Source organism: Cohnella silvisoli (assembly GCF_021190915.1).
Classification (GTDB): domain Bacteria; phylum Bacillota; class Bacilli; order Paenibacillales; family Paenibacillaceae; genus Cohnella; species Cohnella silvisoli.
The window spans coordinates 55,562-109,615 of sequence record NZ_JAIOAP010000012.1; the positions used below are offsets into that span (position 1 = coordinate 55,562).

A 54,054-nucleotide genomic window follows, 5' to 3' on the forward strand; every position below is an offset into this window, starting at 1 on the left:
AATTAATTGTGATGTTATTACCGCACACTATTTCTATCAATCCTCCAGAATATTGACCATTACTCCCGACTGACGTAGAACCAGAAGATACGCAACCACCACTACCGCCCCCACCACCACCAAAACAGGACCCACCTGCTGAAGAAACTGAAACGTTTGTACCAGAACCCATTCCACCACCACCGCCACTTCCATTAGACCCTGGGAGTCCATAAAACCTACAATCGACGGCAACTTGTTTAGATAACGTCACACCAACACCACCACCAAGTTCACTATACAGAATACTTCCACCTTGACCGCCCGTCATATTTTGAGTTGATGGGTCAGACGCAGCTCCGCCAGAGCCTCCTCCGCCAAATCCACCGGCATTCAATCTGCCAGAGCCGCCGATTCCAACTTGTGTTTGTCTCCCTGTACTGAAACTTGAGCCGCCGCCATATCCTCCATTCCCGCCGTAACCACCACGCAATGCTTGTAGCACTGTCGTAAGTTGATAGTATTTCTCCAGTGTCTTCGGCGTGTCGGTGTACGTGGCTGTGTAGGTGTATTCTGCGACAGGCGGTGTAAAATTGGCTGTATACATTGCTTTGCCTTTGACTACGCGGAATTCGTCGATCCAGCCGTTAAAATTATTCGACGTGTATTCTCCAGCACGTCCTATCGCAAATTTATTAAGGCAACGCTGGATTTGCATTCCCTGTGCTAAAACGGATATCTCAGCGTTCCCGTTCAAGTATAACTTCAGGTATTCACCGTATTTAACTATTGCAACATGATACCAAGTTGCTGTATTTAGTGATGTGGTACCGTCTGCTGTTATTTGTGATGGATCACCTTGCTTGTGGTAGATTAGTCGAATTCTCGGAGTCGTAGTAGTAGCGACACCTATCGAACCATATGCGGTATTTACATCCGCGCTACCAAATACGTAACCCAGCGCCGCAAAGCTATTCGGTCTCATCCAAAAATCAATTGTAAAATCACCACTACCAAAACTAAAATCATCACTTGCAGGAGTATCGATCCATTGATTCGTACCATTTAACGAAATGGCGTGGCTTCCAAATTTTTTATTTGTTGAATCAAATGTTGCTGCACCATTGTTTGTCCATACTTTGCCATTATCATCTGTAATGCTGTTATTAAAATGAAGCAGTGACGATGTTTTCGCATTGTACTGCCCTTTCTTAGTAACGAGCATCGGGATGACTTCGCCGTTCGGCGCTAACCCGGCTTTTTGCGACATGTCGATTGTACCCGTTATATCCGCGTTACCTTGACAGTAAATAATAAGACCGCGGCATGGGCTGTCCGTGGTCATTGCGTATCCAGCTGGAAGAGTCAACGACGAGTATTGTTTGATTACGATTCCACTATGGATTGTGACAGGATACATGAGTCGCCATACAAAATTTGTTTGAGTATCAAAAGGGGCAATCGCTCCATTATAATTTATTGCGACCCCTTGACAACTAAATGTGCAATTTGATCCACCCGCTTTTAACACTAACCGCCAGTATCTACGATATTGATTCCCCCCCGAAAGACCAGAATTCGCATCAGCTGTAGTAATCGGGGTGGTTCCTACTTCAGTCCAAGTAGACGCATTATCTGACCATTGCAATGATAATGTTCTTGTTCCCACTGAAATAGTTCCGACGAATATTCGCATACCAGTCGGCGAAGACCCGGCGCTGCCGCTAAGATACTGTTGACTGCTAAAGTCAATTTGGAATAACACTTGATCGGATGCATTTGAAAGGGTACTGGTTGTGAATATCGTCCCCGCGTTCATATCCCACAGATTAGCCACTGTCCCGCCATTAGGCGCTGTCGTCCCCGTACTGAGTATCGTTGCTGGGTTAAATGCTCCGTCTGAACCATCGCCGAAAAAGTTGGTTAGTCCACCAACGTTATTGCTTATCCCGGCATTACCTATTGTTTTAAGTCCTCTTTGCATGTGTTTATCCCTCCACGCCAGAGATGATGCAATCTACAGAACTTCCAGCGCTTGCAAGCCCTGTAATTAGATCACCGCTGTTAATTACCGTTGAGAGCGCGAGGATAACCGTCGCATCTTTCGTTCCCGCGACATCAAGTGTATAACCAGTAAGGACGGATACGCCCGCAATAACTATGGTTACATTGACGGCAACAGCGGTTTTATTCGTCGCCACAACCTCTTTGACCATTGCGCCCGCAGCCGGGGCAGTATAGAGCGTTGCGCTTCCCGTGGCTAGTGTTCCGGCATACATTTTCTTTTTAGTTAGTGCCATCGTTATACCCCCATCCAATGTAAAATATCTAAATCGTTATGTGCGTCGTTTACGGTCTTTACCGCACTTGGAGTTGCGGCTTCTATTGTGCTCGTGCTATTAGTCGCGCTGTTTAATTTCGTAGGGATTTGTTGAAACGAGAGTCCCGTTGTCCCTAGCGTAATCGGAGCGTTTGTAACGAGTCCCCATTTTGTGTCAGCCTGCGTTGACCCCTCGCTTACCCACACTTCAAACCCGGTTATAACTTTCGCACTTGTATCTGCGTCTAAAGCACGTGACCAAGCTCCCGTCGCCACTACGTAAATTCCATTTTGTGATGCCGTAGACTGCGCCTTGACTAGAACTCGATCGCCTGCAATCAGCGCGATACCGTCGATGGTCTGCGTTCCAGATAATGTAATGTTTCCGATGGTTGCAGCGCGTACCGAATTTTTATATCCCAATGATTGCAGTTCTGTGAGAGAAGCCGCTCCCGAATCGATAGCATCAATCAGCGCCTGCTGAGACGCGAGCGTAAACGTATCCGTCCCGACCGGTCGCGGTAATGATAATCGCGGTGTTGTAGTCGCCATATTACGTATATACCTCCAGTTGATTCCACGTTAAATTAAGTGCCGTCCACGCGGACCACGTTAGATTTTTCGCGTTAACTTCGTTCCACGTCAAAAAACGGAACACGTAATTAACCACGAGGTGAGCCGGTAAGATATCGCGAATCGCCGCCTGTATATCCGCTAGGTTGGGCGGAATTCCAAGCGTTGAGATAAACGTGATCGTCACCGTATATGTCGCATTATTCTCCGTAACAGTTACGTCGCCATTATCGTAAGCTTCCGCAACTTGCTCGACTAGCGCCGGTGTAACCGTACCGACTCCGCGCAGCTTCGATTTAATAACGGAGCGCCGCTGATCGATCGGCTTTAATTCGTCAACAGCTACGCCGAAAATCCGTTCCCACCGGTCAATTCCCCACGTAGCGGTATCGATAAAAAACTGGTCGAGGACGCTATATACCGCGGAATTAATCGCGGCCAACTCGTCCGCTTCTCGGTCAATCACGTTATTTGCCGGCGCCACGTCCGCGTAATAAAGCGGCAGATAATCGTGCATTGCGCGGTTAATTTCGCCAAGTGTCCGCATTACGTAACCGTCACCGTCCCAAGAACCGCCACGCTGCCGTCAGCGATCGGTATATTCGACGTGCCACCGTTTACTGTTAAACTCACGTAGTCGATAATTGGCGGAATATCGAGGATTACGTTAGCGATCCGCGTATAACGAACGAGTGGGTCGACGAACGCGAGCGTTGCGAGGTACGCCTTAACTCCGGATTCGATTAGCGCCTTAACTTGCGGAAGCGTCGCGCCCGGCGCCAGTGTCACGTCTACGCTAACGTTTATCGCGACTTCCGTTGCACCCGCCACTGTTACCGTTGCGCCTATTGGACGTTGCGACTCGATATAAGCCGTTGCTTCTGTAACAACTGACGGAGCCGGCGCGGTTTTTTCATCGTCGAGAAGCACGACTTTAACGGTACCGGGGCCGCTCCAAACCGGATACACTTTCGCATCGGATACGCCCGGCACTTCGAGCGCCCATTGATGATATTGATTCGCGTTGCCTGACGTTGCCGGCCGCCGAGCCCGTTCGAGATATCGCGCGAGTAGCGCCGCGTTCGACTCCTGATCCGCGCCGGCATCAAAGTTAACCGAGTTTGCGACCGTTACAATACCGACGAGATCGCCGAGGAGTACGTTAATCGCGTTGATCGAAACGTTACCGCTTGCCCCCGCGCTCTGAGCCTCCGCATTAACCGTAATCACCCCGCCGCTTATCGTGCCGGCTGCCGTCGTTACGAAATAAATCGGAGTCGTTCCGCCCGTCGACGCGATCGTACCCGTTGGAATAACCGTACCGTTCGGGCCGCTAAACGTGAGTGTACCGACTGATTTTACGGCTGTCTTCCGCGTTAATCCGTATTCATTCGCGCGTAGATCGAGATAGGGTCCGCTCGCTGTGTCAGCGAAACCGGCGGATAGAACGTTATCAAGCTCCGTATAGGCGAGCGCTAACTCGATCGAAGCTGGCGAAAGAAGGTCGTTCGTTACAGAGCCTTGACGTTTATCGATATCCGCCGGGCTCGCGTCAAGCATCCGCTGTAAGATCGCTGCTTTTGTCTGCGTTTCGTACACGTTAAATTGTCACCTCCACCGGAATTACTTCGTTGTCTACCGACACAAAAAAAGACACGAACAATTTGTCCGAGTCTCTTCTTATTTCGAAGCCATATACGTTATCAATCCGATCATCGTAGATAAGTGCTTCGCGTATGGCGCGCGGTATTTCTGATTCCAATAGCGCGGCGGAAACGTCCTGTCCGATGATGTCTTCGATCTCACACCCGTAGTCGAAATCGTATATTGCGAATCGGTAACGTGCGGTGCGAATCGCTTTATCAACGAATTGCATAATCGCGGCATGGCCGTCAATGGTTCCGTTGAGATCGAGCGCGTATGTTTTAAGCGGGAGGACGACGGTTATCGCGTTTTCCTCTTCCGTTGCTAACGGACTAAACGCCATATTAAACGCCTCCTATTCGATCAATCACGATATACCTCTGTCCATCGTTTACCGATGCAACGCTAATACGGTCGTTAACGTTCAATGCCGCTTCGTATTCGATGTCAACCGGAGCGCCGCCGCTAATAGACGCCGTCCGGGTATGTTGCGTAAGATGCTCGCTGATAACGAGGTCGTCCGCGTCGAACTCAATCGGGCAATTGTCGACTTTTATACGGATGGCAGGCAACGGAGCCAGAACGGTCGCAAATTCGATGCCTACGCCGGAATTACCGCCGAGCGCCTGAATGACGCTGCGCAACTTAGCCCGCCCGCTTCCTTCGACCATTTCGATAGGCATCCGTTAACCTCCGTTCACCCTTTGGATTTGCTCAATCAACGTATCCGTGGCGCTTTTTTCTTTCGCCTTTTTCTTTTTCTTTTTCGCCTTGACCTCTTCAAACGCGTCCTCATATCCGAGTTTCGGCAAGTCGTCCGTACGCGATAATGTTACACTCATTCGGTGTATTCCGTTCTCAAACGTATGCGTATCGGCTGTTACGTAATAGCCGCCAACAATTTCCGTCATGGACTCGAAAGCATATACGGAAACGCCCGAAATGACTTCCGTTAAACCGAGCGCCTCAACGGATACCTCCTCCGTAACTTTCCCGAGGTCTTTTAACCGTTGCTTGGCGAGTTGTTCGATCTGAGATTGATTGAGCTTCATATCCGCTCGCTCAACGTGCTGCATCGTTCCATACTTCGCAATTAACGAGGCGTCCTTCATAACCGCACTTAACGGTTTTTTATCCTCGTCGCCACCGATGACCTTTACGGACGTCCGCATATCCTCGATTGATTGCGAACGGTTAGCGCTCAGTATATTTACGCCATCTTCGAGCATCCAACGGACGACGGTGCCCTTCTTCTCCGTAAGATTAAGGCGGCCGCTCTCCGTCCACACTCGGAATTTGCGTCCGTTTTGCTTACGCGTTTCCGTAAGTGCCGCGGTAATCATCGCCCATATATCGGCTTCACGGAATATAGCGCGAGGAATAACGTAACTCGTATCCGCTAATGTACCGACAGGGATTCCGTAGGAGATACAAAGATCCTTTACGAAAGCGGACGCAGTCATGCCGGTAAATTTCCGCGTGTCGGAATTCTTCGTTAGATAAACATTCTCGTCATACGCCGTTATCGTCGCGTTCCCGCGATCATCGATATCGTACGAAAAGATGACTCCGCGAAATAATCCGATGAAGGCTCCATTTTCCTCCACGTAAAAGCGGAGTTCCTTACCGAGCGTAAATTTAACCGCTTGATCCTCCGCATTGACTGTATTAGAAAGCGCAATCATTAACGTCCGGTGCGGGAGCCCGTCATCTCCGGACCATGTTATGGATTTCACGAGCGATTCGATATAATACTCGTTGTCATATAGAAGCTTAATTTTTACCGACACTCGGAATCACCAACTTTTGGCCCGGCTGTAATAGGTTCGGATTAGCACCGATTACCGTCCGATTCTTATCGTAAATTTTCCGCCAATCATCGCCGTTACCGTAAACACGGGCCGCGATTTTCCATAAGGAGTCTCCGCTTTTAACCGCGTAAGACGACGGTGTTTCCTTCGTTGACGGACGCATGGCGGCAATCCGTACCTCCGGTGACTTCTTCGCGACATCTCCGAACTTACGGGAAGCGCCGATAAACACGTATTCCTTCATTTCTAACGCATAATACACGTCACCCGGTTCGCCGCCGCGCTCTCCGAATGTAAAATTACGGATTGTAGCCGGGATGTCAATGCCGGCGCTACCCGTCACGACGAATCGGACAGGTTTGCCGGATTTTTGCCAACGTTCAATTTGACGCGCCGCGGACCACGGTTCGGGAAGATTGGAGTAAGCGCAGAAGGATTCGTTATGGTCACGCGGGAAGAACGACGATATCGTATACGAACGAAGCTGATTATTACCGATCACCGTGTACTCTCCGAAATTAGATACGGAGACATCTTCGAATCCGAACGGCGAGTTTACGGTTATCTCAGCGGGATTTACAGGAAGCTGGAGCGTCTCCTCTTCGTTATTAAACTTCAGCCAAAACTCCACATAACGCCTCCTTTACTGCGCAATAAGGTGCGCCAATTTAGCGGCTATCGAATCGATATCGCTGTCGTTACGAACATGGAACGTATTCCCCGTGACGACAACGGAAGGCTTGCCGCCTCCGCTGCGTTGATCTTCGCGATATGCGGACGCTTCCGTACGCGTTAATACCGTCTCGCCAGAGTGTAAGCGTGCCGGAAAATTATCGTACGGTACCCGGTCGAGTCCGGAGGCGAAACCCGGAGCACGTGAAAACGGACTATGAATATACTTGTCGAAGCTTAGATCATCCAATCCAAAAAACGTCGACATTTTTTCGCCGAAGTTCTTATTTGAGTCGGTAAGGTTCTCACCAATAGCCGATGCTCCTGGAATAACAACTGTAGCCGCAGCCGCAGCTCCCTTCATAGGCAATGATCCCGGCGTAGCTACGAAAGCCATAACCGCTGCCATCTCAGGGTTTTCCTTTGCAAAATCCTTTAATCCAGTCAACATTCCATTTCCAACCGCTAGACCGATCTTTTTTGCCGCGTCAACTAGTGGTCCTGATGCATTCAAAGCGGTCGCTATCGTGTTTATCATTTTCTGAGTCATTGCTTGGAGTTTTGCTGAGCCTTCGGCAGCCATCCAAGCGTTAAACGACTTCATCAAGTCTTCATAGACGAACTTAATTTTGCCCTCTAAGGTCGTAATCCTCTGAAACTCGGGATTATTCGTGAAATGATCGTTTAGGTATCTGGACACCTTCTGTGTCATCCGGTCAACTGCCGCGGTGATTTGCGGTGTATATTGATCGACCATATCCGCTGCACTCGTCGCGAACCGTTTGATTAGCGGCATTGTCGGTAACAACGCAGATATCTGTAAAGTCTCGATTGCGCCATTGAATTGTTCAACCGCTCCGGCCGCGTTATCCATCTTCTTCTTCGCAACGTCAAGCGCGGATACCTTCGACATCTCCTTGCGAAAGTCCGCGACGCCATCCGCACCTTCGTTATACAAGATATTCGCCGCACGCACCGCGTCCGTACCGAACATCATCTCGAGCGCGAGTGACCGTTGTTGATTCGTTAACTTTCCGAGTGACTTACGTAAAGTCCCGGAAATAGTCTGTAACGGCTTAATATTACCTTTTGCGTCATAGAACGCATTCGAACCGTCTTTCGTAACGAGGCCTAGCGCTTTGAATAAGGCAATTTGCGATTTGGTCGTCGGTTGTAAGTTCTGCAGCATCGTTTTTAGCGATGTTCCGGCGTCCGATCCTTTTAATCCGCTATTAGCAAATAGACCAAGCGCTATATTCGTATCTGAAAACGTGAACCCTACGCCTGCCGCAACCGCGGATACGGCTGCAAGTGAAAGACGTAATTCTTCAACGCCAGTAGCGGAGGCGTTCGCAGTTCCGGCGAGAATGTTCGAAGCCTCTGCCGCTTTCATGCCGTCTTTTTTGTACGCGTTCAACGCCGTCGACATGATTTCCGCGGCGTCCGCGAGCCCAAGTCCTCCGGCCGTAGCGAGATTAAGCGCCGCCTCAAGTCCGCCCGCCTGCACCGTTGCTGGAGTGAGTCCGGCCTTCAATAACTCTTCGATACCTTGCGCAGCCTCTAGTGCGTTATACTTCGTTGCAGCGCCCATCTTCAATGCGAGCGACTGCATCTTTGTCATTTCCATACTAGTTGCACCGGTTAACGCCTGAATCGTAGACAATTCCGCTTCGAAATTCATCGCTTTACTTACGGAATCGCGGGCGAGATCATATGTTTTGTATGCAGCGGCCGCGACTCCGATAGCTCCTGCTAGTTTAGCGAAATTTGGAACGAGATTACCGAGCGAGAGCCCAAGTTGCTTATTTCCCGCGATAAACCTACCGTTAGAATCGCGTAATCGACCCTGCGCATCTCGATAGTTTCCGGTTGCTCTATTCGCCATCTCCGTAGCCCTTGTTACGTCGCGAAGCGCGCGGGAGGCACCGTCGTCGCGTATTCTTATCCGTCCAATTAAATCGAATGCCACTCCGGTTACCTCCTCTCCGCTGCTTTACGTGCTTTTTCTTCGTCCTCAAACACGACGCTCATTGAAGCGTACATAAACATCTGATGACGCCTGTCTTTCGCGTAAATCTCGTCGGGCGGGATGTGGTGCCGCTGAAAAATCTCATGCAAAAGAAACGGAACACCGCCCGCCCTAATTAGTTTTTTGCGTCTTCGATTAACTCGTCATCATCGCCGAATCCGGACAAGTCGAGTACCGTCTGAAACAGCTTTACGATTTCCCCCGGCAACAACGCCTTAGTTACGCAATCCGCCGCGTCGGTAGCTTCGTAATGTTGGATGAGCGTTTTATTGCTAAAATCCGGATCGACGCAGCCTTTTACGACTAGCACCGCATTAAACAGGTTGTTGTCGAGCTTCCGTTCGCCGCGCCCCGTAGGTACCGTTGCTTGGTCGTTCGCCTTACGTAGTTCCTCGCTAGTCAGCGCCTTTACCGAAAAATGCGTCTTCAACCGTGGAATATAAACTTGCGATTGTTGATCGAGTGTTGCGCCTAGTAGTGCGTCGAGTCCTTTAGTAGCCATTTATCGTTTACCTCCGCGTATCGCGTTTTATTTTCGAAATTAAAAAGGCGAGCCGGATTATCTCCGCACTCGCCGAAAGAATCCCGCTATTAAACGGGACGAATTTTGTCTATTACGTCGGAACCGGAGAACACGAACGTTAATTCCTGTTCAACAATCGCGCCAACTTCGTAATTGATAATCGGAATCTTGTCAAACGTGACCGCCTTGAGACGGACGCGGTAAGCGCCGAAGGATTCCGGATCATCTAGTTTAACAATGAGTTGCGTTGTGTACGGCGAGCTTTTATCGTCAGCTACTTGGAGCATCTTCTCAATAAACTCCGAAGTAACCATATAGCTCTTAATTGTGCCGGAGCCCTTGAGCGTGGTCGTCTTATTGCCGATCCAACGCGTTCCGGCGACTTTGATTTCTTCGAGTCCGATCTCAATTGACGCGTCGACTCCGGTTACATTCGAGAGCCAATTACCGTCCTCGTCGTAAAGTTGTCCGAAGCTACCGTTAATTACTTTCGTTGCGTTTAATGGCGCAGCCATATCGTCACCCTTTCGTTAAATTAAATGTTGACCGACAAAAAGATCCGCTCGATCGAGTCGACCTCCGTATAACTAATCGATAGGAAAACGGAGTCCCCAACGCTCGGCCTTTGCGGATCAAGTGTAACGGTAGGCGCGCTTAAGACCCCGTCAGCACCGAGGCTTTCGAGGTACGCCAAAATAGCGACGATGAGCGCCGCCTGACCGTCCGCGTTGTTATTGAGTTTACCGATATAATTATCCTCGGCCGTACGCGAAACGTCGGTCGCAATCGCTTGGCGAGCGCGGATTGAGCGGATTTTTTTCTTCGACGTAACGATGCCTTGTACGACTTTCACCTTTACACCGTCGTGGATAAGCAGAAGCGATCCGGCCGCGAGCGAAGTATCAATCTGCGCGTTTGTCAGACGTTTTGTAACGTCATCAACAGGCGCGACCGTGTACGTAATCGAACGGTTAATAGCGGTTCCCGCAATCAGACCGGCCACCCACGGCGCAAACGCAGACGAGGTATACGATGTACCGCCGATGACCACGCCGTTTATCAAGTTAACGATATAGTCGTCGGAGTTGAGCGTCGAACGCGTATCCCCTTGCGTAGAGGTCGCGTCGGTTGTCGCGTCCCCACCGATTACGACTACGAAGTGTTTGCCGGCCGTACGATTCGCGCCGACCCACGTTTTAATCGCGGCGTGCTGCGTCGTATTATATTCGCCGTCGAGGACAAACACGTTATACGGACGCGTATCGAACGCATTACGCATCGCGGTATACGCGGCCGCATCGGGGCTAGCCGGCATCGTATAAACGAGTACCTCCTTCGCGCCGCCTTGGAGAGCGAACAGTATCGATTTAACGTTAGCGGAGCCGAACAGCGCGACCGCTTCCGTTTCGGTCGTAACCGTATAAAACGTAGTCGCAACCGCTGTACCGCCGCTATACGCTAGTAACGGAATAGCCACCGTACCACGGGCGCCTCCACTAATCTGTGCCGCTGCAGCTTGGATATAGTTGATAAACAAACCGGGACGATTTGGAAGAGATGTTGGGTCCCATGATCCACCTGCCATGCAAAAACCTCCTTTAAAATAGAAAAAGCGCCCCGCTTGGAGCGCCTTAATTTTGCGTAATACCTACATGATTAATTAACGGATAGGCGGTTTGTGTGCGAGCCTCGCGGCTTACCAATTCGAGCATGCCGATTGATACGTAACCACCGCTCTCCGACTCGACCGGTTGCGAATAGGAAAACGATTCGACGCGGATTCCCTGCGAAATACGTTCCGTTTGGTACAACGCGTCCGAAAGTCCGTCCATTTTCGGAATGACATCCTCCGGCCACTCACCGACGTACACGATTTGATACTCGCGATTAGCGCGAAAGTGATAACGCGTTTCCGTCTCGCGATCATCACCGAGAAAACGGATGTAAAACGTATCCTCGACGGGCTTTTCGGGAATGGTTTGTTTACCGGTAAGGGAACCCGGAAACTTCGTGCGTATAAACGCCTCAATCGCGAGGATCTCGTTGATTACCGCCACGTTACCACCCCGCCCCGTCTAAGCCCGTTTGGATCTCGCGTTCGATGTCCGCCTGCCATTTAGCCTCGTTTTTCTTTAACGGGACTTCGAGGAATCGCTTAACGGTACCTGGCGTCCGCAGTCGTTTATCGCCCGCGTTAGCTTCGTGAATGTAATACGCATAGTTGAAACGTCGGCCGGATCGCGATTTGACGACCGCATTTGCGCTGACACTTCCGGATAGATTCAGTCCGGCCCCGTTAATATCGCCGACCGATATCGTTTGTCTTAACGTACCCTCTTCGATAGGCGCAACGTCTACCGCGTCCGCTTTCCACTCGTCTAGCGCGTCGTGCATGCCGGTTCGTGCTGCCTTCTCGATAACTTCCGCTGCACTATCGAACATGCTGGCGAATTTCGAAAGGTCTAGCTCGAACTCAAACGAAGATGACGCCATTACACGTACACCTCCGTTAATAGCGGTTTTCCGCCGATGCCCCTGCGCGGTTCGATCGATAATGGCTTACGTGAAATAGTAACGCCGATTTCGTTCGTAAACGTTAAAGTATCTTCATACGAAATCTGCGGTAATTTATCGAATATGACGCTCATGCTCGATACTACTTCCTTGCCGAATTGGTTTTTAACAATACGCGTCTCTTCGGTTACCCGAGCTTTCAGCGTTGTCTCAGCGCCGGGTGTCGCGTGTCCCCATCCGGTATCAATTCCCGGCCGCGTTATCAAAACGGATTGCTTTAACGGAATTATCGCCATTACAACACCGTCCATCCTACGCGTCGAGATCCGAGCTTAACGCCGTTCTCTGCGCCAATAAGATCCCGTGATGTTTGCGGAATAAACCGCGCTAAATCTCCGTTGGGGCTTCCGACTCTATTATCTTTGAAATTGAATGAACCAACCTTATCGACGCTGAAGCTAGTCAACCCATGCGTAGCTAGGCGGTTCGTATCATTGAATATGATCGCGAGCACGTTCGCAAACTCATATACAGCCGCGTCGGGTATCGTATATTTTGGATAAGTGACGGTCAATGTACGCTCGGCGACGTTTAACGTTCGTTGTTTTTTCGCAGCGTCAGAATCCGTCCAGTCCTCGATATCGATACAATTTGCGCTAATGTAGATGTCAGCGAGCGTTACATTCTGCGCCAACTACGCCACCCCCGATATTTTGCGGAGGCGTTCGCGTTAGCTTTACGCGCAGGCTTAACCTCCGTTAGTGCTTTCGGTTCCATTTCCGTTTCAACGCGCTCGGCGTCCGTTATCGAATCAAGTACGGCGATCGCTTCCGTATCGTCCGTTACGTAGCGGCCAGCGCGGAAATAATGAATCTGCTCGCCAACGTAAAATCCGAGCTCCGGGTATCGCGATTTATATTCCACGTAGTCACCTCGTAAAAGGAACCCGCGACTATTACGCCGCGAGCTCCGATAATTAAGCTTAGTTAAGGCCTTTCAGACGACCGTGCGCTTTCTCTTGTTCGAATTGCAGCGTGTACTCACCGACAACCATACCGGTATCATAGTCACCCTTTACGCCGAGGTACGTATGTCCGAACTCACGGGTATTAAGCGGCTTGATCGCCATGCGGTTAGCATCGACAAGGAACAACTCATCCGGTGCTAGATTTTGGTTCAATACGATTTCGAACTCGCCGAAATCCGTAACGATACCGTCCACTTTATTACCGCGCTTGTTGTCCATCCGAGTCAGTTGAATCTTATTCGCATCGGTACCGGAAAGAGCAATTTTTTGCTTCGCTGCAACCATAATCTTGTAGTCGCCGCCAGTCGCGAAACCGCCTGCGTCGTAGATTTTCTGAGCGAGCGTGTTGATTGCGCCGACCGCCAGCGGACCCCCTACATTGGTCACGTTAGTCGTGATCCATTGGCGGATACCTTTCATTTGGCGGATTTGACCGGACTCGTAAAAAACACCGTTGATAGCCGCTTTCTCCAGTTGGAGCGCCAGTTCGAGAAGTTTCTTTTGCTTTTCGTATTCGTACAAATTATCGATGCCGTATTGCGTAACAGCCTTCGCAGTACCGCTAACATCTACCGTGTCGTCAAAGATTTGCGTCAGGTTAGATTTACGTACACGCGCTTTGAAGCGAGATGCACGGGCATCTGCGCCCTCCGCGCCTTCAACGAACAACACCTCGATTTTAGCTGCATCGGCAATCGCAGCGGCTGTAGTGCTTGCGTAACCACGAGTAACCGTCAGCGTTTTCGTGCCGGTATTAATCGCGGAAACGTACAGAAGCTCGTCGCCGATTTTAACTACGTGACCGACGCGGAACGGCTCAACGTCAACAACTACGATTACTGTACCGCCGACAAGCACCGCGCCATTGACCGTGGACTCATCGCCGATCATTTCATCTTCGAACCACACGTGTTCAACTTGCGTTACCGGCGTGGAGAAGCCGAGCGCGTTGATCAACGGGGTTTGATGTGGATTAAGCAATAGGATTTCGTCAACTACGGATTCGCGTTTACCGATAAGAGAAGCGTTATAAATTTTTGGCACTTGGGAATTCCTCCTTGTTTTTTGAAACTAAAAAAGACCCCGATTTTCGGAGCCTTCGCGATTGATTGAATGTTAATATTCAAAAATGGCTTACTTACTGAGTTCTTCTTTTAAATCCGCGTAGGCGATGCGGTCTTCGATCCGACCGGATTTCCGCGCCTTCTCCGCCGCTTCTTTAAGCAGTTGTTCTTTCGTCTTGTCCGGTTTCTCATCGCCGTCACCGTTTGGTCCGCCAATGTTCTTAGGCTTCGGTTTTTCTACGAGATACGGTTTATTCGTAATCAGCGCCTGAACTGCGTCCTTAACGCCGACAACGTTGCCCTCTTCGTCGACCTTAATCGATGTGAGATCGGCGAGTTTGAGCGCATCATCTAACGCGTCCGGACGTACGTTTAATTCGCGGGCAACCGCCCGAAACTCCGCATTTATTAGGCGTTGGTTAGCGGCCGTTAATGCGCGATCGCGGTCGGCTTCCGCATCCTCCGCGCGTTTGATTGCTGCGGCGGTATCCGCATCCGCACGTTCCTTGTCGGACATTTCCGCTTTCTTACGATCTTCCTCCGCTTGTTCTAGCGCAGCGAGTTTCGTTTTCATCTCGTCATGACCGGCGTACTTCTTTCGTTCACGTGCGAGTCGCTCCTCGATCTTCGCATCGAATTCTTCCTGCGTTAATTCGAGCTTTTTCGGCGGATCAACGGGCGGGTCGATAGGCGGATCAATTGGCGGTTCATCCGCGAATAATTGAAGATTCATATTCAACGGAAACTTACGTTTATTTTCGTTAGGCATTCGTTACCTCCCGCGTTAAGCGCCGCGTGCGCATGGTATCCGTATCAGTTTAATGTCATGTACGTTCGGACGAAGAAAAACCAACGCGGTTAAACGTCGGCTGGAGGATTACGCATTGGACTTACCAAATGTTTACAATTGGGATGAAAAATTTCCCTACGCGGTAAGTCGCCAATATACGGAAACGGCCCCGTCGCATCCGGTACGAGTTTCACGTACTTGCCTTCCCAATTAGCGCAGGCGTCCTTGGCTCCGTGACGTGAGATACGCCCGTAGAGTACGTCGCGATCGATCGCCTCGTTTACCGTAGCCTCGCGATGCGTTATCGCCATCTTTGTCCGCGTTACCATTTCGACGTAAACCTCCGGACGCCAACGTCGGCCAGCCGCGTCAATAATTCCGGTATTAACGGAGTCGCCGAGCTTCTTCCGCAATCCATCGAGAATATCGCGGCTTATCGTTCGCCGGCCGATTATTCCCGCTGCCGTGTTCGCGCGCATTGATTCGCCCGTTACCTGACGAACAGCCGATCGAACACGTCGCTCAACGTTTTGCGTAACCGCGAGTAAATCCGATTGAGTATCGGCGACTGCCGCCTTTACCATCTCGCTGTTCATACGGTTAAATTGCGGCGCCGCGCCGGGGTTCTCGATTTTCAACGAAGTCAATGCGTTGACGACGCCGTCTCGGGCAGCAAGCGGAATATTCTCCGCGACCCAAGCTGCAGACTCCGCGTTAAGTCCGGACAATATCGTAGCGACTTCCGCAAGGGCTGCGGATGAATTGGCGCGCGACATTTCCGTTACGTCCATACGGTTGAGCTCCGCAAGTATCGAAGTTATCGCGGCTTTATAAGCGGCTGTAAGCTTACCGATTTGATAGTCGTAAGTTGGCTCCGTTATCTTACTCATCCACTACCGCCTGAATCGTTAAATACGGCGCTATCAACGAAACCGTTAACGCGAGCCTCATCTTCGCATATTCGCGTTAGAATCTCGTCAATATGCGTGTCATCCACGTTATCCAAACGCTTAATCGCGGAGTGAACGTCGAGCGTCGGTTTATCACCGGTTCGGATAGCGGCGACTTCCGCATCATACTTCTCATCGCGAGGAATTCCGTCTTGCCACGTAATTTTCGGATAAATCGGCGTGTATGGAACGAAGCCCTCGACGCCTTTATTCGCAAAATTTTCGAGCTCCATCGCGGTCCATAACGCATCTCGGATCGCCTTATCAACGTGAACGCGAATCCGTTTAACCTTCGATAATATTGGCATAAACCGCGCCTTAATTGCGCCGGCATCCGTATGTGACGTACCTGTTCCGCCTTTATCGGAGGCGAGCGTAGTTCCGAAAATCCATTGTGGGGTTTCGCTCATTTGGAAGACGAGTCCGATTAAAATATCGAGTTCCTTAAACGCGCCGTCAAGTTGCGAGTTCCACGTCATGTAACCCGGCGTTTGATCGTCCTTAGTAACCGGAATGTATTTGCCGCCGAATCGGACTTGTGCTCCGTCGGCTCCGTCTTCGGTTATATCCGGGCCGTATGCCGCAGGGTCCGAGTGTTTCCAAAGGATATAATCGATTTGAACGAGACGGTCATTAATCGCGGCCAGTATCGACTCTAACTTCTCAACTCCACCCACGCCTTGCCAATCGTTATCAACGGACTTATACGGAATATGATGTACGAGCAAACGTGATGTTCCCGTTTCTACTACGTCCTCTGAACGACCCGTCTCGACTTGATCGCCGATTAAATACGTATCGATCGGAACACCTTCGGACGCGGAAACTCCATTTTCCGTTAACTTGTACCGTTCATATATGATGTAGCCGGGAATATGTCGCTCTACGTTCAGGTACGGTGCCGCCGTTGTTCCGAAGAAGAACGTTACGAGTCGGCCGTTATATTCCGGAAGCCACTCGACCCACGCGATATTAATCGCCTTGAAACGTTTACGAGATCCGCGGGATAACTCCGGAAATACGTGGCGTGCGTCAACGGATTCGATAATCGGTTCCGGTGCGTTAAGCGGTGCTTCATAACCGAGCGCTTCCGTTTCACTAACGTCCGCCCGCGGAGCATAGTACGTTTTGATAAACGAATCACCGCGGATGCCGGCGCCGATTACCGTTTCGTGAATGAGTTGCGTAACGTCGTTCTCTTCGACAATGCGATTGAGCGCGGATTGTTCCGCCGATACGTCCGGCTTTCCGCTATCAAACGAAGGGGGATCGCCGACCATCAAGTCCGCCGGCTTCGTCAGTAACACGTCCATTAAGTTTACCGCGATAAATAGCGTCTTAAGCTGTGCGGCGTGCGGCGTATCCTTTAACAGTGCCGATGCGCGATCGTATATTTCCGGATGCCGGCCGTCGAATACCGTCTTTCCGCGTTTATAGCGGGCTAGGCGTGGAATATCTCGAACGGGCGGGTACGCGGCTCCTGTCGCGAATAACTTCGTCAATTTGCGTCCTCCTTTCGTTAACTATAGCCAAGTCGGTTTATTCTGGAGCGCTCTCCGCCCCTTTTTCGATATACTGACGGCTTGCTCTAAAGCGTCGGGTAAGTCATCATGTGAACCCGATCCATACATTTCGAATTGTTCCAAGAGTAGCGCGTGTCTCCTCGAAAATTGAATCGCGCCACTTTCGATATCCGGTATCATCGCCTCGATCCGGAGTTCTTTCCGCGACCGTTGATATATCGCCTTAACACGTCTTTGCGCGGGATACCTTACGGCTGCCAACGCTTGTTTAAGCTTATCAACGAAGAATTCCTGCGCCGCCTGCGCCTCTGCAGCGATACCGGCCGGCTGAAACTTGAGGACGCGCGATACAATTTCACGTAGGAATACATCAGGATGAACGCGCTCCCCATACGCATCTATAACGTAGATTGCGCCGGAAGCACGGTGTCGCGCTACGGTCACGATCGCGCTGTAATCCCCGCGCGTCTTCCCCATCGCGAAGTCAACACCCATGAAAACGTCATACTCGGGATTTATTCGCGGGTAACAATCCAAAACTCCGGACAACTTACCATCCCAATACGTAAACGTCTCTGGATTGAAAATCATCGATTCTTCGTCGAGCGGATTGTTCATATACTCCGTATTGAATGCTTTCGAACCGTTATCCCATTTCCACGCCATCAACTTCCACAACGGCTGTGCATCCGGCCAAAGTACGATCGCGCCCCGTTCCATTTCCGCCCGGTTAAGCTCGTACAAGGCCTGCGCCTCTTCCGCACGCTTCGGATTATCGCGATCAACATAAACGAGTCGACAAGCTTCCCACAAATCCATGCGCTCCGGCCACGAAATAATCGCGCGATAGACTCGGCTCTTAAAGTCCGACCGTTTATGAAGAACGTTGATGAGGAGCGCTTCGTGATGGACCGTTGTTCCCATATAAACGAATGCCGTCCGCTTCCCTTTTGGGTCCCCCAACGGTACGACCGTTTGCGCGAACCAGTCGCGCATCTTCTGACGGAGCTCCGACGTGGCCGCGTTCGACTTTATGTCCTCGAGATCGTCGCATACGATGAGGTCCGGCCGCACGCCGTTCCAGTTACGTCCGCGGAGTGCTTGTCCGGTTGACGCCGCCTCTACCTTCGCGATAAGACGGGGGACTCCGTTCTCGCGCGGCTCCCACGCAATGAACTCCGTCGTGTTATCCTTCGGGTTCTCTTGCTGCTTCGGCGATAATAACGGACCGAAATCGCGGCGCAGCTTCTCGTTGTGTTTCAATTGCATCGATATCCAATCGAGGTTACCGGAAGATACCGCCGGCGTTTCCGATATGATGATCTCGTATTTACGCTTCCGATAAACGATCTCGCGTAACGGAAACGCCTTCGACAAGTACGTTGATTTCGCATGTGACCGCGGCGCCGCGACTGCAACCTTCGCGTTTACCTCTACGTTTGACACTTCGTCCATAATGTCGGAGATTTCGCGGTGAAAAGCGGGCGCCTCCGCTATATCCTCGATATCAAAGCCGTCCCAATTGCCGGCGTTTCCGGGGTTCTTCGCTTCCGAAAAGTATTCGAGCGCAAACGCGATGAGATCCGTTTCGCCGGCGTGTATCCGTTCGAGACGTTCGAGCTCGTTGATACTGCGCTCAATTTCCGCAGCATCTTCGGCCCCCACCGCGTCCCAATCGAATGAATCGGCGCGAATCGTATCGTAAAGGTCACGTAAAGGAACGATAATATCCGCGCGAGATTCGCGATCTTTCCAAGCTCCGTTAATCCACGCGATATGTACCGTCTCCTCTCCGTGAAATTACCGTGAAATACGAGCGCTAGGCGTCCGTTAGGGTGAAACTACCGGGCAACGCAAAGAACCGTAATATCACGGGGAAACTACGGTAAGGTTACGGTGTAGATGATTCCGACAATTAACGCGATTGGAACGGAAAAGACCGTAATTATTCCGGCCCATAAGATAAATGCGACTAAACGCCATTCGGACGGTGTTCCCATCGAATACGCCTCCGTAAAAGTCAAAGATAAAAAATGATACGCGGATTTGTCCACAACCTAAAAAAGCCCTCCGAAGGGGGTGCCTTGGGGGTCGCGCACTTTAGCGCGTTAAAGCGTTGTACATCCGCGTAAAATACGGATTTTATACGGTAGTCTGCGCATACACCGATATCCCCGAGATCGTATACGGGAGTAAGCGAGTCAGGCGTTTCAATCACGTACTATATACCGATCGGCTTCCGTATATTACCGTTAATCCACCGATATACAGTGTTTATGCACGATTTATGCGCCCGAATTGCGTTAAATTCGAAAGTTTCCGTAGGGTCACGCGCCGGGAGATCCGTGCAGGATATTCGGGCGTTAGTGCAGCGGAGTGCACCGTAATCCGCCATATCGCTTCATCTAATAGGCGGAAATACCGCGCTATTCACGTTAAGCTCTTTGCGCAAGTATCCGCGCCTTCAACGCCTCTACGTCCACCGTCTCCGATACCTTCGCGTCTATCTCTACTTTATCCGTGAGCATGCCGTTAACCTGCAGTAGTAACTTCGCAGCCGCCGCGTTATGGTCGTTAATAACCGCATCCGTTAAACTCGCCATTACCTCCGGAATACGTGCGGTAGTCTGCCGTACGATCTCCTTCTTTAGCTCGCGGTCGAATAACGGTTCCTTTAGCCAATCGTAGATCGAACGCTTTGTAACTCCGCATTCCGCCGCGATCTCTTCCATCGTTTTTCCTCCGCGTTTAGGAAGCGCTAGCCACCGTATCGCAATCGCATGATGTGTCTCTATACGTTGCATAATCGTTACCACCTCCGCTTAACTACGTTCATTCTTCGTAACCATATACGTACTGCTCGTGTGGAATGTGGACATTCCCGGTGAGCCTAAGTGCCTACCGCGTCATAACCGAGGCTTGCGCCTCGTTCCTTGCTGTGACCGGCCAAGAGCGGGCCGTCCACGACAATGTTATAACCGCGTCCTCTTTATATACGTTTAGTGCTATCGCGATAAGATAGTTGATACACAAGGGACGCGCTTTCTGTCCCGAAGTGTCGGGGCGCCTTTCCCCGAATTTACGATTAACTACGTTTCCTGACGTAATCCCTCACGTAAAGAATCGCGTTCATTTATTCCCGTATGCTACGCAAGATAAGAGAAGCGCCGACCCTAAAACGCCGCTATCCCACGTAGCTCTAAGCACGAACGCACTTTTGAACTGTGCAGTATTTGCACCACTTACCCGCCTAACTATGCAGTATTTGCACCACTTTTTCCGGCGACTCCGCAAATGTTCGTTCGTGTAAGCGGAAATCAGCGCTCAATGTCTGCGCATATTCGTCGCGATATTTCTTCCGGTACATGACGTCCGGGTTAACTTTAATCGTAAATGTATCGTACGCGCCCGATACCATGACGAAGCCGTAGCGTGATAACTCCCGTAAGTAGGTCATAACATGCGCGTGGTCTTCACCGATTAGCCGCGCTAGACCGCGTATAGTTAGCGCCTTAACGAGGTCGATTGAACGCTCGTCCGGATTCTCGCATAAGTAGTAATATTCGTAGCTGAAATACGGAAGCATCTTGTATAAAAGTCCGGCCGCCGATATCGATACGTTACCCAACCGTTCGCGCGCCGCTGTCTGATATAGCTTCGTATAGCGCTGCGCCTGGTTAACGTAGCCTATCGTATGGTACTCGCTGCTAATCGAATATACATCGCGCCGCGACTCCTTCTCCGTTATGAGAACGCCGCTCTCTCGTAGCTGGCGGACGATCTCTTTCGATGCGCGCGGTTTCTTTCCGATGGCCGACGCAACCTCATCAATTCCCATGCGCTTACTGCCGCGTATAAGAACGCCGCGATGTTCATATGACATATATGGCAGGAGCTTAAGTAGCGCGCCTAAAACGTGCAGAGGAGCACGGGCAGAAACGCTCTTTATCGGTTCGTGGTAGCTGTTAACGTAACGCGTATTGCCGCCGGTCTTTATCGCGGCTTCCCGTTTATAATACGCTTGTGCTGCCTCACGTTGCGCGCGGTCAATTACGTCATACTCCGTTTCGTCGACGAGGGTTAACGTGCGGCCGGCGTCTTCGTCGAAATATGTTTGGATGCCGAGTTTATCACTCATGCCACAAACCAAGCCGCCTAAAGCGCCTCTCTATCTCCGAATAAAGACGTCTAAACCTGTTATATTTAGATGTCGTATCTCCGGTACCGTCCCCACTCGCTATACCACCTCTTCTGCGGTATACAGCCGACCGAAGACGTAATTTTCTTAATCTTCGTTCTTGTATTCTAATCTCACGGATTAGGTACAATTCTTCTCCTAAGTCCGGTTCACCGTCATCGCCATACCTAACAAGATTTTCATAAAGACTCTCGCAAAGTTCTTGAAGAATGTCAGTTACTTCGTCTATCATAATTTCTGTATACATTAACTCATCTTCCGCATGTCTAACAAACTCGGAGTATACAGCTTTGCCGATGTTCAACTCCGGCATTAATTCATTTATTAGGTGCGTCTCAAGAATATCGGCTGTCGATGAGTCGCTTGTAAGATACACACGGCATAACGCTGCTTCTCGGAGATCCTTACCGCCTCTACCTCCGGCATGTTGCGAAAGCCTCATCGATAAGTCCTTAGACATTCCCACGTATATCGCTTCTTCATTAGCCCTGTAAAAAACATAAACCCCCGGCCGTCTCTTTAACTCTTGTCTTACTTTGCTAAAGTCGACCCAATTAAAAACCTTCTCACGAGCCTTAAGAGAAATATCAAGTATCAAATTTATACCCCCGAGTATAGTTTTCCGATAGATAATCTCCCGAGGCAGGTGGTTCGGAGTACCATTTTTCGCGCGGCCACGCTATCCCCGGAATCAAAAAAGACCCACCCTAAATCGATGGGGCCTCAATACGTATAGCCGTGAGATTGCGCTAAATATACGGTAGCAGCAAAAAATAAATCAGGATATTTTGGAAGGATTTAGTATTGGAGTGTCGAATAAAAGGACTTTATGCCTAATCAAATTTTATCGGAGGTTGTATTTTGGAGGATCATTTAGAGCGCCCACATGAGTATCCGAACCACCGACAGCCTTTCCGTCCTCATTCATCTATAGCCATCTCTCTAGCAATAGTGTCCCTCTGTTTTGTAATTTTTCTGTATCTTGATAGAATCAAGTTGGAAAAAGAGGTCGCACAATTGAGCGAGTTTGTTGAATCAACGAAAAAAGACGTCATTTTTACTAAAAAGTACAGAGAAGCCCTCTTGTACTTTTCAAAATTGTCATGGTTGCAATTTATACAGCACTCAGCGGAGGGCGGTCTTGTACAAACTGATGACTTTATCGTAGAAAAACTACACCTACTACTTAATCCTGAAGATGAAAAATTTGAGGTCATAATAGACTTAAAACCAACGCCGCAGATGAGCGCCCACTACAAAGGCCGCGGCGTCTTTGACCTACCGGATAATGAGATGCGCATTAAAAGTAAAGAAATTATCGCAATGACTAAAGAGTTTTATAAGAGGGCTAGTGTTGGGTTTCAATCTCCGAAGTGGGACGACAAGAGCATCTCGCTAATTATAGAGGGATATCTTAATATCGGGGAGATGAAGAACGGGAAATTTAAGCTAGAAGGAGAAAAATGAACGAAGAGCCCGTCATAATCGGCGGGCTTCTCTAACTGGGGGCTGCCGAAATGATTCCACTCGTTACCACGCGCCAATTTTACCGGGCCGCGGCTATGCGTAAGCCGATTTACGTCACCTATGACGATGAATTAATCGGACCCAGCACGATCGAGGAGTTACGGACTATCACGTAAAATTCCATAACGGTGAATACTTCGTCCGGTCGCAATGTGACTTTTACGTTAAACAAGCGCCGAAGCTCTGATAATATCCGCCATCTTAAACCGGTCTGACTCGACGGTAAATGTGCGCGTATACGGATCGACGCGCTCAACGACGCCGACGACTACGCACTCCTCGTACGGATCGTATAGGCGGAATTCTGCGGCCGTTTGCAGGCCGAGCGATTCCATGAGTACGCGCATGATTTCTTCTCGTTCCCGCGCATTGAGCTCCGGCCGTTCACCGTTCAACTTATTCATCATACCGCCTGCACCGCCAATATCCGGTCAACGACAAGCGTACGGAAGCCGCGCTTACTGACGTCGTACACGCGTGCTTTTCCGTTGTGAATCGCGAACAGGTTTACGCGGCGCTGCGAAAATTTCCCGTTGGTGTCCACGTAAATTAGATCAACCGTGCGGCCGACGCATTTATTGATTGTTGCGTTACTCATACGATACCCCTCCGTTATAGGAACGTTTGTTCTTATTATAACGGGAATGTGCGTTCTATTTCAAGGGTCAAATTACGAAATCTACAAATTCCGGAGTCCGCAGCATACCCGCGCGAGTCCAATTACGGAAACGTACTCGAACATTTATACGCGGCTCAACGTAAACAAAGTCGTGATCCTCTCCCGTAACCAGTCCTTTCGCGACGCCGTAAAATGCCGCTCTATGTGCGGAGGGAACCGCGAACTCTAGGATTCCAACGTTCCTATCGCGATGCCGCAGCAACCATCCGAATTGATCTTTTCGGTATCCTGCGATTCTAACCTCGGCGTACGTATAGTTGATAATTTTCAGCCAATTCTCGCTTTTTCCACCGACGTAGCGGCTCAATTTTTTCTTCGCGACAATTCCTTCGAGTTTCTTTTCCTCAATCGCCCGGAACATCGCTTTGCCCGCGCCTTCAACGTTTATAATAAGACTGAAATTCTTATTTTCAGCGAGCACTTGAAAAAGCACCGCTTTCCGCTCCATAAGCGTCAGACCACGCAGATCCTTGCCTTTATATCGTAGGATATCGAACGCGAAGAAGATAACGGGCTGTCGGTTGGTAGCCGCCTGAATCGTCATTGGCTTCCGCATCTTAAAACGCTTCTGAATCAACTCGAAATCGATCGATCCAGTTTCCGGATTTATACACGCGACCTCACCGTCCAAGACTACGTCAGAATTATCCTCGATCGGTACGTTATGCAACTCCGGGTATTGTCGAGTGACTTCGTTATTGTGGCGCGTATAGAGACGGACAACTCCGTATTCGATCGAAAGTACCATACGGTGTCCGTCAATCTTTGGCTCAAATATATAACGCGCATCATCGAACGGCTTCTCCCGTTTTTCAAGTAGCATCGGCGCTAAAAACATACCGCACACCTTCCGTATATCAGCGTTGATATACCGATTGTAGCACTCTGGAAAGCGAAGGGGTTCCGGTAAGTTTATGCAATTTTGTGGAAAACTAGGGAGGAGTCATAAATTTATTTTATTCGTATCTTGATTATGCGCACTCAGCCGCATATAATGTGAGAACAAACGTTCCTGTACGGAGGAGAAAAACTCATGAAGGTTGAGACTCAATTTACACAAGAGGAGATTATTTTGATCCGGGATTTCGTAATTCTGTCCCGCATGGCGGCGTTGGCCGTCCGCAGCAAAGAAGAAGTCGAACAATCGCGCAACACGTTTCGGGATCTTATCAGCCGGTTTCTAGACGTGTTCCTAAATGCGGTCAAAACGGATTTAACGGAAACAAAAATCGCTATGAGTCGTGCGAATATTAACGTACTGGAGGAAAGTAATGACGAGGTTGCTTTCTACGTTAGACTTCGACGCCGTGGATACGAGGAGCGCTTCGGATTATTACGTGAAGATGCGCGTTCGGAAATAGGCGTTAGGTTAAAGAGATACGGGCGTCAGCTAGTAAACCCGAAGCCGGAACCGTTATCGTCGGATGTACAATCCGCTCAGCCACTCGTACATTAAAACGGAATTCCGCGACAGGACGCGCTCGGCGTCCGTGTTTCGTCCGCTTCCGTAACGGACTCATCAGGCGGTAATTTTAAAACCCGTACTTTCGTTCCATCGCGTAAGCTCGTTTCGTGGCTCGCGCGTCCTCCGTTGCGTCGCCGTCAATACGGTCGCGGTACATAATCCGCGCTATCTCGATCGCCTGCGACTCGTCCACGTTCTCCGGCAACTTTGTCGTATGTCCATCCGTTACGATCACGTACCACATCGCCCATTCATTGCGCTCAAGCTCGCTATTATAACGGCGATCACGTTGGATGATTACGTTGACTTCCGTTTCATCGTCTAGAATCGCCGTCCACCGCGTATCCGGTTGTTCGAAGCCGTAGTCGTACGGCTCATCATCGTCATCGTATCGGTACATGCGTAAGGCCTCCGAAGGGAGCCGTAGCTCCCGCTTATTAAATCATTTTGCGCGCTTCAAGACTCTGTTCCAAATCCTTTAGTTCATCAAATTTCTTTTCATATATTTCGTTGAACCCAACCGCTATAATCGGACTTCGAATTTCCAACGAATAGAATTCTTCGATCGCTTCGACAAGGTTGTTGTACATTGCTACGAACAGTTTTCTATCGTAATCCCCACCTTCGCACTTCTTAAACGTCCTATTAAAGTGGATACTCAAGTGCGAAAGCTTTATTTTTGCACCTTGCGCCATCTCCGTAACCTCCCGTTAATTTTTCCGATTCCTGACCGCCATCACCAACGCAGCCACCGCAACGATCGCCGCCAATCCCGTTATGATCCACGCCGCTATCAACACTCGCGTTCCTCCTTTCGTCTCCGTTGATATATCGCTAACCGTCGAGTATAATATTCGGTAGAAGGCGGCCACTTTCGACCGCCCCGCTTACCTACCGTTTTTCCACCGGATACCCTGCGTCGTGAGCGCTAGGTATCTTTTCTTTTGCGGTTCATCCACGCCGTCACCGCGTTAAGTACCGCGATAGTAAGGTTGATGATTGCCGCAATCAGGAAGAATGTACTCGACATGCTGTGAGCTCCTTTCCGCGACTCGTTTACCGTGCCGCCTTACAACATAATATATCATGACTCTTTTAACGAGTCAAGAACTATTTGACACTTTTTTCGTGTCGAGTTATATTTATTTTGGGAGGTGGCCGAATGAACTTAATCCGCTCAAACTTAAAACCGTTGGCAGACGCTCGCGGCGTATCTATACGAAAAATCGCGCAGGATATCGACTACCGCTTCGAAAGTGTACGAACAATGTACAATGACGAAATGGAACGTTATCCGCGCGATCTATTGGCGAAGCTTTGCGTTTATTTTGGCGTTACCGTGGCGGAGCTCCTTACACTAGTAGACGAGTGACAACACATCCCGCCACTTATCGCCAAGCCCGACGCACGTTACAAACGGCTCCGTCATATGCGTAACAATCCGCCCCGGCGCTATATCCCGCTTATATCGCGCAGCCCTTTCCGTGTTGCGTATTTTTGCGTTTGCATCGACGAAGCGATTTTCGTAGCCCGTCCGTTTCCTGCGTTTCGGTATGCGATAATCCCGGCCGTCCGTGCCGGTTTCTTCCGCAGCCTTAAGCGAAGTTTCACGGTCACGGCGGAGATCCAGTTGGCGGTCGCTGAAGAACGGATAATCTTCGTGGGAGACTTTATACGGATTCGGGTCCGTAATTTCTTCGTTAAGCACAGCGTCCGTTAACCGATCGAGCAACGCGCCATCTAACGGAAGCGAGGCCGGCCGCTCCCCTTTACATCCGCGTTCGACCCACGTATCAATTGCCGCCTGATTAACGTCTGCATGCGCCCTAACGTAATCGTCCGCGATTCGTTCAATGAGCACCATCCGTTTTGTACGATCGTCAGTGTCGTAACCCACGCCACCGTAACCGAATCGTAAAGACTCGTTAGTTTTACGTTGCTTAATCGTAATCTCTAATTCCACAACAAGTCGCGCGAATCTCTCTATATACGTCAAGCAACCGCATCCTCTCTAATCTCCGTTGTAATCTCGCTATACCCCCACCGTTTAAATACCGCTGCGATCCGCTCAAGCGCAATGTCCGCGTACTCGCTTACGTTTTTCTGCGATATCCCCATAATCTGTGCGGCCGTCCCCTGAGTAAAGTCGAGCCCGTATAACCACGCGATGACCTCCGCCTGATTATTCGAAAGCTCGGCGGACTCGATCGCGCTATGCAAATCGATGAGTATGTCGGACGCCGCTGTATCTCCGCGAAAGCGTCGCGAGGCGATCGTATGGCGATCCCGTAATAGCGCCTTGACGCCGGCGACCGTATTAAGCGCGTATGTTTGCGTTAAAGCACGTTCGTCCTTCGCGACATCAATTTTAACGTGCCCCATCCGATAACCTCCCGTCCCATTCGCTAAACGCTGCTTGAGCTTCGGCTATATCGCGGTCACGCTTCGCAACCTCAACGCGTAACTCCGCCTCGTCTATAACAGCTTTGTCATAGTCCGCGATTACTTGCGCCGTTAACGCGATGAAGTCCGGGTTCTTCCAATCGTAGCCGTCATCGCGGTCATAACTACCGTGAAATATGCGCTTGAAGCGGAAGATGCGGCGACCCTTACGCTCAACGTATAATTTAACGTAAGCAACTCGCCCGAACCACGAATCATCATCGTTATTACAATGTATCGTTACCCGAAATTCACGTCCGTCTTCCGTTGTTACCGGAAACTTCTTCACGCCGCCACCTCTGTTATCGTTTCGGTAATTGTTGCGCTGCTTGTCCGCTCCAACTCCGCGTAATGTGACGCGACTATCCGGTCCTGCCAATCGAGGTCGAACGATGATTCAGGCGATCCGCCATCGACCGCTATATCCTCGCCGCGCCCGAGCGTAAGCACGTTCCAATAGGCGTACTCTCCGCGCTTCGTCCGCCATTCTTCGTGCGGAGGAACTCTAACGCTAAACGCGTGAGTCTCACCTTTATGGGGCGCAATCGGGTCGCTATTCTCGCGTATCAACGTATCCGTAAACGCTTCGAGTAACTCGTCAAGCTGCGTCAAGCCGTCGTCCCACTTATCCGTAGACTTACCGTCCTTATCGTAGCCGATGTCCGTGATAACCGCGTGAAGCACCGGCGCTTGTCCTTCGTACCAAAACATAGTCGACTCGGACGGCTCCGATTGCACTACAGTATCGAGTACGAATCGGCCGCCGCCAGCTTGCGTATATTTTACGTGTACTTTACGTGCGTTTGGCGTCACTTTACGCAGAATATGGATGTCCGTTGATATCGTAGTCCCTACGTGTGCGAACGTGGTGCCGGGCAATTCTACGCTCGCTATGTGCCAACACGATTCCCGCGTGAGATCCCGTAGTTTAGCGCCAGCCGATGAAAAACCGATACCTTTCGGAAGCACGAGCGCAATGTATCCGCCGGGTTTGGCCGCCTTTATTGCGAGTTCAATGAACGCAAACTCCGACTTGCCACGAGCTCGTCTGGCCTTCTTCGTCAACGTCACGTAATCGTCCGGGAGCTCCTCCGCAGCAATATCGATGTTCACGCCATACGGAGGATTACCGATGACGAAATCATAGTAGTCGCGGCGATCATGCGTTAATGCGTCGCCCTGGATTACGTTGGCGGCCGAATACAATAGCGAAGCCACTCGCGCCGATGTGACGTCCAATTCCAACGCGGTAACTTCGGCTTCGGCGGGGACGTGTTCGAGAAATACTCCGGACCCGCATGACGGTTCTAGCCACGTTTGGCCGGCGCTAAATCCTCCGGACAAGCCGCGTAATGCCTCAACGATAAACCGCGCTACGTGCGTCGGAGTAAAGAACGCGCCCCCACTGTATGCGTTCGGGATCAGGCCGCCCGCTGACGTATAGTTTTCGCGTAGGAACGATAAGTCGTCCGCCGTGATATCTGCGTCAGCCTTCGCAATAATCGCCATCGAACGAACATTTCCGTCCCAACGTTTGCGATCGGCTTTCCCCATTTACGCCGCACTCCTTTCAGGCGCGTTTAATTGGGCCACCTCGTTAAGTAAGCGGCGGCCTTTTTGCGCGAAAATGATGTTTTCGTATTGACCCGCGTATGCTCTGAATAAATCGCCCATAGACCAATTATTTTTCATCCATATTAGCGAATTTTTTATGCTGAAATGCCGCTCAAGTAACGGTTGATGCTCCGGCACTTTATCCCACCGCGTGAACCAGTAAATGTGAGAGTTCGGCTTCAGAATGCGGTGAATTTCGGCGATCACTTCCGCTAAAAAACCTGCGTTGTCTTTGCCGTCATTCGCGATTCCTTCCGTCGTACTAAGCGACGACACTTTCCGGAAATTACTATGGAAATCGATTCCGTACGGAGAATCGACTATCGCGACGTCAGCGTATTCGTCCGGCAAATCCCGCATCCCCTCGATACAGTCGCGTTGATATATCCGGTTTAATTCGATTTTACATCGCTCCCTCTACATGTTATTCTTGGCATAAAAGCGCCAATTCGCGTTACATATACGTTAAATGATCGGAGTGTTATTAAATGTCCGGAGAAACCGCCCCAAAACGTTATGACATCGTTCCAGTCCCCGTTATGACGTTATTCGTCGCAACAGACGCGCAAAAACGAATAAGCCTGTCCGCCGACGTCATGACGTTATTTAAGCTAGAACCGGGTCACCGCGTCGCGCTCGGTTACGTAGCGGATGAACGCGCGATTGCTATTCGCCAGACGCTACCTGTTGACCTTACGGCCGCCACCGTAGACAAACGCGGTTACTTATCGGCACGGCCGTTCTTCAACAAAACGAGACTAGAGGCGGTCGGACGGCGGTATAACTACGCAACAACACAGGATGATTGGCTCGTGTTCATTGCGGAGGAAGAGGCGCGATAAACAACGATCATCGACGGAAACGGCGCGCTGTTCGTAGCTTCACCGAACTTTAACCGTCCCCTTACGAAGCGAATCTCCGCCTTCCCGTATACATACTCGTGAAACCATCGTGTATCCGTACGCGCGGGAACGAGGCAAACAACCGTTGCTCCGTTACGTGATTCCGCGTATGCCTTCCGCATCCATTCGCCTATTCCGCGCCCATACGGCGGATTCATGAACACAACGTTTCCCGACCAATTCTGCGCGAGGCCGTCGTCTTCCCGCGTGAAGAATCGCTCACACTTCGCATTATCACCGTTTGAGCACGGGTCGAGCGTAAAGTGGAACTCCGCGTTTAATTCGTCGTAGAACGATTGAGGCGTCGCCCATAGGTCCGTCTCTGACGAAAACATTACCGCTGTATTCAACCGTTCACCTCCGCGTTAATCCTCGCCATAATCGCATCAACCTCCGCGTACAAATCCGCCATCGTCCCCGCGTTCTCCACTTCGTAATCGACCGCAAAGCCCGCGATATGACTCTCCGTCTCATGCGCCAAACTCTCCGCCGTAAACGTGTCGCCTGCCTGACGCGCACGTTCGAGACGGATCGCCTCCGGACAGTTGACGCGGATGATGACGTAACCCTCCGCCCGACAGCGTTCGATTTCGTTAGGCTGGCGTAAGTCCGTGATGACGGAGCGGAACGGATGATTAGCCGGATCGTAATCGTGCATAACGTCATATTCACGTTGAATCCACGCGAAACATTTCCGCACCCATATGTCCGGATCACGCGCCCGCATCGTCTGACCGAACCACTGGTATAGCTCGCGTGGCTTCCGGCTGACTCCGTCTACGATACCGCCCACCTCACCGCTAAATAATTCGTGAGCGTACCGTTTCAACTCGTCGCCGAACGCGAACCGTGTGTATCCGTATTGACGTCCGAGATAATCGGCGACTGCGTCCTTACCTGCGCGGAGTTGTCCACAAAGGGCAATCGGAGGCATTGATTTCGGACGCGATTCTTCCGCTAACTTCCGTATCATTGGCGCACCCATGCACCGCTTGTGTCCGGAATACCACTCGCCTTTGTGTTGGAAAACATACGGGGACTGCACAAACTCACCGCAATAGTCACACGTGTTTGTCCACACAATTCCCGTAGTCAAGCAGCGTTCACCTCCGTTTCCTTTCCGAAAGTGAACGCATCGCGCGCGCACCATATTCCATAACTGTCCGAAGCAGATTTGGCAATAGAGTACGGAGTCTTCAGGCGACCTACGTGATTCACTTCTACAACGTAATATTCGCGATCCTCCGATAAGTAATGGCTGTGTCCGATATTCGTCGCGCTCGCGTCAATGATACGAACGGCATCGCCTACGCGTGGTTCACGTCTAATCAACGGAGCGTCTTCGCGGCTATCGTCGATCACGAATCCGCTAAATATTCCGCTATTGACATATGAGACGCAGAGTTTATCGCTATCCGGTACACGTGATTTAACGACTGTGAATGATCCGCCTCCCGTACTTTTCACGATATCCCCGACGCGCGCTTCCGTAGGTTGCGGAGCCTTCCCGTAAATGTCCGGCACTTCCAATCCGAGCGCACGGCGGAGCGCGATCGCCTTTCCGACGTGAACGTTAAAGCAATCGTCCGGTGCGCATTTCGCGAATCCGCGCGCGTATATTTCACCGCCACATTGCGGGAGGAAATGGATCAACGCAACAACGGTACGTTTCTCGCGATTAACGATGAACTCAACGCGCTGCATCGAACTCCAGTCGGTACGCACGCCGTCAACTTTCGGCCAAAAATGCGGATGCTTTCCGTAAACGTCACGATGGGTACGCGCCAACTCCGCCACGTCCGCCTTCGCACGCTCAACGATTTGGTCACGTGTCAACGCGGCCGGCTTATCGACCGCATCGTTAACCGGTGAAATCGTACGTTTCAACTCCGTGACCTCGCGTTCCAGCTTACGTATGTCCGCCGACACGCCCTCCTCGATGAGTACGATGTCCTCACGGGCAACACGTAATTGTAGCGTTAACTTTGCGACGGCGTCCGTGAGGCCGGCGACTTGTTTCGCAAGGTCGAGCGTAGGCTGTACGAGAGGCGCTGTAGCTTCGACCGGTTCGAGGACGGTGTACTCCGACTCGCTAAGTGAAGCGAATCCGACCGCGTTTTTGGATGGAATACGCGCATAACCAGAAACTCCCGTTTCCATTACGGTCGCCACATCGCCGTTTTTATACTCGTACTTATAGACGTGATTTTCCGCACCCCAACCGACGATCCTAACGCGCTCGCCCATTCGCGCCTTCCGCTTAACCTCACGATACTCCCGTAAAACGCCGCCGATCGATTCGTCCGATAGAACCGTGATATTTTCGTTCATAGGCGCAACCTCCTCCGTTACGAGAACAACGTATTCATTGTGGTTAATGTAGCTGAGCGCGGCCGGGTCCTCGCAATACGGCTCAACGTAAACGCCGCTGTCTCCGGATAATCCACTTACGACCATCTCCGCGCCATTCGCGTAATCACCGAACGTTACGTCCGCGTTAACGATTCTAATGCGTTCTCCCACGTTTGCTTTACGTTTAACTTCCGTCACTTTACTCATACCGTCATCTCCTCCGTTATTAATTCGCGAATAATGCGTCAACTTGCGCGATGAGAGCGGTGCGAGCTTCGGCGGGCGATAACTTCGTAGCGGATGGAACCCACGCCCAACATTCGTATGAACCGACTCTTCGCGCTCTATACGGCAGTCCGTCGGTGTGTACCGTATCAAGCTCGTCAATAACTACGATATCACCAACGGAAATTTCGTCATCATCCGGATTTGCTTCGATTACACGCGCATAGTCGCCGACCTTTAACGTTGTTTCCTCCGCCAATTTCGCCTCGAGCTCCGCGAGTTCAGCGCGTTTAGCTTCGATAAGCTGCGCTGTCGATAACGTAACGACTTCGCGGCGGAATACGGTAAAATCAAGGTCTACGTTCATATGATCGCCGTCTTCGTCCACAACTTGGATATCTCCGGATCTGTCTACAACGATGTAGAACGAACCTTTCGGAAGAAAATCGTAACCACTAACGTCATGCCGTACGATATCACCGACGGCTGCGTCATCTTCCGTAACTACGTAGCGCCCGCCTTCGTACTCGATTACGTCAATCCCTACCGTTTTCACTTCGTTTAATTGCGCCATTTTAGCGCCTCCTCATCGTTTCTAGTTTATCTACGAGCCAGTCGCAGATTTTCCGTAAACTTAACGACTCCGCGAATGCATCGAAAGTGATTCGGACGTGCTTATATAACTCCTCGCTAGCTTCATGAAAACTCACGCCGCGTCAACTTCCGTAAATGTCACAGCCGGAACCGGAATGACGAAGCCGCTCGCAACGCGGTCACCTTTACGGACGAGATACGAACCGACTTCGTATTCTAAGCCGATGTCCCACGTTTCCACTCCGCCGTCGAGCGTAATTAACTCGCGTCCATATTCCGCTTCTTCCGGTACGTCTACATGTTCGAATATCAGCGCGGCTTCCTCGCTGTTATCCGGGCCAATCACGCAAATTCCGTTAGCCTGACGTAATGGCGTAATGAACGCGAGGTCGGGGCGCGCTGTGACGATCATTACGTGGCCGGGCGGAATTTCGAACGTGAGGCCGAGCGGAATCTTTGCGACTAAACCCGGTGCGATGACGCCACTCTCCGCCGCGTACAAATCGAACGTTGCCGAGCCGGTTGGGAGCGTGGCGTCCGGCCGAAGCCGTTGAATATTAATGTTCAAACCGCGACCACCTCCTCCGAATTAATTACGCCGAATTGCGCTGTCTCGATCTTCGCATCGACCCACGAGGGATAGCCGTATTTTCCGTAGTCTACGAGAACTTGCGCCTCCTTAACAGCACGTTCGCGAGTCTTATACGTTCGAATTGCGTTGTTTTTTCGATACGGATAACCGTCGATAAGGATTACGTAATTGTCATTATTCAACTTTCGTCCTCCTCTCCGTTTTGTTCCTACGTGTTAATCGTAAGATCATCACCGTCTCGCACAGAAACACGTGAATTTATTTGAGCGAGGATTCCCGCACGCCATTCGTAAAGACGCGCAAGCCTCTCGTCAGCCAACCGTATTGCGTAATCCAAGTCCGCTAACTCAGCACGTGCAATAGCGAGTAGCTTTCGGCCAAGTTCGTCGTTTTCGCCAGTCACGCATCTATCAACTCCTCACGGATTAAATACGCCAGTACGACGGCACACGCGTCCGAGTCATCGTAACCGGCTGCCCAATTGTAATCGTCGCCCAAACGTAGGATTCGGCGGACAGCCTCCGCAACTTGCGGCTTCTCGGCGCGCCCATTTCCGGTGACGAGCTTCTTAACTGACGTTGGAGCCAGCGCCGGCTTGACGTCTTCTACTCGGTAGCCGTACGTATGAAGGGCGCGGTCTGCAGCCGCCCATGCGCTAAATATCGTTTGTGTTGCGCGCTTGTTCTTGCCGGACGTGAAATCCTCACGTAGAACGAGATTAAACGGGCGGTGCATGTAGATGAATTGCGCTATGAACGATTCGACGGTCAGAGAGCGGACGGCATCGTTATCAACTATCGATGTACCGACCGAAGAAGCGGCGACGAGGAACGGTTGCCTGTTCCGAACCTCAATCGCGGCGACTCCGGGGCTCAACGATAAATCGAGTCCAAGAAACCGAGTAATTTCCGGCTTAATTTTGGGAGCCAGGAAGCGCCACCTCCTCAGATATCTTGCGGAATGTATATACGGTGTTTTCCGTCTCAACTACGAGGCGGTCCCCCAACCACCAATCGAGGGAATAGGTATCCGCGTCAGTCACAACTGTCGTTCTTAACGTTGATCCGGGCTCATCTACGTAATCCGCTATAAGACGGTGACCGACCTCGGCACGTAGGATATTAACGCGATGGTTCTTACGCCGGGCCTCGCGTTCATGTGCTTCGCCCGTCTTCCGGTCGCGTATCGACTCAATTACGTAAAGTCCGGTCATGCAGCCGCCTCCAATCGCGATACTTCCCGTAATTCCGTAATTTTAGCGAGCGTGTTTGCGTATTGTTGCCGCTTGAATTCCGGCATTTGAGACGCGATTACCGCCGCCACCTCTCGTTGAATTCGCGCATATTCTTCGTCGGAAAGTCCGACCGCACATGCGCCCTTGAAATTGTTGAAATTCCACTTATCGATATCGAGCGCCGGCGGTTCATTCCGTTCGACCGCGCCAAGCACGTCCGCAAAGTAGTCGAGAACGCCCGCACGCATCTCGTCGGTGACTTCGATGCCGAACGCCTTGATATCCGGATTCTTTACGTAATCTTCCGGCGTCATATCCCACGCCTTTTTCGACGCATTGACGTAGAGGATAACGTAGTAGTCGATCGGCGCGGCTTCGCTACCGTACATTAACGAATAGCAGACGCATTGTTTAACGTGATCTTCCTTCGGACCGTTACGCGTTGAATATTCGGACGTCTGCGCCGACGTCGTTTGCTTCGATTTAACTTCGAGGCCGACGCGTAACACTTCGCCGTCTTCCGTCGCGTACAGCATGATGCCGTCGCACGTACCGAATAGCGCAAACTTACGTCCTTTATGCGTTATGATTGCGTTACGCTTAGCGAAGTCTTCGAGCATCGGTTCTCCGCGTTCATTCCGGTCAAAGCGGAAACGTGGCGGGGCTCCGGTCGCCTTCGCGTAATGCTTCTCCGCAAATAATAGATCCCGCTGGATAACGTCCCCAATCGCAGTACCCACGGCGCGCCAGCGTCCTTGATGCGGAGGCGAGTCCGTTTTATCCTTCGGCGACTTCCGGAGTTTCTCGTAAAGTTCACGCGGACAACTATTCGCCGACGACGGGGAAAAATACGGAATATCGCGCGGCGGCCATACTTTACGCGCCTTATCCACGATGATATCCGCGTACCATCGGTGAATCTGCGCGTCGAGCTCATCGTCGTATACTTCGGGCGATCCGTACCATGCGTCGAGTTGTGCGGTGAAATCTACGGCAATTTGTTCAGCGAGCGAACGTTGAACCTCCGCGCCTACTTTCGTGAAAATACCGATATTAGACCGCCTCCCATTCCTCAACCGTAATCGTCCGCGTGATTTTCACTACCTCGTCAATATCCGCGTCTCCGTAATCATCGTAATTCCAGTCGGAGAAATACGAACCGGAACGCGTAATATAGCCGCGATAATGGCGCTCGCCGTCCGTAAAAACAACATCAAGCGATTGGTACTTTTCGCCAGCGCCGTCCCATCCGCCTTCCTCCGTCACTGTGTACGTTACGCCGTTAACCTCGAGCTCTTCTTCGCGCCACAATGCGATAAGTTGCTTATTCGAAATTTTTACGCCCATACTTCGTCAACTCCTCGTTAATTAATCGTTCGATAACCGCACCGGGAACACGCCCGTAATCGCGTTGATACGTTAGGCTGAACGCGAAGGCGTCCGGAGTGCTGCCGCGTTCGGCACAGTCCTCGACGTAGCAGCCGATACTCGTACGTAAGCTTTCCGTAATTTCCGTATCGACGCTCGATTCGTACATACATTGCCAACACGCGTGATCCCCCGACCTCGTCCGCCAGTGTGCGATTATATGCGCCGCAATTCATACACGTATACGATGCGGATTCACGTTCCATTACGCAGCACCTCCATATTTGTTCGCGTACTCCGGTAGCGGTCGTCCGGCTTCGAAGTCCCACTCCTCCGCAGAATATTCGCACATCCAACGCGTTTCGATCGTCGTATCGCAGGCTAACGGACACGCGAACGTTACGGTGTTCGTCATGATATCGTCGTACAACGTAACGGCTTCCGGAGTGAGTTCCGTAACAGGAACCGCGTGCTTTTGCTCATCATGTAGCGTTAACGGAAATTCCCACCCGCGACCGATCGTACATTCGTAGTAGCTCCGTATCATGCATAGTTGGAGTACGTTGGCGCCCGATCCTTGGACTTCGTGATTAAATGCTGACCGTTCGTCGCGTCCGGTTAGGCGGATGAGTTGCCAGAATTCCGTGCGTTCCTCATAACGCAGCCTATTCGATTTCTTCGCGAGATCCGGATCACTCTTGTCAACGATGCCGGCGCGCTTCATCAGGACGCAGAGCTTCCGCCAATTCTCCCGATATTCCGGAAATCTGCGCTTTTGGTGCCACAGTGTCGCAGTCCATCCGTATTTACGGAGGTGTTCGAATGACGCGTTGACCATCGTCGTAAATCCCGGAAGAATCTCGTCAAACTTCGCATACGCCCGCTTAGCTGACGCCTCTTGTACGCCCCGCTTAACCGCCGTCTTAACGAATTGATCCTGCGCCTGACCGTAGCCTTTCGCGAGAAACATGTCCTTCGTAAGCCCGCGATATTTAACCGTAGTCAAGCCGTCCTTATACGCCTTCTCCGTACAGAGCGCCTTGTCTACGTCGAACAGAGTTGACGCAAACTCTACATACGGGTCTAGTCCCATTCGGTACATATCCGCGAAGATTTCATCGCCGAACTCCGTAGCCATTTTATGCGCCTGAATGCGCGGCTCAATTGACGATAAATCGCTGCCGAGGAAAACGTGCTCGGACGGAGGAACAAACTTCATCCGTACTCGCGTTCCCTCTTTCGTACGAGATGGTATATTCTGGATGTTGGTTCCCTTGGCTACGGATTTCTCCGGACAATCAACGAGCTGCCGCATCGTATCGAGGAAATCATCGTCAGTTACCGGGCCTTCACGTAGATTGTTCGGCTTACCGGAATACCCCTTCGATGAGTAGCGCCCCGTACTAACCGTATCTAGCTGCGTGTGAAGCCGTCCGGTTACGTCGAGCGCCTCCGGTATTTTCTCGATATACGTGCCGAGCAACTTCTCGAGCATCGACACTTCCGCTAATGGCGCGAGCGCTTCCTCGTCTTCGAAATAGCGTTCGAGTACGTCCTTCGATACGGCGCGCTCCTTTTTCTTGTCCTTGACGATCTCCTTCGTACGGTCGCGTATTCCGAGGTGATCGTAGATGAGATAGCGCAAATGGTTATCGTTAGTAAATACAAACGCCTCAACGGTAATCGGTGCGTTATCCTCGATCGGCGCCGGCACTTCTGCGAGCTCCACCTCGTACCTCAATAACGCGGATGATTCGGCTTCATACGATTTGAGATGCGTTTTACCGGCCGCCACCATTTCCGCAAGCTTAGCGCGTTTCTTTTCAATAGAATCGCGTAGACGCTCCGCCTTCCTCTTCGTTTTATCGACCCACTCCGCAATACTCCGAGCGTTGACTACGCGATCCATCTTACGTAAGAACTCCGGTTCGCTTACACCATACGCCTCGACCACGTTCTTCTGCGCAATCTCTAGGCGACCGCGGAATTCTACGCTTAGATCGCGGAGGCCGTCGATATCAATAACGAAACCAGTCCGCTCGATATTTACATTGACTTCCGTTAGGTACTGGCGAATCTCGAAGAATGGGACGTACAAATTATTGATGGCGATCATATTGTCGATCTGCCAACGAGTTAACGCCCATCCTTTAAGAACGTCCTTTATCGCGTAGATGCCGACAACTTCGATCGCATGTAGCATCGGGGACTCTTTCGCGAAAAGGTCTTCGAAGGTAAAATCGTCGATATCTATACCAATCGCGGCCTTATACTTCGCAATGAGCGGCTTAAGTCCGAAAGACTCTTCATGCTCGTTAAGGATGCGCTGCCCATACACGGAATCGTAGCGAACGCCCCGCGGCTTCAGGCCGTCGTTGAGTAATATCGCTAAGTCGTACTCCGCGTTATGGAACGATTTGATATGCTCTGGTAGCGACATGAACCGCTCAATCGCGCCCAACGCTTTCGAACGGGTACATTGCGTCTCTCCAGTTAGATGACCGTACGCAACGTAATAACCTTCGTTAAGTAACGGAAGCCAGAACGAATATCCCCCGCTTAAGTCGAGCATCTTGTCGAGGCCGCTTGTCTCCGTATCCCAAACGGTTAGTGACATCGCGGCGGGAATATCGATCCCACTTTCCGCTAACTTACGTCGGATTAACGTGTTATCGAAAAGTCCGAACACTTTACGGAACCACGGATCGAATTGTTGTAAGCGGACTTCCTCCCGCAGACGCGCCACCATCCGCGGAAGATCGTTATTGTCCGTTATTACGTGGAAGTTCTCGGGTTTAGTCCGTAAGGTTTCGGCGGCTCGGAGTTGTCGCTCCGCTACCGCCTGTTCCCGTAAGATTGCCGCGCCCGCCGCTAATACGTCGCCCTTCGTCCACTTAGCGTTAGCCGCGCCGTCGGACCGGGGTTTGCCTGTTGCCCCGGTCTTAAACGCGTGCTTGAACGCTTCGAACTGCGCTCGCTCCTTATCCGTAAGTGACATCGCGCCGATCCGTGTTAGCGCTTCGTCCGCCGTTTCCGGTTGAGCCGCGCCTTTACGCTTGGCCGCCGCTTTGACTGCCTCACGTGCAACTTCGCGAGTAGCCTCGTCATCGTTCGTCGGCGTACGTATGTTTAGCGTTAATTTAACGTCGATAAGGCGCCGCCTCCTTACGCTGCCGAACGGTCGAAACGTTGCTCAACGGGAGTTACGAGTTTAATTGCGTCAAACGAGGCCACGTAAGAGCCGCTAGACCGAATTGCTTTTAGATATACCCCGCCTTCGTCGCGAAGTCTCGATACTTCCGTAATCGTACCGACTTTATCTCCGTATTGATCTTGCGTAATTTCAACTACATCGCCCGATTTATACTCGTTAACCTTCCGTCCGATCGCGGCCCACTTCGCGGTTTCTCTCGCTTCCTCCTCCGTAACAAGCTCAAGCTCTGACTGACGGTAATAACTGTAGTCACTTCCATCAAGCTTCTCGCCACGGAAAGGTCGGCTATCGTAATCATCATGGGTAATCTTTACGATTGTCCCAAGCGGTATTCCACTATATTCTTTCAGTGTACGAGCGTATTCGCCAACTTTGAATCGTGCGGGCTTCGTTTCTTCCGCTGATTGGCGTCTAAGGTGCGCAGCATCCGCGTATCCGATGACGCGGCCGTTTGTGATTGTTAGCGCACTCTTACCGCTACACTCACGTCCTTTGACGGTCACCGTTTCGCCCATGATAAATCCGGACACGGAGCCGGACATATCCGTAAGAATCGCGGTATCACCTACGTTGAAATCTCCGCTCCTAACTTTGCGGTCAAGCACCGCCTTGGCCTCCGCCACTTCCCCGTCGGTTGCGCGAACTAAATCACGATCGTATATCCATCCGGAAGATTTTCCGTCAACTACTCGAGATGCTCGATACGGAATGCCGCTCGAATCATCCGTCTGAATCTCGATAATGTCTTCGACTGCCAGCGAATGGGCCGAAGCGTTACTTACGACCTTCGCATATTCTCCGACCACCAAACGTTTAGGCTGCGGAGGTTCCGTAATCACAACGTCCAACTCCGATATGACTCCGCTCCATCTGTCACCGAACGAAGGCCACCTAACCGTAACGGAATTTCCGTTGACTTTCGTTACAATTCCGATTTCACTATTCGTAACGCCGGCGCGTCCGTACGTCGTATTTTTATCTTCCGGTACGTTGATCCGAACGGAGTCGCCTACGGAAATGATCGGTTTTGGCTGCGTAGGTGCGGTACCTCCTTCGAGAACTACGTATTCGCGATGACAAATATATGCATCTCCGCTTTTTGTTTCGACGTGAACTCCGTAGTCTTCAGTCACGGTAACCACGTGAATATCACCTTTCACGTACTTACCGGCTGCCAGTTCCGGCGCTACGATCATAATGCGCTCGCCTACGTTAGCTTTACGTTTGACCTCCGTATAAGCTGGCGTTATCGGCGTCGCTTCTTCCGCTTGCTTCGGCGTGAGGACGACGTAATTCTTACATGTAATGGCGTTCGCAACCCCGTTATTCCACGTAACGTCTGTAGTAGAACAACCGTCCGTAGCTTTACCGATATCACCCGCTGAGTACCAACCTTTTACGTTAGACGTTACTACGCATAACAACGTATCGCCTTCGTTAGCTCTGCGAGATTCCACCGTATATTCCACGCCGTTTATAGTTACGGCAGCAGCCGGGACGAGCACGCGGTAATTCGACGCGTTAACCATCTGCGTACAAACACTGGAACGCTTATCCGAAAACTGCTCCGGGCGACCTTCGATAACGCGAGCGCTTTTCGCGGTTACCACTTCGCCGAGTTTAATAAAATGCCAAGACGTGTCGACGACGATAACCAACTCGCCCGCATTCGCCTCGCGCGCCGTCTTCCGGTAGACTTTACCGTCGTGAATGACGTAGGAATCGGGCAGTTTATCCGCAAGCGGGTTCGGTAAGCTCGGCGCGGTGATGACCGGTTCGAGTACGGCATATTCACGTTCGTACAACCATCCGCAGACCCCATCGTTTGCTCGGCGGGTTTGGTTCCAGTTCTTCTCGTTTACTTCCGTGATGCTAACGATTTCCCCAACGTTAAAAACGTGTGTTCCACGCGCGGTTATAATAACGGTATCGCCAACGTTAGCCTTACGCGCCATTTTCCGGTATTGCTTACCGTCGTGGACGATGATATCGGAAGCTTCTGGGGTTACTGCCGGCTCCCGCTGCGCTAGGAATTCCGCTTCGGTTGCTGGCTTAACGTCCATTTTCGTGAGCCATCCGCCGCAAGTACCGTCCGCTCTTTCGCCTCTATACGGTAAGGAGGACTCGTCGTCTACAGCTATCTTAATTATGGAGCCGTTTACGTAATCGCGCGCGCCTTCCCTCCGAGCACCGTTACCCACCACTTTCGCGAAATCCCCTACGGTAAGGCGCGCCGGCTTCGTTTCGGTACGTTTGAATACTGTAGGTTTCTCGTCTAAGTGGGACGCGTCATAATCGTCCTCGTCGTTATCGTAAAAATGCGGATCGCCCGCGCCATCGACGCGAATGACTTCGTAATATCCTCCGTCTGTTATCCACGAGTCACCTTCGCTACCAAGCCGTAAAACGTCGCCAACTACCGCAGCATCGTCGCTCTGTACGAAAAGCTCACCGTTATACTCAATACGCGCCTCTACTACTTTAACGTTATCTAATTTCGCCAATTCACGTCATCTCCTCGTTTATATTACGTCTCCGTTTTCGTCTATAATTCCGGATCGGTCGTATACTCGTTCCGCCGCGTACTTCTCCGCACAATCCTCGCGAAATCCCGCGTGAACAAACTCCGCGCTATCATCTATACGTTTGACCTCACTGCCCGCGTAGATTTCGCGGTGACACCACGCGCACGTCGAAACGGCGCGGGCATCCTGCGCGTCACTATGCGGCAACATCGGCGGGCTCCGATTGTATTGCGTATACCGACCGGTCTAGCGCGATTGACAATTCGACCCACCGTTCGGCAGCGCGTGCCTCGGATGCCCAATACTCGCCGAGCAAACGGTTCTCAAGCATGAATACGCGCGGGCTCTCCCCGTCGTCCGCCCATACACCAACGATATAGTCAGCGTCGGATCGGTCGTATATGGTTCCGTTGTTTTTCTTCGCGTAGATAACGAGGTCACCGCCGCGGTCGGAGCGCTTCCGAATCGTCTTAACCTGTACCTTAACGTGGGCGCCGCTCAGCGGGTCCGTCGCGAGGATATCGTAAGCCTCGTCCGTTGCCGCCGTATGAACCGTCCATCCCGACGCGATTAAGGCTGCCTTCGCGATAAGCTCCGCGTACTTGCCGACTATTTCCGTAATATGTGCCGTCTGAATCGCTCCCTTCCGTTGTCTCCGCTTGGTGCGGCGACTTTTACGGTGAAAGGCGGTTTTTGGCCGCCCCCACCCGCTGATACTTGCGGCTTCTCTAACGTTGCGCAGCTCATCCGCGAATGACCCGACCGATACGCCCGATGATGCCGACGTTCTCGTCCTTACGGAAGGCTGCGGCAATCTTGAGCTCGTTCAACTCCGCAATTTTTACGTCGATGGCGGAGAGCGCTCCGTCGAGTTGAGCGTTCTGCTTCTCGAGCGTGTTCGCGGTTTTCATGAACTTGCCGATTGAACGTTCAGAAGCGCGATTAATGCGTTTAATCTTCGTCAATATTCTGAGCAAATTAACGCCTCCTTTTATGGATTACTTCCGGAAAAACGAACCGACATTAGAAATTCACCGGAGGCGCAGCGGAATCCGGCGGAATCGGTACGGAGTCATCCGGTACTTGAACCACGCTCGCGCCGATCGATAAGCCGAGTCGTCCGATATCGAAACCGGCGATAACGAGGTTCTTCGTTTGCTCGGCGTCATCCGCTACGTACAAGCACGTTTCGAACGATTCCAGATCGAACGGTACCGCGCCAAGCTTCGCGAAATTAGCACGTTCAGCGTCCGTTAGATCCTCTGCCATATCGATGATAGGACTTAGCGCGACGGCGGCGTTCGTGGACGTACCCGTTTTACCGAGCTCGAACGCAATCGTACCGAGCTTCTTCGCGTATTTCTCGATGACCGCTTTAATCTGCGTCTCCTGCTTCGGACTCAAGTCGACGACGATGTCTTTACCGGTCGCTAAGTCGTAGAAAGCGCGGAGATAGCGTTTCTTGCCGCGGTACAGGTACGCTTCGTCTTTGATCGGCTTAACGTCCGCTTCGCTTGCGCCCGCCTCTTCCGCAGCTTTGGCGTCGGCATAAAGTACGTCTGCAGCGCGGTCCCATACGGACGGATTCGATTCGATATAACCGCGGGAATTACGTACGGCCGCGTTTTGAGGTACGAAAGTATTAACGCGTTTATAAATTCCGTACCCGTAATATTCCGCGACATCGTTAACGGATTTGACGCCGACTTTAAGCGATGTACCGGACTTAAACGATACGATCGGACTTTCCGCGCCACCTCCGTTATCCGCGCTTGCTTGCGCTGCCGCTTCACCCTTCTTCGTGAACAATGACAATCCGCAACACTCCTCGTTTTATATTGATTGGGCGGTCGATCTTACGCTACTTCACGGCCACGTTAACGTCCTCCCGGGAAGGAATCCGCTGACCGCCCGAAGCGAACCGTAATGGCGCGGCGATAGCACTCCGCAATCATTACGCTAGATTTTTCGGAAGGATTGCGCTCGGGAACGTGTCGACTCCGTTCCTTTGCGACTTACTCTTCGGCATAGCACATACGGGGCGCGTTAACGGCGCATTACGTTCGAACGACGTATCGTACGAATCCAACCGTAAGCATGACGCTACTTTACGCGTTGACGGCTCCATGTCCGCCATTGGTTCGCGGCTCCCTCCGTTTTTACGACAGGCGTTACGCGGCCCCGGCAACTTCACAGCAACCGGCGTACTCTCCTTCGCGGCTATTCCGTACCTGTCCGGGTTTTTACGCCCGCTAGACGGTAATAACGATTGACGCGTCCGCCACCTTCAGCCGGTCGGATCATTCCGTCCCGCCTACTTCGTTAATACCGCCTAGCCGACGCGGGAATCGTTGGACTCCCGTACGTCCGTGCCTCAAATATAAGCGCACAATCCTTTCGCCAACGTCGTCTTTTCGCGCTTCGCCTCGTAGATCAGTGTATCAATCTCCGCGATTTCTTCGTTAATCTCCGTTAACCTTTCGTCCATTTGCGCCACGACCCTAACGCTAGTTGTTTTAATACGCCTCAACTCGCATTCAGCGCGTTCGACCGCTAATTCCGCTTTCCTCACGTTTAATCGTTTGATTTCCCGTGCTTCCTTACGCTGCGCCGTCCGCAGAGCCGCATGGAGTACGCGTTGAACTCCGTCAATGACCGCAGCCGCCGCCGTCTGTTGCGGGTACAGTGTGATAACCGTATCCTCGTTCGGAGCTACAATGAACGCGGTACGCTTATATACGAACAGCCGTCCGCGATTACCGTCTTCCGCGATAACATCCGGATCGAGTAGCGCGGATTTACGCAGCAGATCCATTACGTGCATTGGCGCTTGAGCACGGTCGACGCCGAAATACTCGACGGCGCGATCTAATGCGTGAGGGACAACGAAGATTTTACCGGTGAAATGCGTGCCGGCCCGGGGATCTAGAATCATGCGATACGCACCGCCTTCACCGAAATGGCCGCGCTGTAATCCGCTTCATCATCGTTGCTGTCCGCGGCGCCTTCGTACTGCGTGTAATTTTCGTTAATTTCCGTGAAATTCCGTTTGATAAACGAAACTGCTTCGGTAGTAGAACGTATATAAGTTCGTGAATACATCGTTAGACCTCCGTTAGATATCAGTTATTGACAACCGGATTCGATCGCGTTATAATTGCTTACGTAAGAAGCCCGTATAAAAACGAGTTAATCGGTTATACTGGTTAGTGCGGGTTCCGACGTCGTGCCTGACCGCCGGAACAACGTTTCAACTACGGTCAGCGTGGTTAAACTACATATGTTATAATTAAAGTGTCCGGGTTATGCCAATTGCCCGCGACATGTGGTTCTGAAACGTGTGATAAACTTACGGTGTGATTCTGCATTTCCTCCGTGTCTTTCCGCCAAGATTGACGCGGTATGCGAATCGTTATAATCACCGTTCGACCATGCGCTTAGAACCGCCAATTTCCGAGAATCGTCCTCCGCCAAGAGGGCGATTTTTTCATTCGTTATCAATCCGTCATCGACAAGCGCCAACTCATCTCGGAATTGATATTGTTTCTTACCGTCCGCATTTCCGCCCGTCAAGGCTTCCATCGACGTTAGTTTATCGCGTTGAATTGATCGTCGTTTGATGTGCGTGCTCCGTATTCCCTTAAGTTTATGTATCGCATAGTTGCGGAACGTTCGCCCACCTTCCGGATCAAACCTTGCGGCCACATTCGGCAGTTTTCGGTAACACTCGTTAGAGAACGAGCTTTCATCGCGTAGGAGATACCATACCGCTTGTCCCATTCGTTCTACGATCGGGATAAAGTACCGGAGGAGATCGTTCATTGATTCCTCACACCCTGCGCCGGCCTTTACAGCTAAGCTATTTAGTTGGTTATCGTTCATTTACTGCCTCCTCTTTGCTTCCACTCTGTATACCCGCTGACTATTCACAGATTGGGACATTGTGGTAAGATTAATTTATTAATTTCATAACGGAGGCGCACCGATGGGAAAGCGGTCGGCCGCTGCCTTATTCCGGATTTGCTCAAGACTCGCGGATGGAGTCAACGTGACCTCGCTATACTTGCTGATATCGATGAGGGTACGTTATCGTCATACACTACGGGACGTACCGCCAATATGCCGTTAGCTGTTGCGGTTGCTGTTGCGGACGCTCTCGGCGTACATCCCCGCGAACTATACGAGTGGAAGCCGTAGTAAGAGCACGGCCTGCCGCGAGTTCTACGATCGTGGAATTTACCGATATTTACATAATATCCCTCGCACCCGTTAACATCTACGTAATTAACTGGAAATTCGCCAATTTCCGTACAGCCCTCGCGCGTTCGCACGACCTCCGGATCGGCTCCTCATCCACCGCGCAAGCCCCGCAATTCACGGCGCAAGCCCACTCGTTAACGTCCTTATACGGCCTCGCCACGTTAGCCACTCGCAAGTCTATCGCGCCCTTTAACTCCGCTACGATTCGGTTACGCCACGCGCGGCCGGCGGCATCTCTGTCCCGAAACAACATTAACTCTTCGATAGGTGACCGCAGAATTAACTCCGCCTTCTCCCGGTTAAGCGCTGTGCCGCCCGTTGCGATTGCGAAGATTCCCGCGCTCATAAGAGTCAGCGCATCAACTTCGGCCTCAACAATAGCTGCCCGCTTAAGTTTTCGTTCATACGTGATGTTAATTCCGTAAACCATTTCGCGAATTGGGCGGCCTCCTCGTTCGTACCAAAACGTCTTGCTATCGGTTCGGCGGTACTTAACGTTACCGAGCGATCCGTCCGCATTGAACCACGGAATTGTAACCGCCCGACGCTGCCGGTCGTATCCGATCGACATCAATCGTTGGACTTCCTCCGATATACCGCGCGATCCCAGGTATGGTGACCGAAACCGGTACGCGTCGAGAATTGCGCTATCTATCCGGGTAACTCGCGGCTTGTCTGGCACATACAGTTTCGGAAGATTCAACGCGAGCTCGTCCGATTTTTCTTCGCCGTGGCCGCCGTACTTATCGCGGAGATACTCGAGCGTTTCACCAATCGTCTCATCACGTAGGAAGGCGAGAAGCCGAACGATGCCGCCACGTTGGAACTCCGGATCATCAGCGCCACTATCGCCCCACGAACCGTAGGCCGGATCATCTTCGTCGAGGATGACGTAGAACGAAGGCTGACGGTCATAGCGCCACGGACTAGCCGCGATTAAACGTGTGTCCGACCAAGTTGCGCGGATCCACGGGAAGTCGGCGAGTTCGGCGCGTACATCAATCTTCATGATTACGCCTCGCTTTAGTCCTAGACAAAGCCTTCCGACGAACTTTGTAGAAATCGGTTATTTCATCGGCAAGTAGTTCAATCTCTTCCCCATTAAATAAATCACCTTCCATTTTTTCTAAAAAACCTAATACTGTTTCCTTAAATAGTCTTGAACCAATACTACCTTTGAGTAAAAAATCTCTTAGCCTGTTGGTGTAGTAATCGCCTTGGTCTTCGCGGACTTCGTCTTTATTTAATCGGGATAATCTCGAAGTGAATTGTATATACGTTTTAGTTTCAGGCTCAGATGTTGGGACTGCTGACACAATAGAGTCCAGAACACTGTCATAATTGGAGGATATTAAATATGATTTTATCGATTCTTCGGTTCCTATTCCCGCTAATAATCGTAAGGTATGTTTGTCATCGTCAAGTGCAACCGAAATTTTATCAAGGGTTTCTGTAGTAGGGTGGCTTTCTCCACGCTCAATTTTACTCAGTTGTGAGACACTAACGTCCGTTGCCTCCGCGAACTCCTTTAATCCCGGATATTTTAGCTTTCTTTTTTGGCGAATGTAATCGCCAACTTTACTGCTCATTACAATCTCCTCCAAGGAAAAATATTATCTAACTGTGATAATGTAAATTATATCCTTTGTTTTTTCCTTTGTAAATAATAATTATCCTCTCGCGATAATTAATTACTTAAATCGTAGCGTATGTTCTACACATCAGAAGTTTCCAACGAATTGCGCCGCCGCTTCTGTACCCGTCGGTAGCTCGCGTAAAACTCCGTAATCCATTAACGCTACGAGTTCGACCGTGAATCCTTCGCCACCATTCCGCCCTTTATCCACGCCGAGCCTTCCGTTACCGTTAACGGCATCAAACGTAAATAGATTCGTTGTAATCTCGAGTAGCGCCTTCGTAGTTTTCATCTGATCGCGTTGCGGTAACTTGAGCGTTCGGTGCTCGCCCTCCTCCGTTTCCTGACGCTCAGTATGGGCTTGAACCGTATAGATTCCGACAACATCGTGCTCGCCGATAATCCGTTCGAGTTTACGTGCTGCTTGTTCGGCCGCGCCCCCTGCCGTCTTATTCGCGTTTCTACCGTAGCAATCATCGAGATTATAAAATGCATCGATAATAACTGCGTCGAGCTCCGTCATGTGTAACTCGCGGTCCAAGTCAGCAAGTGTTCGCGTTAAGCCGGCGTCCGACTTCGCCTGCAGATAGAGAGTTCCCGGATAGTATTCGTTCAGCGCGGCCAATACGTCGAAGAAATACGTTTCGATGTCGCCTTCCAAATTGCCGGATAATATCGCCTTGTTCGGTAAGCCGACTTTTTGCGCTATGTCAGCGTGTGAGACAGCGCCTTCTCGCGCCGTGATTATCGATATCAAACGCGATACCCACGGATATGATTTCACCTCGTACGATTTAACGAGAACGCGCGCCCCCTGCCGCAATAGCTCGTCCGTGATAACCTCGGATAAATACGTTTTGCCGCGCCCCGACTCCGCCATGATTCCGTAAATATCTCCGGAGTACAAACCGCCAATAGATTCGTTGAGCGATGCGAACGGTGTGCGCCATAGTTTGAACGACTTGCCCGCCTTACGTTTCTCGTATTCAGCACGGAATTCTTGGCTGATTTCAAGCAACGATTTACCCGGCGAAACAGGAACGTTTGTTCCTATTGTAATCTCTGAAAACTTCCCCGTCAAAAGCGAAATAAACTCGTCTAGCGTAGCGGTTTTCCCGATTTCTGCATATTTACGGGCGATCTCTCCGCTCCCGTCGTTAAGAAACTCGCCGATGCTCCGTTTACCGTAGGATTCCTTAATTTGACGCGATAAATATTCGTATGAATCGGTCACATTCGGTATATAAACGAAGTCTGGCACGTTTTGAATGAGAACAGCGTAACTTGGCGCGTTACCTTGATTCTCCGCAGAATACTTGCGTAAGAAATCGTATGACTTGCGTTCGGTTTCCGTTAAAAGATGCTCGCGTTGGATGCCGAATCGATCTAACGCGGGGATATCGTTCGCGTCGACGATTTTACTTATTAACGTTTCAGTTACGGACAATTCGTGATCACCTCCGTAGTATAGTTGCGATGGATAATTCCGGTAAAGGCGCAAATTCCGTCAAAATCGCTGTAAGATATTTTCGTCTAGGTATGTGACACGGTATTAATCGGTCTAGACCATTTTAATGTTGCGAAATCGCCCACGCCGTTTGACGTAAGGACTTTGTTTCATGAGCAGAAATATCTTACAATTTATCTTATAAATCAGACGAACTCGCTCGTTCTCGTTATTTCTTAAGATTGCTCGAATTATTCTTCTCTGTAGTATATTCCGGTGACCTATTCCCGTCGAACGCCAAATTCGGCGATTTAGCTTATACAATTAATGGTTGCGAGAATTCCGTTTTGGTGCGGTTTTCATCGGTTTCAGTACGATTCTTTTCTACTTGATGTCGGTATATACCACTTTAATAACGGTTTTCGACTACGTAAATTCCCGGATGTTTAGACCCGTGTTCTCCCTCATACTCGTCCGTTCTCGCTCTCACGCAGTTTTACGCATTTCTTAATCCGCGCTTCGACTCGCCTACGAACGTAAACTCTACGCATAAATCCCGCACACGATCGGCTAGCCTCCGGTCGAATAACGATCCTAACTCCGCTAACGGAATGTTCGAAGTATATACGGTCGGTAATTCTGCGGCAACCCGCGCATTTATCACCGTATGAAGATCGGCGCGGAATGCCTCGGATGCGTCACGTACTCCGAGATCGTCCGCTACTAGGAACGGAACGGTCTGCGCGATACGTTGAGCCGCGTAATAGCGGGCGGCTGCAGGCGCGGCGATCTCGTCAGGAACACGCGGCCGGTTGAACGCGTTATAATCCGTTTGCCATGCGTTGACGTCGAGGAAATATGCCGGTCGTTCATCCGCTTGCCTGTTGCGTTGAAGCGATCCGATATAATTCACCGTGAGCCACTCGTTAAGGAGCGCGGCCGCTGTCGTCGTCTTTCCGGTGCCGGGCGTCGCGGAGTAAAGGTAAAGCGATTTAACTGGCACGGAGGACCCACTATCAAACTGTCTTGTAAACGTTGCGACGTATTCCTCCAGCGCCACAAAAACGGTCAATTGAGATTCGCGTGCCGGGTTCTTTGCCAACGTCAGCGTGTTATACGCCGTCGGGACATTCGCAGCTCCTACTCGTCCGCCAGCACCGTTGAGTCCGTGAAGCGCGATATATGACGGACATATTCGCGAGCAAGCTTCGGTATCGGCAGCGGAACAAGGATCGCGGAGTATACAACGGGAAGAGTGCGGTGCGGCCGTTTTAACTTCCGTAGTCAGCTTCGTTCACCTCCTCAATAATATCGTATCACGGGAAATTCATACTTCCAAGGGCGTTTAATTTTGAACGACGATTCAAACGTAAGTTTACTTCGTCGTCACATTTCGTTCACATTTCGTGATGATTGCCGCGAGACATATCGCTTCTGACGCGGTAGATTTGTGCCCGCTATCCGAAAGTGTAACATCATCGGAATAAAATCCAACGGAGTATTTTCCCTCGTAATGGTTATTATCCGCCACAAACGGAAACCCCTCGCTACTCATCCTATCAACGACTGTCCAAGCTACGGCAATGTTCGTTGTGTAATTCGGCAACTCCTCGAAAGGTCGCGCGGTCATTCCGCCATTTACCGGATTCCTCGCATACCACTCAACGCGGCGAGAGTCGTGGTTAACCTTCGCTGAGTAGCCGAAAACAGCCTCCGCCACCCACGCGTCACGTTCACGCGGCGTCATTTCCGCCCACTTCGCGATTATCTCTTCGCGTGTCATATGTTCGCTTCCGTGGTTTGCAAGCCATTCCGCCCTTGTCGGAGTGCTTCCGCAAAACGAACATTTGTACCACGCTACTTTCGGAAACTTACCGCCCCAAATGTTCATAACGTTAATCTGTCCGCACGCAGGGCACGAAATCGATTCGGTAGTCAACGCTTTTTCAATATGCATCATCTCTCGCTCTCCTCCGTCCATTTTCCGTCTACTTGCGCCTCGACTCGTATATTTCCCGGATGCATCGTGCGGTCCACTTCGCGCTCTATCTCCGCTAAGCGGCCGGTAGCACGAGCGGCCTCTAACCGTTGCCACTTTCGGAATACGGCGCTCTCCGCCATTCTACGGAAAGCCGTCCGCTTATTATCGTGCTGGCTCCGGCCCTCACGTGACTCACCGACCGCGCCCGATTTAATGTGCGTGATGCGGACGCCGGACTCCGTCTTATTCTGATGCTGGCCGCCCGGACCACCGGATCTGAATGTGTCGACGCGGCAATCCGCGAGTGTTACGGAAAATAGCGGTTTACGATCGCTCATACGTTCGCCCCCGTTACCCTCAAATAATTCGCGATCCATACGCGCCGCATCCGGTCGTTTCCGTTAGCCTCCGCCATCTCCGCGAGCTCCAAGAACATGCGCGGCGGTATATTAGTGAAGTCGGAGACGTAGCTACACGTTGCGTAATCAGATACTCGTTCGTTTACGTTCATCTCCGTACCTCCGCTCAATTTCGTTTTTGTACGCAATAAGCCGCTTATAACGAAGTGTGCGCCGGGGCCATCGTACAGGCATCGCACTCCACCGGGCGGATTTACGTGTATAGAAGCGGACGCGCTCTGCTAATGTGCGTTCAATCATCGAGCGCTTCCTCCGCTTACCAACTCCGCGAAACGGATCAGTCGGTCCGCGTGCTGCCGCGAGTAGCCCGCTATGGCGACGAATTCGCCGAAACCTCCGATATGATCTGCGGCACCCGTATCGCGTACCGTTTTGAGACGGCGGCCAGCGTTGATACGAGCGGATATGGAAGGTGATTTCCTAACGTTTACTTGCGTTAATAATGCGTTCATTTTGCGTAACCTCCTAAGTCCACCGATTTGCGTTACGTGTAATACCGATAATTGGCGCTTTGCGGAACCAGTGAACCGCGTTAACGGAACGGTCGTACCCGGAAAAGCGGAAATGTACCGTGAAGCCTCCGATATAGCCCGCGCCTTTATTCCACGAAAGTTTAATCCGCTTCGCACCGTAAGACTTCGTTTTCAATACGGTAATTTTCCGAAAGACAAACCGCCAGCCGTAACCGTTGAATCTCGTAATTTCCATCGCACTATACCTCCGTATGATTATCGAATTTCATCGGTTCAACAGGTACAAAATGTACTCCGTAACCGTATGTGAACGGGTAGGTCTTGCGATTCTCTTCATCGCAATAACGTTTTGCTAACGCTTCGTCCGTCGTATAACCCACCGCAGTTCCTTCGTCGTCAATAACGAAAAACAACACCGCCATGATTTCAGGTTTTTCCACAGGCTCCGCATACAACCGCCCGGACTTCTCCGATTCAATAATTGTATAAATTTCGTCATCCTGCGTCTCAATTTTCGCAATTCTCGGAAACTAACGCCCGCCTCTTCGATATCCACCTTCAACTCCGGACTCATTACGCGCAGGCCGGTTCCATTCGGCAAGTCGATATAATTCCGCATATTTTTCGTCACCTCCGTATTTTCAGTGCAACCGTAAGCCAGCGTTGCCACTCTTCATCGTAAATGTAAAACGTATCATTCTCCGTCTTAGTGCGGACTCCACCGTTTATTAACTGGAGAATTTGCCGCGGTAACCAATCGTTAACCGAGTACCATTCGCGGATAAATTCTTCGACCGTTTTCGCGTCCATATCACGTCACTCTTTCGTTAATTTATCGTCTCATTTGCGCGAGAACACGAATAGCCTCGCGCTTGCCATCCGGGGGTCGGCGTGGCTGTCTGCGGATGAGGACGTGGGGCGTCCGTCTAACCGTGACGTTTTAAGCGGAGGTTTTCGTGCGGTGATTTTATTGCGAAGGCCGTGCGGACGCGGGGAGCGTCGACTTGCGTATGGGGATTACGTTGTGCGGCGAATGGAGTGCGATGTTTATTGCGGGGATATCGGTTGGTTCGTTGTTGTGGTATAATTCGGTCATCAGAATACGTGCACGTGGTTTACACGTATTTTTATGACGTGACATAAATATACACGTATAATAATGTCGTGTCAACACTTTTAGGAGGTTTTATTTTTTGGCAACTCTCGGTGCAAGAATCAAAGAACTTAGAGAAGAAAAAGGAGTAACACAACGCGAGCTTACCGAATATTTGAATTATAAGACAACTCGTTCGGTTCAGCGGATTGAATCTGATGAACAGACAATAGATCACCTACAGGTAATCCAGCTAGCTAATTACTTCAAAGTTACCTCCGACTACCTTCTCGGCTTAACCGATGTTCGTCCGGTGAAAAGTTTAATTACCGCTAGTCTCGACGACTTATTCTGAGACAACCCACACCCCCTCCCGTTCCTCCCTCGTCGTTCCA

General features: G+C 51.0%; 75 protein-coding genes (1 of these 75 running past the window's edge). 8 read left to right on the forward strand and 67 right to left on the reverse strand.

Features of this window, described 5'->3' with window-relative positions; all coding sequences use genetic code 11:
• From K7P76_RS33370 to K7P76_RS21220, 26 genes are all read right to left on the reverse strand, one after another.
• On the reverse strand, nt 1-1,963 hold the 5' portion of the coding sequence (locus K7P76_RS33370; protein WP_304518415.1) for a LamG domain-containing protein. The gene continues 275 nt to the left of window position 1, outside the view; 1,963 of the gene's 2,238 nt are visible here — the first part of the coding sequence; its start codon is at nt 1,961-1,963; its stop codon lies off the left edge, out of view.
• 4 nt (nt 1,964-1,967) lie between these two features.
• Nucleotides 1,968-2,279, reverse strand: a complete 312-nt coding sequence (locus tag K7P76_RS21100) for a hypothetical protein (RefSeq protein ID WP_232187294.1) — start codon at nt 2,277-2,279, stop codon at nt 1,968-1,970.
• Nucleotides 2,280-2,281: 2 nt separating this feature from the next.
• The gene (locus K7P76_RS21105) at nt 2,282-2,851 is read right to left on the reverse strand and encodes a phage tail protein (RefSeq protein WP_232187295.1); all 570 of its coding nucleotides are present in this window, start codon (nt 2,849-2,851) and stop codon (nt 2,282-2,284) included.
• A gap of 1 nt (nt 2,852) precedes the next feature.
• Nucleotides 2,853-3,419 carry a putative phage tail protein gene (locus K7P76_RS21110; protein WP_232187296.1) on the reverse strand — a complete coding sequence of 189 codons (567 nt, stop codon included), beginning with the start codon at nt 3,417-3,419 and terminating at the stop codon, nt 2,853-2,855.
• Nucleotides 3,419-4,471, reverse strand: coding sequence for a baseplate J/gp47 family protein (locus K7P76_RS21115; RefSeq protein ID WP_232187297.1), 1,053 nt, complete (start codon nt 4,469-4,471; stop codon nt 3,419-3,421). Before K7P76_RS21115 ends, K7P76_RS21110 begins: the two co-directional genes overlap by 1 nt.
• Nucleotide 4,472: 1 nt before the next feature.
• Complete coding sequence (locus tag K7P76_RS21120; RefSeq protein ID WP_232187298.1) at nt 4,473-4,859, reverse strand: DUF2634 domain-containing protein; 387 nt, start codon at nt 4,857-4,859, stop codon at nt 4,473-4,475.
• A gap of 1 nt (nt 4,860) precedes the next feature.
• Nucleotides 4,861-5,199 carry a DUF2577 family protein gene (locus K7P76_RS21125; RefSeq protein WP_232187299.1) on the reverse strand — a complete coding sequence of 113 codons (339 nt, stop codon included), beginning with the start codon at nt 5,197-5,199 and terminating at the stop codon, nt 4,861-4,863.
• 3 nt (nt 5,200-5,202) lie between these two features.
• Nucleotides 5,203-6,306 (reverse strand): XkdQ/YqbQ family protein, encoded by a 1,104-nt coding sequence (locus K7P76_RS21130; RefSeq protein WP_232187300.1) that lies wholly within the window; start codon nt 6,304-6,306, stop codon nt 5,203-5,205.
• The gene (locus K7P76_RS21135) at nt 6,290-6,958 is read right to left on the reverse strand and encodes a LysM peptidoglycan-binding domain-containing protein (protein WP_232187301.1); all 669 of its coding nucleotides are present in this window, start codon (nt 6,956-6,958) and stop codon (nt 6,290-6,292) included. The genes K7P76_RS21130 and K7P76_RS21135 overlap by 17 nt, the downstream gene beginning before the upstream one ends.
• A gap of 12 nt (nt 6,959-6,970) precedes the next feature.
• A complete protein-coding gene (locus K7P76_RS21140) occupies nt 6,971-8,968 on the reverse strand; it encodes a phage tail tape measure protein (protein ID WP_232187302.1) in 1,998 nt (665 codons plus the stop codon).
• Between the two features lie 175 nt (nt 8,969-9,143).
• Nucleotides 9,144-9,530: a phage tail assembly chaperone gene (locus K7P76_RS21145; RefSeq protein ID WP_232187303.1), complete on the reverse strand. Its 387-nt coding sequence runs from the start codon at nt 9,528-9,530 to the stop codon at nt 9,144-9,146.
• Between the two features lie 89 nt (nt 9,531-9,619).
• Nucleotides 9,620-10,066 carry a phage tail tube protein gene (locus K7P76_RS21150; RefSeq protein WP_232187304.1) on the reverse strand — a complete coding sequence of 149 codons (447 nt, stop codon included), beginning with the start codon at nt 10,064-10,066 and terminating at the stop codon, nt 9,620-9,622.
• Between the two features lie 20 nt (nt 10,067-10,086).
• Nucleotides 10,087-11,136 (reverse strand): phage tail sheath subtilisin-like domain-containing protein, encoded by a 1,050-nt coding sequence (locus tag K7P76_RS21155; protein WP_232187305.1) that lies wholly within the window; start codon nt 11,134-11,136, stop codon nt 10,087-10,089.
• Between the two features lie 46 nt (nt 11,137-11,182).
• Nucleotides 11,183-11,608, reverse strand: a complete 426-nt coding sequence (locus tag K7P76_RS21160) for a hypothetical protein (protein ID WP_232187306.1) — start codon at nt 11,606-11,608, stop codon at nt 11,183-11,185.
• Nucleotide 11,609: 1 nt separating this feature from the next.
• A complete protein-coding gene (locus K7P76_RS21165) occupies nt 11,610-12,044 on the reverse strand; it encodes an HK97 gp10 family phage protein (RefSeq protein WP_232187307.1) in 435 nt (144 codons plus the stop codon).
• Nucleotides 12,044-12,361 (reverse strand): hypothetical protein, encoded by a 318-nt coding sequence (locus K7P76_RS21170; RefSeq protein WP_232187308.1) that lies wholly within the window; start codon nt 12,359-12,361, stop codon nt 12,044-12,046. Before K7P76_RS21170 ends, K7P76_RS21165 begins: the two co-directional genes overlap by 1 nt.
• Nucleotides 12,361-12,759, reverse strand: coding sequence for a hypothetical protein (locus tag K7P76_RS21175; protein ID WP_232187309.1), 399 nt, complete (start codon nt 12,757-12,759; stop codon nt 12,361-12,363). Before K7P76_RS21175 ends, K7P76_RS21170 begins: the two co-directional genes overlap by 1 nt.
• A complete protein-coding gene (locus tag K7P76_RS21180; protein WP_232187310.1) occupies nt 12,744-12,989 on the reverse strand; it encodes a hypothetical protein in 246 nt (81 codons plus the stop codon). The genes K7P76_RS21175 and K7P76_RS21180 overlap by 16 nt, the downstream gene beginning before the upstream one ends.
• Before the next feature lie 58 nt (nt 12,990-13,047).
• On the reverse strand, nt 13,048-14,136 hold the full coding sequence (locus K7P76_RS21185) for an SU10 major capsid protein (protein ID WP_232187311.1): 1,089 nt from the start codon (nt 14,134-14,136) through the stop codon (nt 13,048-13,050).
• 90 nt (nt 14,137-14,226) lie between these two features.
• On the reverse strand, nt 14,227-14,925 hold the full coding sequence (locus K7P76_RS21190; protein WP_232187312.1) for a phage scaffolding protein: 699 nt from the start codon (nt 14,923-14,925) through the stop codon (nt 14,227-14,229).
• Nucleotides 14,926-15,014: 89 nt separating this feature from the next.
• Nucleotides 15,015-15,836, reverse strand: coding sequence for a phage minor capsid protein (locus K7P76_RS21195; protein WP_232187313.1), 822 nt, complete (start codon nt 15,834-15,836; stop codon nt 15,015-15,017).
• The gene (locus K7P76_RS21200) at nt 15,833-17,398 is read right to left on the reverse strand and encodes a phage portal protein (protein WP_232187314.1); all 1,566 of its coding nucleotides are present in this window, start codon (nt 17,396-17,398) and stop codon (nt 15,833-15,835) included. Before K7P76_RS21200 ends, K7P76_RS21195 begins: the two co-directional genes overlap by 4 nt.
• 21 nt (nt 17,399-17,419) lie before the next feature.
• Nucleotides 17,420-19,084 carry a phage terminase large subunit gene (terL, locus tag K7P76_RS21205; protein WP_309244783.1) on the reverse strand — a complete coding sequence of 555 codons (1,665 nt, stop codon included), beginning with the start codon at nt 19,082-19,084 and terminating at the stop codon, nt 17,420-17,422.
• 770 nt (nt 19,085-19,854) lie between these two features.
• Nucleotides 19,855-20,223, reverse strand: coding sequence for a phBC6A51 family helix-turn-helix protein (locus tag K7P76_RS21210; protein ID WP_232187315.1), 369 nt, complete (start codon nt 20,221-20,223; stop codon nt 19,855-19,857).
• 446 nt (nt 20,224-20,669) lie between these two features.
• Entirely contained in the window at nt 20,670-21,557 is an 888-nt protein-coding gene (locus K7P76_RS21215) for a hypothetical protein (RefSeq protein WP_232187316.1), read from the reverse strand.
• On the reverse strand, nt 21,550-22,215 hold the full coding sequence (locus K7P76_RS21220) for a GIY-YIG nuclease family protein (protein ID WP_232187317.1): 666 nt from the start codon (nt 22,213-22,215) through the stop codon (nt 21,550-21,552). The genes K7P76_RS21215 and K7P76_RS21220 overlap by 8 nt, the downstream gene beginning before the upstream one ends.
• Nucleotides 22,216-22,478: 263 nt before the next feature.
• On the opposite strand from K7P76_RS21220, the gene K7P76_RS21225 reads away from it, so the two are divergent.
• On the forward strand, nt 22,479-23,084 hold the full coding sequence (locus K7P76_RS21225; protein WP_232187318.1) for a hypothetical protein: 606 nt from the start codon (nt 22,479-22,481) through the stop codon (nt 23,082-23,084).
• A 50-nt stretch (nt 23,085-23,134) separates the two neighbouring features.
• The gene (locus K7P76_RS33205) at nt 23,135-23,260 is read left to right on the forward strand and encodes a hypothetical protein (protein ID WP_255678684.1); all 126 of its coding nucleotides are present in this window, start codon (nt 23,135-23,137) and stop codon (nt 23,258-23,260) included.
• A 48-nt stretch (nt 23,261-23,308) separates the two neighbouring features.
• Here K7P76_RS33205 and K7P76_RS21230 read toward each other — a convergent pair whose 3' ends face one another.
• The 3 genes from K7P76_RS21230 to K7P76_RS21240 all read right to left on the reverse strand — a co-directional run bounded on the left by K7P76_RS21230 (nt 23,309) and on the right by K7P76_RS21240 (nt 24,661).
• Nucleotides 23,309-23,551 carry a YolD-like family protein gene (locus tag K7P76_RS21230; protein ID WP_232187319.1) on the reverse strand — a complete coding sequence of 81 codons (243 nt, stop codon included), beginning with the start codon at nt 23,549-23,551 and terminating at the stop codon, nt 23,309-23,311.
• Entirely contained in the window at nt 23,548-23,742 is a 195-nt protein-coding gene (locus K7P76_RS21235; RefSeq protein ID WP_232187320.1) for a hypothetical protein, read from the reverse strand. Before K7P76_RS21235 ends, K7P76_RS21230 begins: the two co-directional genes overlap by 4 nt.
• A 67-nt stretch (nt 23,743-23,809) precedes the next feature.
• Nucleotides 23,810-24,661 (reverse strand): ATP-dependent DNA ligase, encoded by an 852-nt coding sequence (locus K7P76_RS21240; RefSeq protein WP_232187321.1) that lies wholly within the window; start codon nt 24,659-24,661, stop codon nt 23,810-23,812.
• 195 nt (nt 24,662-24,856) lie between these two features.
• Here K7P76_RS21240 and K7P76_RS21245 point away from each other — a divergent pair, with 195 nt between their 5' ends.
• Nucleotides 24,857-25,279 (forward strand): YhjD family protein, encoded by a 423-nt coding sequence (locus K7P76_RS21245; RefSeq protein WP_232187322.1) that lies wholly within the window; start codon nt 24,857-24,859, stop codon nt 25,277-25,279.
• A gap of 76 nt (nt 25,280-25,355) precedes the next feature.
• Here K7P76_RS21245 and K7P76_RS21250 read toward each other — a convergent pair whose 3' ends face one another.
• Nucleotides 25,356-25,688 carry a hypothetical protein gene (locus K7P76_RS21250; RefSeq protein WP_232187323.1) on the reverse strand — a complete coding sequence of 111 codons (333 nt, stop codon included), beginning with the start codon at nt 25,686-25,688 and terminating at the stop codon, nt 25,356-25,358.
• A 37-nt stretch (nt 25,689-25,725) separates the two neighbouring features.
• Nucleotides 25,726-25,983 (reverse strand): hypothetical protein, encoded by a 258-nt coding sequence (locus tag K7P76_RS21255; RefSeq protein WP_232187324.1) that lies wholly within the window; start codon nt 25,981-25,983, stop codon nt 25,726-25,728.
• Between the two features lie 467 nt (nt 25,984-26,450).
• Between K7P76_RS21255 and K7P76_RS21260 the strand changes: the two genes are divergently transcribed.
• A complete protein-coding gene (locus K7P76_RS21260; RefSeq protein ID WP_232187325.1) occupies nt 26,451-26,660 on the forward strand; it encodes a helix-turn-helix domain-containing protein in 210 nt (69 codons plus the stop codon).
• Here the strand turns inward: K7P76_RS21260 and K7P76_RS21265 are convergent.
• From K7P76_RS21265 to K7P76_RS21285, 5 genes are read right to left on the reverse strand one after another with little or no spacing between them, the layout of a single operon-like run.
• Nucleotides 26,646-27,284, reverse strand: coding sequence for a hypothetical protein (locus tag K7P76_RS21265; RefSeq protein WP_232187326.1), 639 nt, complete (start codon nt 27,282-27,284; stop codon nt 26,646-26,648). The two genes, K7P76_RS21260 and K7P76_RS21265, sit on opposite strands and share 15 nt — an antisense overlap.
• Complete coding sequence (locus K7P76_RS21270; protein ID WP_232187327.1) at nt 27,281-27,670, reverse strand: RNA polymerase subunit sigma; 390 nt, start codon at nt 27,668-27,670, stop codon at nt 27,281-27,283. The genes K7P76_RS21265 and K7P76_RS21270 overlap by 4 nt, the downstream gene beginning before the upstream one ends.
• Nucleotides 27,657-28,019: a hypothetical protein gene (locus K7P76_RS21275; RefSeq protein WP_232187328.1), complete on the reverse strand. Its 363-nt coding sequence runs from the start codon at nt 28,017-28,019 to the stop codon at nt 27,657-27,659. Before K7P76_RS21275 ends, K7P76_RS21270 begins: the two co-directional genes overlap by 14 nt.
• Nucleotides 28,016-29,284 (reverse strand): HsdM family class I SAM-dependent methyltransferase, encoded by a 1,269-nt coding sequence (locus K7P76_RS21280; RefSeq protein WP_232187329.1) that lies wholly within the window; start codon nt 29,282-29,284, stop codon nt 28,016-28,018. Before K7P76_RS21280 ends, K7P76_RS21275 begins: the two co-directional genes overlap by 4 nt.
• A complete protein-coding gene (locus tag K7P76_RS21285; RefSeq protein WP_232187330.1) occupies nt 29,285-29,695 on the reverse strand; it encodes a DNA methyltransferase in 411 nt (136 codons plus the stop codon).
• A gap of 137 nt (nt 29,696-29,832) precedes the next feature.
• Here K7P76_RS21285 and K7P76_RS21290 point away from each other — a divergent pair, with 137 nt between their 5' ends.
• Entirely contained in the window at nt 29,833-30,186 is a 354-nt protein-coding gene (locus K7P76_RS21290) for a hypothetical protein (protein ID WP_232187331.1), read from the forward strand.
• On the opposite strand, the gene K7P76_RS21295 is transcribed toward K7P76_RS21290, so the two are convergent.
• The 17 genes from K7P76_RS21295 to K7P76_RS21375 all read right to left on the reverse strand — a co-directional run bounded on the left by K7P76_RS21295 (nt 30,129) and on the right by K7P76_RS21375 (nt 44,165).
• Nucleotides 30,129-30,596 carry a DNA N-6-adenine-methyltransferase gene (locus K7P76_RS21295; RefSeq protein ID WP_232187332.1) on the reverse strand — a complete coding sequence of 156 codons (468 nt, stop codon included), beginning with the start codon at nt 30,594-30,596 and terminating at the stop codon, nt 30,129-30,131. The genes K7P76_RS21290 and K7P76_RS21295 overlap by 58 nt on opposite strands.
• Nucleotides 30,593-31,219: a nucleoside/nucleotide kinase family protein gene (locus K7P76_RS21300; RefSeq protein WP_232187333.1), complete on the reverse strand. Its 627-nt coding sequence runs from the start codon at nt 31,217-31,219 to the stop codon at nt 30,593-30,595. Before K7P76_RS21300 ends, K7P76_RS21295 begins: the two co-directional genes overlap by 4 nt.
• 119 nt (nt 31,220-31,338) lie before the next feature.
• The gene (locus K7P76_RS21305; RefSeq protein ID WP_232187334.1) at nt 31,339-32,805 is read right to left on the reverse strand and encodes a hypothetical protein; all 1,467 of its coding nucleotides are present in this window, start codon (nt 32,803-32,805) and stop codon (nt 31,339-31,341) included.
• Nucleotides 32,806-32,824: 19 nt separating this feature from the next.
• A complete protein-coding gene (locus K7P76_RS21310) occupies nt 32,825-33,397 on the reverse strand; it encodes a hypothetical protein (protein ID WP_232187335.1) in 573 nt (190 codons plus the stop codon).
• Between the two features lie 132 nt (nt 33,398-33,529).
• On the reverse strand, nt 33,530-33,985 hold the full coding sequence (locus K7P76_RS21315) for a dCTP deaminase/dUTPase family protein (protein ID WP_232187336.1): 456 nt from the start codon (nt 33,983-33,985) through the stop codon (nt 33,530-33,532).
• Nucleotides 33,982-34,191 carry a hypothetical protein gene (locus K7P76_RS21320; protein WP_232187337.1) on the reverse strand — a complete coding sequence of 70 codons (210 nt, stop codon included), beginning with the start codon at nt 34,189-34,191 and terminating at the stop codon, nt 33,982-33,984. The genes K7P76_RS21315 and K7P76_RS21320 overlap by 4 nt, the downstream gene beginning before the upstream one ends.
• A gap of 217 nt (nt 34,192-34,408) precedes the next feature.
• Nucleotides 34,409-34,885: a crossover junction endodeoxyribonuclease RuvC gene (locus K7P76_RS21325; RefSeq protein WP_232187338.1), complete on the reverse strand. Its 477-nt coding sequence runs from the start codon at nt 34,883-34,885 to the stop codon at nt 34,409-34,411.
• A gap of 37 nt (nt 34,886-34,922) precedes the next feature.
• A complete protein-coding gene (locus K7P76_RS21330) occupies nt 34,923-35,222 on the reverse strand; it encodes a hypothetical protein (RefSeq protein WP_232187339.1) in 300 nt (99 codons plus the stop codon).
• Complete coding sequence (locus tag K7P76_RS21335) at nt 35,219-36,319, reverse strand: hypothetical protein (protein ID WP_232187340.1); 1,101 nt, start codon at nt 36,317-36,319, stop codon at nt 35,219-35,221. Before K7P76_RS21335 ends, K7P76_RS21330 begins: the two co-directional genes overlap by 4 nt.
• Nucleotides 36,297-36,590, reverse strand: coding sequence for a hypothetical protein (locus K7P76_RS21340; RefSeq protein WP_232187341.1), 294 nt, complete (start codon nt 36,588-36,590; stop codon nt 36,297-36,299). The genes K7P76_RS21335 and K7P76_RS21340 overlap by 23 nt, the downstream gene beginning before the upstream one ends.
• Complete coding sequence (locus K7P76_RS21345) at nt 36,568-36,780, reverse strand: hypothetical protein (RefSeq protein WP_232187342.1); 213 nt, start codon at nt 36,778-36,780, stop codon at nt 36,568-36,570. Before K7P76_RS21345 ends, K7P76_RS21340 begins: the two co-directional genes overlap by 23 nt.
• 96 nt (nt 36,781-36,876) lie before the next feature.
• A complete protein-coding gene (locus K7P76_RS21350) occupies nt 36,877-39,609 on the reverse strand; it encodes a DNA polymerase (protein WP_232187343.1) in 2,733 nt (910 codons plus the stop codon).
• A gap of 167 nt (nt 39,610-39,776) precedes the next feature.
• Complete coding sequence (locus K7P76_RS21355) at nt 39,777-42,329, reverse strand: hypothetical protein (protein WP_232187344.1); 2,553 nt, start codon at nt 42,327-42,329, stop codon at nt 39,777-39,779.
• A gap of 18 nt (nt 42,330-42,347) precedes the next feature.
• On the reverse strand, nt 42,348-42,560 hold the full coding sequence (locus K7P76_RS21360) for a hypothetical protein (RefSeq protein WP_232187345.1): 213 nt from the start codon (nt 42,558-42,560) through the stop codon (nt 42,348-42,350).
• On the reverse strand, nt 42,547-43,164 hold the full coding sequence (locus tag K7P76_RS21365; RefSeq protein ID WP_232187346.1) for a PDDEXK-like family protein: 618 nt from the start codon (nt 43,162-43,164) through the stop codon (nt 42,547-42,549). The genes K7P76_RS21360 and K7P76_RS21365 overlap by 14 nt, the downstream gene beginning before the upstream one ends.
• Nucleotides 43,094-43,327, reverse strand: coding sequence for a hypothetical protein (locus K7P76_RS21370; protein WP_232187347.1), 234 nt, complete (start codon nt 43,325-43,327; stop codon nt 43,094-43,096). The genes K7P76_RS21365 and K7P76_RS21370 overlap by 71 nt, the downstream gene beginning before the upstream one ends.
• A 46-nt stretch (nt 43,328-43,373) precedes the next feature.
• The gene (locus K7P76_RS21375) at nt 43,374-44,165 is read right to left on the reverse strand and encodes a hypothetical protein (protein ID WP_232187348.1); all 792 of its coding nucleotides are present in this window, start codon (nt 44,163-44,165) and stop codon (nt 43,374-43,376) included.
• A 176-nt stretch (nt 44,166-44,341) separates the two neighbouring features.
• Between K7P76_RS21375 and K7P76_RS21380 the strand changes: the two genes are divergently transcribed.
• Complete coding sequence (locus tag K7P76_RS21380) at nt 44,342-44,623, forward strand: hypothetical protein (RefSeq protein ID WP_232187349.1); 282 nt, start codon at nt 44,342-44,344, stop codon at nt 44,621-44,623.
• Between the two features lie 101 nt (nt 44,624-44,724).
• On the opposite strand, the gene K7P76_RS21385 is transcribed toward K7P76_RS21380, so the two are convergent.
• The 3 genes from K7P76_RS21385 to K7P76_RS21395 form a co-directional block, all read right to left on the reverse strand.
• A complete protein-coding gene (locus K7P76_RS21385) occupies nt 44,725-45,285 on the reverse strand; it encodes a hypothetical protein (protein ID WP_232187350.1) in 561 nt (186 codons plus the stop codon).
• Nucleotides 45,282-45,452 (reverse strand): hypothetical protein, encoded by a 171-nt coding sequence (locus K7P76_RS21390; RefSeq protein ID WP_232187351.1) that lies wholly within the window; start codon nt 45,450-45,452, stop codon nt 45,282-45,284. Before K7P76_RS21390 ends, K7P76_RS21385 begins: the two co-directional genes overlap by 4 nt.
• A 201-nt stretch (nt 45,453-45,653) precedes the next feature.
• A complete protein-coding gene (locus K7P76_RS21395) occupies nt 45,654-46,232 on the reverse strand; it encodes a hypothetical protein (RefSeq protein ID WP_232187352.1) in 579 nt (192 codons plus the stop codon).
• A gap of 138 nt (nt 46,233-46,370) precedes the next feature.
• Between K7P76_RS21395 and K7P76_RS33700 the strand changes: the two genes are divergently transcribed.
• On the forward strand, nt 46,371-46,547 hold the full coding sequence (locus K7P76_RS33700) for a helix-turn-helix domain-containing protein (RefSeq protein ID WP_373692448.1): 177 nt from the start codon (nt 46,371-46,373) through the stop codon (nt 46,545-46,547).
• Between the two features lie 79 nt (nt 46,548-46,626).
• Here K7P76_RS33700 and K7P76_RS21400 read toward each other — a convergent pair whose 3' ends face one another.
• From K7P76_RS21400 to K7P76_RS21450, 11 genes are all read right to left on the reverse strand, one after another.
• The gene (locus tag K7P76_RS21400; RefSeq protein WP_232187353.1) at nt 46,627-47,619 is read right to left on the reverse strand and encodes a toprim domain-containing protein; all 993 of its coding nucleotides are present in this window, start codon (nt 47,617-47,619) and stop codon (nt 46,627-46,629) included.
• Entirely contained in the window at nt 47,609-48,199 is a 591-nt protein-coding gene (locus K7P76_RS21405; RefSeq protein WP_232187354.1) for a helix-turn-helix domain-containing protein, read from the reverse strand. The genes K7P76_RS21400 and K7P76_RS21405 overlap by 11 nt, the downstream gene beginning before the upstream one ends.
• Before the next feature lie 132 nt (nt 48,200-48,331).
• Nucleotides 48,332-49,693 carry a DnaB-like helicase C-terminal domain-containing protein gene (locus K7P76_RS21410; RefSeq protein WP_232187355.1) on the reverse strand — a complete coding sequence of 454 codons (1,362 nt, stop codon included), beginning with the start codon at nt 49,691-49,693 and terminating at the stop codon, nt 48,332-48,334.
• A gap of 496 nt (nt 49,694-50,189) precedes the next feature.
• A complete protein-coding gene (locus K7P76_RS33505) occupies nt 50,190-50,696 on the reverse strand; it encodes a P-loop NTPase family protein (protein ID WP_309244784.1) in 507 nt (168 codons plus the stop codon).
• A 372-nt stretch (nt 50,697-51,068) separates the two neighbouring features.
• Complete coding sequence (locus K7P76_RS21420; protein WP_232187356.1) at nt 51,069-51,653, reverse strand: BC1872 family protein; 585 nt, start codon at nt 51,651-51,653, stop codon at nt 51,069-51,071.
• Nucleotides 51,650-52,012: a peptide chain release factor family protein gene (locus K7P76_RS21425; RefSeq protein ID WP_232187357.1), complete on the reverse strand. Its 363-nt coding sequence runs from the start codon at nt 52,010-52,012 to the stop codon at nt 51,650-51,652. The genes K7P76_RS21420 and K7P76_RS21425 overlap by 4 nt, the downstream gene beginning before the upstream one ends.
• Nucleotides 52,009-52,185, reverse strand: coding sequence for a hypothetical protein (locus K7P76_RS21430; protein WP_232187358.1), 177 nt, complete (start codon nt 52,183-52,185; stop codon nt 52,009-52,011). The genes K7P76_RS21425 and K7P76_RS21430 overlap by 4 nt, the downstream gene beginning before the upstream one ends.
• A gap of 144 nt (nt 52,186-52,329) precedes the next feature.
• Nucleotides 52,330-52,545, reverse strand: coding sequence for a hypothetical protein (locus tag K7P76_RS21435; RefSeq protein WP_232187359.1), 216 nt, complete (start codon nt 52,543-52,545; stop codon nt 52,330-52,332).
• 13 nt (nt 52,546-52,558) lie between these two features.
• Nucleotides 52,559-52,801, reverse strand: coding sequence for a hypothetical protein (locus tag K7P76_RS21440; RefSeq protein ID WP_232187360.1), 243 nt, complete (start codon nt 52,799-52,801; stop codon nt 52,559-52,561).
• 4 nt (nt 52,802-52,805) lie between these two features.
• On the reverse strand, nt 52,806-53,021 hold the full coding sequence (locus K7P76_RS21445; RefSeq protein WP_232187361.1) for a hypothetical protein: 216 nt from the start codon (nt 53,019-53,021) through the stop codon (nt 52,806-52,808).
• 172 nt (nt 53,022-53,193) lie between these two features.
• Nucleotides 53,194-53,376, reverse strand: coding sequence for a hypothetical protein (locus tag K7P76_RS21450; protein WP_232187362.1), 183 nt, complete (start codon nt 53,374-53,376; stop codon nt 53,194-53,196).
• Between the two features lie 383 nt (nt 53,377-53,759).
• Between K7P76_RS21450 and K7P76_RS21455 the strand changes: the two genes are divergently transcribed.
• Nucleotides 53,760-54,014 carry a helix-turn-helix domain-containing protein gene (locus K7P76_RS21455; protein WP_232187363.1) on the forward strand — a complete coding sequence of 85 codons (255 nt, stop codon included), beginning with the start codon at nt 53,760-53,762 and terminating at the stop codon, nt 54,012-54,014.
• Nucleotides 54,015-54,054 lie beyond the last annotated feature (40 nt).

Coding starts and splice junctions, on each gene's coding strand:
- K7P76_RS21100 (WP_232187294.1), bottom strand. CDS start 2,279: ATGGCACTAACTAAAAAGAAAATGTATGCCGGAACACTAGCCACGGGA.
- K7P76_RS21105 (WP_232187295.1), bottom strand. CDS start 2,851: ATGGCGACTACAACACCGCGATTATCATTACCGCGACCGGTCGGGACG.
- K7P76_RS21110 (WP_232187296.1), bottom strand. CDS start 3,419: ATGCGGACACTTGGCGAAATTAACCGCGCAATGCACGATTATCTGCCG.
- K7P76_RS21120 (WP_232187298.1), bottom strand. CDS start 4,859: ATGGCGTTTAGTCCGTTAGCAACGGAAGAGGAAAACGCGATAACCGTC.
- K7P76_RS21125 (WP_232187299.1), bottom strand. CDS start 5,199: ATGCCTATCGAAATGGTCGAAGGAAGCGGGCGGGCTAAGTTGCGCAGC.
- K7P76_RS21145 (WP_232187303.1), bottom strand. CDS start 9,530: ATGGCTACTAAAGGACTCGACGCACTACTAGGCGCAACACTCGATCAA.
- K7P76_RS21150 (WP_232187304.1), bottom strand. CDS start 10,066: ATGGCTGCGCCATTAAACGCAACGAAAGTAATTAACGGTAGCTTCGGA.
- K7P76_RS21155 (WP_232187305.1), bottom strand. CDS start 11,136: ATGGCAGGTGGATCATGGGACCCAACATCTCTTCCAAATCGTCCCGGT.
- K7P76_RS21165 (WP_232187307.1), bottom strand. CDS start 12,044: ATGGCGTCATCTTCGTTTGAGTTCGAGCTAGACCTTTCGAAATTCGCC.
- K7P76_RS21170 (WP_232187308.1), bottom strand. CDS start 12,361: ATGGCGATAATTCCGTTAAAGCAATCCGTTTTGATAACGCGGCCGGGA.
- K7P76_RS21190 (WP_232187312.1), bottom strand. CDS start 14,925: ATGCCTAACGAAAATAAACGTAAGTTTCCGTTGAATATGAATCTTCAA.
- K7P76_RS21195 (WP_232187313.1), bottom strand. CDS start 15,836: ATGAGTAAGATAACGGAGCCAACTTACGACTATCAAATCGGTAAGCTT.
- K7P76_RS21210 (WP_232187315.1), bottom strand. CDS start 20,223: ATGCAACGTATAGAGACACATCATGCGATTGCGATACGGTGGCTAGCG.
- K7P76_RS21215 (WP_232187316.1), bottom strand. CDS start 21,557: ATGAGTGATAAACTCGGCATCCAAACATATTTCGACGAAGACGCCGGC.
- K7P76_RS33205 (WP_255678684.1), top strand. CDS start 23,135: ATGATTCCACTCGTTACCACGCGCCAATTTTACCGGGCCGCGGCTATG.
- K7P76_RS21230 (WP_232187319.1), bottom strand. CDS start 23,551: ATGATGAATAAGTTGAACGGTGAACGGCCGGAGCTCAATGCGCGGGAA.
- K7P76_RS21235 (WP_232187320.1), bottom strand. CDS start 23,742: ATGAGTAACGCAACAATCAATAAATGCGTCGGCCGCACGGTTGATCTA.
- K7P76_RS21240 (WP_232187321.1), bottom strand. CDS start 24,661: ATGTTTTTAGCGCCGATGCTACTTGAAAAACGGGAGAAGCCGTTCGAT.
- K7P76_RS21245 (WP_232187322.1), top strand. CDS start 24,857: ATGAAGGTTGAGACTCAATTTACACAAGAGGAGATTATTTTGATCCGG.
- K7P76_RS21250 (WP_232187323.1), bottom strand. CDS start 25,688: ATGTACCGATACGATGACGATGATGAGCCGTACGACTACGGCTTCGAA.
- K7P76_RS21255 (WP_232187324.1), bottom strand. CDS start 25,983: ATGGCGCAAGGTGCAAAAATAAAGCTTTCGCACTTGAGTATCCACTTT.
- K7P76_RS21260 (WP_232187325.1), top strand. CDS start 26,451: ATGAACTTAATCCGCTCAAACTTAAAACCGTTGGCAGACGCTCGCGGC.
- K7P76_RS21270 (WP_232187327.1), bottom strand. CDS start 27,670: ATGGGGCACGTTAAAATTGATGTCGCGAAGGACGAACGTGCTTTAACG.
- K7P76_RS21280 (WP_232187329.1), bottom strand. CDS start 29,284: ATGGGGAAAGCCGATCGCAAACGTTGGGACGGAAATGTTCGTTCGATG.
- K7P76_RS21290 (WP_232187331.1), top strand. CDS start 29,833: ATGTCCGGAGAAACCGCCCCAAAACGTTATGACATCGTTCCAGTCCCC.
- K7P76_RS21300 (WP_232187333.1), bottom strand. CDS start 31,219: ATGATACGGAAGTTAGCGGAAGAATCGCGTCCGAAATCAATGCCTCCG.
- K7P76_RS21305 (WP_232187334.1), bottom strand. CDS start 32,805: ATGAGTAAAGTGACGGAAGTTAAACGTAAAGCAAACGTGGGAGAACGC.
- K7P76_RS21310 (WP_232187335.1), bottom strand. CDS start 33,397: ATGGCGCAATTAAACGAAGTGAAAACGGTAGGGATTGACGTAATCGAG.
- K7P76_RS21330 (WP_232187339.1), bottom strand. CDS start 35,222: ATGACCGGACTTTACGTAATTGAGTCGATACGCGACCGGAAGACGGGC.
- K7P76_RS21340 (WP_232187341.1), bottom strand. CDS start 36,590: ATGGGCGTAAAAATTTCGAATAAGCAACTTATCGCATTGTGGCGCGAA.
- K7P76_RS21345 (WP_232187342.1), bottom strand. CDS start 36,780: ATGTACGAATCGAGCGTCGATACGGAAATTACGGAAAGCTTACGTACG.
- K7P76_RS21350 (WP_232187343.1), bottom strand. CDS start 39,609: ATGTCACTTACGGATAAGGAGCGAGCGCAGTTCGAAGCGTTCAAGCAC.
- K7P76_RS21360 (WP_232187345.1), bottom strand. CDS start 42,560: ATGTTGCCGCATAGTGACGCGCAGGATGCCCGCGCCGTTTCGACGTGC.
- K7P76_RS21385 (WP_232187350.1), bottom strand. CDS start 45,285: ATGATTCTAGATCCCCGGGCCGGCACGCATTTCACCGGTAAAATCTTC.
- K7P76_RS21390 (WP_232187351.1), bottom strand. CDS start 45,452: ATGTATTCACGAACTTATATACGTTCTACTACCGAAGCAGTTTCGTTT.
- K7P76_RS21395 (WP_232187352.1), bottom strand. CDS start 46,232: ATGAACGATAACCAACTAAATAGCTTAGCTGTAAAGGCCGGCGCAGGG.
- K7P76_RS21400 (WP_232187353.1), bottom strand. CDS start 47,619: ATGAAGATTGATGTACGCGCCGAACTCGCCGACTTCCCGTGGATCCGC.
- K7P76_RS21405 (WP_232187354.1), bottom strand. CDS start 48,199: ATGAGCAGTAAAGTTGGCGATTACATTCGCCAAAAAAGAAAGCTAAAA.
- K7P76_RS21420 (WP_232187356.1), bottom strand. CDS start 51,653: ATGATGCATATTGAAAAAGCGTTGACTACCGAATCGATTTCGTGCCCT.
- K7P76_RS21425 (WP_232187357.1), bottom strand. CDS start 52,012: ATGAGCGATCGTAAACCGCTATTTTCCGTAACACTCGCGGATTGCCGC.
- K7P76_RS21430 (WP_232187358.1), bottom strand. CDS start 52,185: ATGAACGTAAACGAACGAGTATCTGATTACGCAACGTGTAGCTACGTC.
- K7P76_RS21435 (WP_232187359.1), bottom strand. CDS start 52,545: ATGAACGCATTATTAACGCAAGTAAACGTTAGGAAATCACCTTCCATA.
- K7P76_RS21440 (WP_232187360.1), bottom strand. CDS start 52,801: ATGGAAATTACGAGATTCAACGGTTACGGCTGGCGGTTTGTCTTTCGG.
- K7P76_RS21450 (WP_232187362.1), bottom strand. CDS start 53,376: ATGGACGCGAAAACGGTCGAAGAATTTATCCGCGAATGGTACTCGGTT.